Consider the following 47,962-nt stretch of genomic DNA (forward strand, 5'->3'; position numbering starts at 1 on the left):
GGTCGAGAAATTGTAAGGCGGATACTCCTCGGTGACGAACTTGATCGTCTGCGCCTCCGCGGTCGTGAAGAGACCGAGGAAAAATAATGGGATCAGCGCCTTCACGTGCGTTCCTCCTTTTCGCCGCATGTTGCGGTGTCGGTGCGGTATGCCCGCGTCCCGAACCTCCATCGGGATCGCGACCGCTGGCGCCGGCGTCATGCCCGCTTGTCTGCTGCCGTCGCCTTTGCTTCCGAGTCGCTTTCAAGCATCTTCAGCATGCTGTCGATCTGCATCGGTCGGCTGAAGAGATAGCCCTGGCCGCAATCGACGCCCAGCTTGCGCAGGAGCTGCCATTGCTCCTTCGTCTCGATACCTTCGGCGACGACGGTGCAGCCCATCTGATGCGAGATGGTGCGGATGCCCTTGATCAGCATGCGGCTCTTGCGCCGGATATCGGCGGTGCCGGAACTCAGCGAACGGGTGAAGGACTGGTCGACCTTGACGATATCGACCGGGAAACGGTTGAGATAGCTCAGCGACGAATAGCCGGTGCCGAAATCGTCGAGTGCGATGCGGCAGCCGAATTCGTTGAGCTGCTTCAACACGGCGTGCACTTCCGGATTGTCGAGCATGAGCACCGCTTCGGTGATCTCGACGACGATCCGGCTTGGCGAAATGTGGTGCTTCAGGAGCAGCGCTGCGAGCTTGTGCGGCAGCGTCAGCTCGAATTGCAGCGGCGAGAAGTTGACGGCCAGATAGGTGTTCTGGGTGCCGTCCAGCTCGGAGATGGCCGCCAGATGCCGGATCGCCTTTTCGAGGATGCGGTCGCCGATGCGGGCGATGGTACCGGTTTCCTCGGCGATGCCGATGATCTTGCCGGGCGGCATCAGGCCCTTTTCCGGATGGTTGAGGCGCATAAGCGCTTCAAAGCCGGCGATCTGCCCGTCAGCAAGGCTGACGATCGGCTGCAGCCAGGCCTCGAAATGGTCGTCTTTCAGCCCGGCCTCGATGCACTGTTCAATCTCATGGCGTTCGCGGGAAGCGTCGAGCATGCTGGCGTCGAACAGCTGCAGCCCGTTCTTGCCGTCGTGCTTGCGCGCATACATGGCCATGTCGGCCTTCAGCAGCAGATCGGAGGCGTTTTCCGCATGGGCCGGATAGACCGAAATGCCGACGCTGGCGCTGACGAGGAGTTCGTTGCCGGCAATCGGCATCGGCTCGTGCAGGGCCGAAACGATACGCTCGCCGATCTCGCTTGCGAGCGCCGCAGCGTCCCGGTCGGAAATCAGGATGGCGAATTCGTCGCCGCCGAGGCGGGCCATGATGTCGCCGGGGCGCAGCGCGTCATGGATGAGCTCGACCGTGTGGCGCAGCACTTCGTCGCCGGCCGCGTGGCCGAAATTGTCGTTGATCCACTTGAAGCGATCGAGGTCGATGAAAAGGCAGCCGAGCTGCATGCCGCATTCGTCAGCCTGCCGGATCGCGTCGTCGAGTGCCGCCTCGAACCCCTGCCGGTTGAGGAGGCCCGTGAGGTGGTCGGTGATCGCCTGGGTATGGTTGCGGCTTTCCGCCTGCTTCAGCGCCGTGACATCGGTCATCACGGACAGCGACAGGCTGCCTTCGCCGGTTGCCTTCGTCTCCTGGATCAGCACCGTCATCAGCTCACTGTCCGACTTGCGGAAGGAGACGGTGACCTCGCGGATCTCATGGTCGCCGACGGCGATCGTCTTGGCATGGCTGCGATAGGTTTCGTGCCAGTGCTGATCGATGAAGTCGACGAAGTCACGGCCGATCACGTCGTCGCGGTCGTAACCGGTCGCCAGCAGCCAGTAGTCGCTGACGGCCAGCAGGCGTCCGTCGACGTCGAGCGAAAACAGCATGGCGGGCGTCAGGTTGTAGATATCGGTGACGCGTTCGTGCGCGCTTTTCAGTTCCGTCTCTTCACGCTCGAGCCGGTCCTGCATCTCGTTGAAGTTGGCGGCAAGCGCGCCCATTTCGTCGTCGGAGGTCCAGTCGACGCGGTGGCGTGAGCCGAGCCGGCGGGTCGCCTCGATCGCCGCGGTCAGGCGCATCAGCGGGCGCATAACCGTGAAGCGATTGCCGACAAGCGCGGCGGCAAAGACGATCGCGACTGCGAAAAGCAGAATGGCGAGGATCGCCAGCTCGTCCCTGCTGAATTGCGACAAAAGGCCGGGCGTAGGAACTCTTACCTCGATGCGGCCGACTTCCTTCAGCCCGTCCACGGATTGATAGGAAATGGGCAGGCTGAGGATCCGGTCCTTTGCGCTGGGTATGGCGCCGCCCAGCGGCATCTGGGCGAGGATGGAGCCGGTCTGGTCACGGACAGTGACGGAGAGGATATCGGTGCCGTTGATCAGCGATCGGGCGATATGCTTGATGCCGTCGCTGTCGAAGTCCCAGATCGGCTTGCCGAGCGCCTCGGCGCTTGCGGCCATCAGCAGTTCGATGTTGTGAATCCGCTCGCGCGCGATGCGATCGCTGGAAATGCTCAGGAAGAGGACGAGCAGCGGGGCAATGAACACGAGCATTGCGCCACAGACAATCGCGATAAATCGGTTCTCCACGGAGTGCATCATCGAATGCACGCCCCGGAAGGTGCTGCCACGCATCTCATATTCGGATTCTCTTCAGTCTGAGCCCCAGTTTCCCCGCCTGAAGAACATCATCAAAATCTTAAATGTTGCTGAAATCGCGGCATGATAAATGATGAGACGCGATGCTGGCGTCGCGCGGCTGCGGGCCCGTGCGCCAATGCAGAAAGCCCGCCCCAAGCGAATGGGACGGGCTCTCGATGAAGTGTAGCGGGACTGGCTTTCGCCAGTCACCCAAAAGCCAATCAGGCTTCTGCTTCACCTTCGGCTTCTTCCTTCACGCCACCGGCCGGAGCAACGATCGTTGCAACAGTGAAGTCGCGGTCGGCGATAACCGGGGTCGCGCCCTTCGGCAGCTTGATGTTGGAGATGTGAACGGCGTCGCCGACCTTGAGGCCGGAGAGATCGACGGTCAGGAATTCCGGAATGTCGTTAGCCGAAACGTTGAGTTCGACTTCGTGGCGAACGATGTTCAGAACTCCGCCAGCCTTCAGGCCCGGGGACTTTTCTTCGTTGACGAAGTGAACCGGAACTTCAACGGTAACCTGGCTGTCCTTGGAGACGCGCAGGAAGTCGACATGCATGGTGAAGTCGCGGACCGGATCCAGCTGGTAGTCCTTCGGCAGGACGCGGATCTTTTCGCCGTTGACGTCGATCGTTGCGACGGTGGTCATGAAACCGCCGGCGTGGATCTTCATCGTCACTTCCTTGGTGGAGAGTGCGATGGAAAGGGGGGCCTGCTTGTCACCGTAGATGACAGCCGGGATAAGACCGTTGCGACGAAGTTCACGGGAGGACCCCTTACCAACCCGTTCGCGCGTCTCGGCCTTGAGCTCATAAGTTGCGTGGCTCATGGGTAGACCTTTCTATGTCTAAATCTGGAGAGCTCATCCGGCAGTGCGGATGAACCGAAGCCGCATGGGCTTCATCCGCGTTGCCTCCAAGGGTGTCTACGCGGACGGGGCGGTGCATAGACGAGATCGCCCGCAAATGCAAGCTTTGCCGCGGTTTTAAAGCATGTCGCGCCAAAGTGCACAGCGGATTTGCGGCAACGTCGCGCCGGAGATCAAGTGGGAAGTTGCGGTGCGCTCAAGCCTTTGTCGCGGTGAAGCGCGCGAGCGCCAGCATCAGGCCGCCGGCAATCAGCCCCCAGAATGCGCCGGAAACACCGCCGAAGCTGACGCCGGAGGCTGTCACGAGGAAGGTGATGGCAGCCGCTTCGCGGGTCTTCGCCTCGGTGAAGGCGGCCATGGCGGAACTGGCGAAGGCGCCGACGAGGGCGAGGCCCGCCACCGCCTCGATCAGGATGGAAGGTGCAAGGCTGACGAAGGTGGTGACGACACCTGCGAGCAGGCCGAAGACAATGTAGAAAGCCCCGGCATTGATGGCCGACCAGTAGCGCCGGGCGCGGTCGGGGTGGGAATCGCTGCCGGCGCACATGGCGGCAGTGATCGCGGCCAGATTGACCGCGTGCCCGCCGAAGGGGGCGCTCAGCATGGAAAAGAGGCCCGTAGTTGCAAACAGCGGGCCGGGGGCGGGATGATAGTCGTTGACCTTCAGCACCGCGATGCCGGGAATGTTCTGCGAGGCCATGGTGACGATGAAGAGCGGCAGGGCGATGCTGACCATGGCCGCAACATTGAACTGCGGCGCCACGAATTCCACGGTCGGCACCAGCGCCGAGGATAGAGCCGAGAACGCGCCCGCCGGGATTTCGACGCCGAAGGCGATGACCAGCACGAAGGCGATGAGTGCCGCCGGAACCGCATAGAGCTTGTTGACGCTGCCGACGACGGCCCAGGCGAGAAGAATCGGCAAGCCAAAGAACGGATTGAAGGCGATCGCCTTTACCGGCGCGAAGCAGAGGCTGAGCAGCACGCCGGCAAGCATGGCATTGGCGAGCGGGGCAGGGATGGTCGAGACCAGGCGGCCCAACGGCTTCCAGAGTCCGGCGACGACAACGAGCAACCCGCAGAGGAGAAAGGCGCCGACGGCCGCGTTGAAGCCGCCTTCGACGACGCCGGCACTCGCGAGCAATGCGGCACCCGGCGTCGACCAGGCGATGCTGACCGGCAGCCGCGTTACGGTGCTGATGACGATCGCGCAGACGCCCATCGAAATCGACAGCGCCATCAGCCCCGAGGCGGCCTGCGCTTCGCTGGCGCCGACGCCGGTCAGACCGTGCAGCACGACGGCGAAGGAACTGGCGAAGCCGACGAAGGCGATCAGCAGGCCCATGAAGAGGCTCTGGAGCGAGAAGTCACGAAGCATGGCGGCAACCGGCTGTTGTGGGGTTGAGTCGCGGCGATATGATCCTTTCGCCTATCACATTCGCGCGCGCTGTCGATATCGGCGGCGTGATGCACCGATCAAACTCGCTGACGGGTGCCGCACTCGAACCTTCGTCTGGCTGGACCTTTGCGGAGATCGTTGGCTATAGTGCCGCCCAAGCAGGTGCGCCGTTTGGGAGATCGGTTGCATCCGTCGTCGCCGGTCGACGCTTTCAGGGAGGAAGGCGATGCCTGTCGTCAGGGATCATTCGGAACTTGTCTATCGGGTCGCGCACCAGTCTTCGGCAGCCGCGAGCTCGCCCGTGGCCGCCTCCTGGCGCCGCTGCATGACATTGCACAAGCTTGCTCCGGAGGAAGCGCGCACGCCGCTGCGGCTGCTCGACAGTGAGTTCCACTCCGTGCGCGAGCGTTCGGGTGAACTGCTGGCGGAAGCCGGCATCGAGCTCGACCGCTTGTTTGCCACGGTTGGCAAGGCCGGCTGCTGCCTGCTCCTCACCGACAATGACGGCGTGGCACTGGAGCGGCGCGGAGCGGTCGGCGACGACGCGGATTTTCGCGGCGTCGGGCTCTGGTCGGGAACGGTGTGGAGCGAGGCGAGCGTCGGCACCAATGGCATCGGCACGGCGATTGCCGACGAGCGCGCGGTCGTCATCCAGCGCGACCAGCATTTCCTCAGCAGCAATATCGGCTTGAGCTGCGCGACAGCACCCATCCGCGATCATCGCGGCCGGCTGGCGGCGGCCATCGACATCTCCACTTGCCGCGACGATGCATCCGAGATCACGATGTCGATCCTGTCGCAGGCGGTGCGCGATGCCGCCGCGCGCATCGAGGCCGGCCTCTTCCGTCGTGCCTTCGCCGGTGCGCGGATCGTGCTGGTGCCAGTGGATCGTGCCGGGCCTGCGCTTCTCGCCGTCGACCGCGACGACCTGGTGCTCGGCGCCACGCGTGCGGCACGCCAATGGCTCGATCTCGACGACCGGCGCATCGCTGCCGGGGTTCCGGCCTCCGATCTTCTGAAGGAAGATACGTCAGGCGACGCCGCCGAGCTTCCCGATGCGGAGCGTGCAGCGCTTCGACGTGTGCTTTCGCGCGCCAATGGCAACGTCTCCATGGCGGCGGAACTGCTCGGCATCAGCCGCGCCACGCTTTACCGCAAGATGAAGCGGCTCTCGGTCAACTGATCTCCGATCACAGCGGAGGTGCCCTTCATCCTACCCTTCTCCCCGCAGGTGGGGAGAAGGGACGTGGCCTATCACGGGGAGAAGGTCCCGGCAGGAGGATGAGGGGTGAGCGCTACGCTCTGCTCCCTGCTTGCTGCATTGCAGCATGACCATCGGCGCCAAGCTGTCTCAATTCTGAAACAGTTCTCCGTACCGCCGCTCGCGTGGCTCTATCGAAGACCCGCATTCGACTTCACCTTCCTACACACAGCTCGTTGCTGGTTCTCAGGGAGGAATTGACCATGTTGCATCAGAAGATCATCGAAAGCCCGTTCAAGCAGAAATACGGCAACTTCATCGGCGGCGAATGGCGCGAGCCGGTGGCCGGGCGCTACTTCGACAACACGACACCGGTGACCGGCGGCGTGCTTTGCCAGGTGGCGCGCTCGGATGCCGCCGATATCGAGCTGGCGCTCGACGCCGCCCATGCCGTTCGCGAGAAGTGGGGCCGCACATCTGCCGCCGAGCGTTCCAACATCCTGATGAAGATCGCCGGCCGCATGGAGGACAATCTCGAACTCCTGGCGCGGGCCGAAACCTTCGACAACGGCAAGCCGATTCGCGAGACCATGGCGGCCGATATTCCGCTCGCCATCGATCATTTCCGCTACTTCGCTTCCTGCATTCGCGCACAGGAAGGCTCGATCGGCGAGATCGACCATGACACGGTCGCCTATCACTTCCACGAGCCGCTCGGCGTCGTCGGCCAGATCATCCCCTGGAACTTCCCGATCCTGATGGCTGCCTGGAAGCTGGCGCCGGCGCTTGCCGCCGGTAACTGCGTCGTCCTGAAGCCTGCCGAACAGACGCCGGCCTCGATCCTCGTCTGGGCGGAGCTGATCGGCGATCTGCTGCCGGCCGGCGTGCTCAACATCGTCAACGGCTTCGGCCTTGAAGCCGGCAAGCCGCTTGCGACCAGCCCGCGCATCGCCAAGATCGCCTTTACCGGCGAGACGACGACCGGCCGGCTGATCATGCAATATGCCAGCCAGAACCTCATTCCGGTGACGCTGGAACTTGGCGGCAAGTCGCCGAACATCTTCTTTGCCGACGTGCTCGCCGAAGACGACGACTATTTCGACAAGGCGCTCGAAGGCTTTGCCATGTTCGCGCTCAACCAGGGCGAAGTCTGCACCTGCCCGAGCCGCGCGCTGGTGCAGGAAAGCATCTATGACCGTTTCATGGAGCGGGCGGTGAAACGCGTCGAGGCAATCCGCCAGGGCAATCCGCTCGACAGCGCCACGATGATCGGCGCGCAGGCGTCGAGCGAGCAACTCGAAAAGATCCTCTCCTATATCGATATCGGCCGCCAGGAAGGCGCCGAGGTGCTGATCGGCGGCGGCCGCAACGTGCTTGAGGGCGAGCTGTCGGAAGGCTTTTACGTCAAGCCGACGGTGTTCCGCGGTCACAACAAGATGCGGGTGTTCCAAGAGGAAATCTTCGGACCCGTCGTCTCCGTCACCACCTTCAAGACCGAAGCCGAAGCGCTGGAGATCGCCAATGACACGCTCTATGGCCTCGGTGCCGGTGTCTGGAGCCGCGACGCCAACCGTTGCTACCGCTTCGGCCGCGAGATCCAGGCCGGTCGCGTCTGGACCAATTGCTACCACGCCTATCCGGCCCATGCGGCCTTCGGCGGCTACAAGCAGTCCGGCATCGGCCGCGAGACGCACAAGATGATGCTCGATCACTACCAGCAGACCAAGAACATGCTGGTGAGCTACAGCCCCAAGGCGCTCGGCTTCTTCTGATCGGAATGCCTTCCCCGCCGCCGGGGAAGGCAACAGGAGCCGGAGGGACGGTATTCTCCACCGTCCGTCCGGCTCGATCGGCGGCTGAGGTGTGCTCTCCACCCGCGCCTCAGCCGACCAATGCAATATGTGCGTTCGAACAAGAGGCTTGCCATGTCCATCGACCTGACAGGAACGACCGGGATCAACGAACCCCGCGTGCTGGCGACGGATGCGGCGCTGGCCTTCATCGCCGAAATCCGGCGCGATCACCCCGATATCCTGTTTCACCAGTCCGGTGGCTGCTGCGACGGTTCGTCGCCGATGTGCTATCCGGCCGATGACTACATCGTCGGCGACAATGACGTGAAGCTCGGCGAGATCGGCGGCGTGCCTGTCTATATCAGCGCCAGCCAGTTCGAGGTGTGGAAGCACACGCAACTGATCATCGACGTGGTGCCGGGCAGGGGCGGGATGTTCTCGCTCGACAATGGACGGGAGAAGCGGTTTCTCACCCGATCACGCCTGTTCGGCGGCGGCGAAGCCTGCGCCGTTGCCTTTTGAGGGCGCTGACGCGATCGGCCTATTTCCGTTTCACGTAGATCGAGCCGCCGCCATTCGACTTGCACTCCAGGGACGTGATGCTTTTTATCAATACGCTGAGCTTGTTGAAGCCGTAGTTTCGGTGATCGAAGTCTGGCATACGTTTGTTGAGTACGCTGCCGACCGCTCCGAGGTGAGCCCAGCCGTCATCGCTGGATGTATCTTCGATTGCCGTCAGGATCTCTTTCAAAGGCGGCTTTGTCGGCTTCCTCGAATTGGGCGCACCCTTCGCACCTTCCTCGAGAAGCAGGTCGCAGTAAAAGAAGCGGTCGCAAGATTTCACATAGGGATTGGCCGCTTTCTTTTCCCCGAAGCCGTAGACGGCCAACCCGTCCTCCCGGATACGGCTTGCGAGAGAGGTGAAATCGCTGTCGCTGGAGGCAATGCAAAATCCCTCGATTTGCCGGCGATGCAGGATATCGATCGCGTCGATCGCCAGCTTCAGATCGGTGGCATTCTTGCCCTTTGCCGCGGGTGCGACATGGACCGGCAAGAGCGCATATTCATGGAGCAGCGGCTGCCATGCGGCCATCGCAGCACTGCCAAAATTTCCATAAACACGTTTGATAAAGGCGGTGCCAATCGACGAGGCCTCGCGAATGATAAGCGGCAGAAATTTCGGGCGAACATTCTCAGCATCTATCAAAATCGCCAGGCGATCACGACGCCCCTCGGAGCCAGTCCCCATGCCACCTCTCAATATATGAAATTGCTAAATTAGTCGAAATATGTGGCGCACATCCCTGGCTTGTCAATGCATATAGATTGCAGGTCTAGTTGTGGACGAGACTATCGCCGCTCACGCCCAATCTTCGACGCGAGATCGAGAAGAGCCCGCAGCTTGGGCTGGGTCTGGGCCTTGGCGGGGAAGTAGATGAAGAGGCCCTGCGACGTCGGCAGATAGGCGTCGAGTACCCGTTCGAGGTGGCCGCTTGCGACGGCGTCGCGCACCGAAAGATCCGGAAGGTAGGCAAGCCCGGTGCCGGCCTCGGCCATCTCCACCAGCATCTGAAAATCATTGACGGTGAGGGCGCCCGGAGCATCGACCGAGAAATCGCGTCCCTCGCGCTCGAACTCCCAGCGGTAGATCGTGCCGGATCCCGGATAGCGATAACGGATGGCTTCGTGGCGCGTCAGGTCCTCGGGCGTCAACGGCCGCCCGTGCTTGACGAAATAGGAGGGCGAGCCGACCACGGCCCAGGTGATATCGGGCGTCAGCCGGACGGCAATCATGTCGCGCTCGATCGCTTCGCCGATGCGCATACCCGCATCGAAGCCGTGTTCGGTGATATCGACGGCGGCATCGTCGATGGAGACTTCGACGGAAACGTCCGGATATGCCTGGCGAAAGCGCGGCAGGAGCGGCGCCAGCACCAGAGGGATCGCCATGCGCGGCACGGTCAGCCTGAGATTGCCCATCGGCCGGTCACGAAAATCGCCGAGCAACTCATAGGCGTCCGCGATCTCGGCGGCGGCAGGACGCACGCGCTTAAGAAAGGCGAGGCCCGCCTCGGTGAGCGCGACGCGCCGGGTGGTGCGCACGAAGAGCTGCAGGCCGAGGCGGGCTTCGAGCGCTCTGATCGTCTGGCTGACGGCATTGGGCGTGACGCCGAGGATCGCTGCCGCTGCGGTGAAGCTGCTTGCTTCCGCCACCGCCAGAAACTCCCGTAGTCCTGTGAAAGGATCGTTTGCCATCGCAAGATTATGAAGCAATTCTTCCAAACCTATCAAGGCGGCGGTGATTTTTCGCAGCAATCAACTTTGGCATGGTCGCTGCAACACAAACCTGTTTCGGAGTGGATGGAGAACGACATGCAATATACGACGCTTGGAAACACCGGTCTCGTGGTTTCGCGCCTTGCCTTCGGCGCCATGACCTTCACCGCCGGCGACCGCAGCCTCGGCGCTGTCTACAAGACCGACGCCGAAGCGGCCGATGCCCTGGTCGGGCAGGCGCTGGACGCCGGCATCAATTTCTTCGACACCGCCGACGCCTATGCCTCGGGACAATCGGAACGGATCCTCGGCGACGTGCTCAAGTCCCGCCGCGACGAAGTGGTAATCGCTACCAAGGTCGGTTTCCGCACCGGCACACCGCTCAGCCAGGCCGGTCTTTCACGCCGTCATATCCTCTGGTCGGTGGACGAGAGCCTGAAGCGGCTCGGCACCGACTGGATCGACGCCTATATCGTCCACAAGGAGGATCCGCACACGCCGCTCGAGGAGACGCTTTCCGCGCTCGATGCGGTCGTGCGCTCCGGCAAGGTGCGTTACATCGGCTTTTCGAACTGGTCGGCCTGGAAAGTGGCGGCGGCAGCCGAGATCCAGAAGGCCAACGGGCTGGCGCCCTTCACCCACGGCCAGATGCACTATTCGCTGCTCGGCCGCGACGTGGAGCGTGACGTCATCCCGATGATGCAGCGCTACGGGCTGGGGCTGACCGTCTGGAGCCCGCTCGCCTCGGGCTTCCTTTCGGGCAAGTACACCCGCGACAATCTCGGTGATCCGGACAACCGTTATTCCGGCTTCGACATCCTGCCCTTCGACAAGGAACAGGGCTTCAAGCTGGTGGAGCGCCTGCGCGGGATCGCCGGCGAGCATGGCGCAAGCGTCGCCCAGGTGGCGATTGCCTGGCTCCTGGCGAAGAAGGCGGTAACGAGCGTGCTGCTCGGCGCGTCCAAACCGCACCAACTCAGGGACAATCTCGGTGCGGCGGACCTGGCGCTGACGCAGGCGGAAATTTCGGCGCTCGATGCCGAGACCATGCCGGCGCCTGTTTATCCCAACTGGTTCATCGACAATCTCGTTGACCAGCCGTTGGTGCAGGCACTCGGGAAGTAGCGGCTTTCCGCAACGAAAAACGCCGGCGCTTTGGCACCGGCGTTTTCTGAATTTCGCAAGTTCGGAACGACTCAGTCGAAGAGGCTCGATACCGATTCTTCCTGGCTCGTGCGGCTGATGGCTTCGCCGAGCAGGCCAGCGGTCGAGATCACCCGGATGTTGTGGGCGGACTGGACGGCGGTGGTCGGCTGGATCGAGTCGGTGATGACCAGTTCCTTCAGCATCGACGAGGTGACGCGGGCGACCGCGCCGCCGGAGAGAACGCCGTGGGTGATGTAGGCGGTGACGCTGGTCGCACCGTTCTTCAACAGAGCTTCGGCCGCATTGCAGAGCGTGCCGCCGGAATCGACGATATCGTCGATCAGCAGGCAGTCCTTGCCCTTCACGTCACCGATGACGTTCATGACTTCGGATTCACCCGGACGGTCGCGACGCTTGTCGACGATCGCCAGCAGACAGTCGAGGCGCTTGGCGAGCGCACGGGCGCGAACCACGCCGCCGACATCAGGCGAAACGACCATGACGTTCTTGAGATCGTAGTTTTCCTTGACGTCGCGCGCCAGGATCGGGATCGCATAGAGGTTATCGGTCGGGATATCGAAGAAGCCCTGAATCTGGCCGGCGTGAAGATCGAGCGTCAGCACGCGGTCGGCGCCGGCTTCGGTAATCAGATTGGAGACGAGCTTGGCCGAAATCGGCGTGCGCGGACCAGGTTTACGGTCCTGGCGGGCATAGCCGAAATAGGGAAGCACGGCGGTGATGCGGCGAGCGGAAGAGCGGCGCACCGCGTCGATCATGATGAGCAGTTCCATCAGGTGATCGTTGGTGGGGAAAGATGTCGACTGGATGATGAACACATCCTCGCCGCGCACGTTTTCGCCGATCTCGACGAAGATCTCCTGATCGGCGAAACGGCGTACCGTCGCTTTGCCGAGAGGCAGGTTGAGATAGTTGCAGATCGCTTCGGCCAGCAGCCGGTTCGAATTACCTGCGAAAACCTTCATTGACGGACCGCCTTGAGCTGGCGCGGTCACCGTCCGGTACTTTTCCGGTAGCGGTGTGTTCCGCGCAGATTCCGAGAGCCATTCCAATCGCGGTCATTCTTTGCGGATGGCCGCCGTTCAGAGCTGATCGGCCGCTTTTTAGCGAGACTGAACTTGAATGCAAGGGGAATGCTGCGCCGCGAAGGCCAATATCCTAAAAACTTTGTGTCAACCGGCCTGAGATTGTCGCCATTCGAGGTAGGCGTTGATGGTTTTCGTCGCGATTCCCTGCATGGTTGTCGCCGGCACTCCGCTCCACAAGTCCGTGCCGGCACCGGGAACCGAGTCCTGCCCCTGGATGCGATGCAGGCGATTGCCGCTGCCGTCGAGCACATCCCAGACATAGACGACCGTCGTCTTGTCGCCGTCCTTCAGCGTCGAGAAGTACCCCTTGAGGATGTGTTCGCTACTGGCATCGCCAGAGCCCTTGATCGTCAAGCCGTGCGCGCGCGCTTCGGCACCCAGCTGTTTGGAGAGCGGGGTCACCGCCTGGACCGGCGCGCCGATGATCGGCAGGAAGCGGATCGTGCCGCTGGTGGCGGCACTTGCCTTCGGCAGCGATGCGACGCTCGGCTGGGTCTGGACGGTTTCGGCCGCAGCCGCCGTCTGCTGGACCGGTGTGTGCTGAACTGGAGCCTGTTCGACCGGTGCCTGGCGGCTCTCGATCGTGTTCTGGACCGGCGCTGAGCCGGCGGCAAGTCGGCTTGCCTGTCCCTCGAAGGTGCCGGCCGGATCCGTATAGGTCGCGTCGCCAGTGGCATAGGCAGTCGGCGTGTTCGACGGAGGCGAGTAGGCGGTGGTCTGGCTGACCGGTTCGCGCTGCACCGGCGCCATTGCCGTCTGCGTCGACATGGCGTCGAGGTCGGATTGCGTTACCGGTGGCGAGCGGAAGGTTCCCCCGCCGACGTCAACCTGTGGCGTCAGCATCTCGGTGCTGTTGCAGCCGGCCAGGGCAATGGCGAGGCCAAAAGCTACGATGGGCGTGGTGAGCTTTCGCATTTTCAAACCGTCCGTCCGTTTCTTCGCGGCAGTTTCCTGAAACGTCTCCTGTCGTCTGCCAGTACGAACGCAAGTCTAGGCGGATTTCCCTAAGCAGAAATGAAGTCCAGGCCATAGCGCGAGAGCGCACGGGGGGTATCCGTCGTCGTGAGGTAGGTCTGGCCGAGGGTCATGGCGGTGCCGCTGTCGGAATCCATGATGATCATGTGCACGAACAGCGACATGTTCGGCTCGATCTCCTGCGGGTTGCCGATGTGGAACATCTGGTGCTCCATCCAGGAGGGCGAGAAGCGGGCGCCGAGAGAATAGCCGCAGGCATTCAGGCGGTGACGGGCAAGGCCGCGCTCGTCCATGATCTTCGCATGCATGTCGAAGACCGTGCCGAAGGTGTTGCCGGGACGAAGCACCATCTCGATCGCCTGGATCGTCTCGCGGCAGGCGCTGTAGAGTTCGCGGTGACGGTTGGTCGGCTCGCCGACGACGACGGTGCGCATCATCGCCGCATGGTAATGGGCGCTGACGCCGGCCCATTCGAGGGTGAGCTGGTCCTGGCTGTCGAGCACGCGGCGCCCGGACTTGTAGCGGCAGAGCAGCGCGTCGGCGCCGGAGCCGATGATGAATTCGTTGGCAGGGTAGTCGCCGCCGCCGGCCAGGATCTTGCCCTGCATGGCGGCGAGGATGTCGGCTTCGTTGCCGCCCGGACGGATCAGCGGCAGCGCGGCATCGAGCGCATCGTCGGCAAGGCTTGCGGCCTTCTCGACATAGGCGATCTCGGCGTCGCTCTTGATCAGCCGCAGGCGGCTGACGAGATACGAGGCGTCGATCAGCTCGCCGAAGGTCTGGAGTTGGCGGTCGAGCAGGCGGGCGACGCGGCCAGTCATGCCGTGAGTGTCGTATTCGACGCCGATGCGGCAGCCGAGCAGGTCGAGTTCGCTCAACAGGTTCTTGAGATCCAGGGTCGGATCGGCGTTGGCCCGGTCCACCCAGATTTCGATGCGCTCGATGTTGGAAGTGTGGCGCGCCTGGCGCAGGTCGGCCGAGCGCGTCAGCAGAACCAGCGAGCCGTCCTTCTTCACGACCAGCGTCTGGAAGAAGCAGTAGCCGAAGGTGTCGTAGCCCGTCAGCCAGTACATGCTCTCCTGGGCGAAGAGCAGCACCGCATCCAGCTTCTCCTCGCGCATCTTCTCCGTCAGCCGCTCGAGGCGGCCTGCATATTCTTCCTGGGCAAATTGAAGCGCCATGTCAGGTCCCCCGTATGCAAATGGCGGAAATCTGCCGGCCGTAATCCGGCTCCTGCCTGTGGGTCGTCCGACGGTAGGAGAAGAAGCGCTCCTCGTCGGCATAGGTGCAGATATCGAGATTTTCGGCGGTTACGCCGGCTTTGGTCAACCGCCGGATGGTGAAACCCGGCAGATCGAACATCGCGTGGCCGTCATGCTCGGACGGTCTGAAGTAGGATGCATAGCTGTTATCCGATGAGACGAAACGCTCGACGAATTCGGCGCCGACCTCGTAGTTGCGGCGGCTGATCGACGGGCCAAGGCAGGCGACGATGCGGTCGCGCCGGGCACCGAGCGAGACCATCGCGTCGATGGTGCTTTCCAGGACGCCGCCGAGCGCGCCCTTCCAGCCGGCATGGGCCGCGCCGATGACATTGGCTTGGGCATCGGCAAAGAGAATGGGGCCGCAATCGGCGGTCAAAACGCCGAGCACGATGCCCGGCGTCGCCGTCACCAGCGCGTCTGCTTCGGCGCGGGTACCGTCATAGGTCTCATCGACGATGACGGCGTCTGGAGAATGGACCTGATGCAACGTCGCCAGCCGCTCCAGCGGCGCGCCGAACCAGCCCGCGACGCGGGTGCGGTTCTCGTTGACATGGGCTCTTTCGTCCTTCGAGCCAAGGCCGACATTAAGGCCGCGATAGAGCCCTTCGGAAACGCCGCCCTGGCGGGTGAAATAACCATGGGCGATTGCCGGCCCGGCCTTCTCGCCGAATAGCGAGCTTTGCACGGGAGAAAGCGCGGCGTCATGCTGCATCGGTATATTTGCCTTTGCTTTATGAAGAAATTCAATGGGTTTGGGGGCGCGCTCCGGCCCGGCGAATGACGGCTGATTTGCCGGCGCGATGTTGACCCGCGATGGCTGGGCTGTCAATTCCCGAACGGCACGGGGCCGTCCGGGAAGGGCTCAGGCCTTCGGTTTGCGGAAAGGCGAAAGCGGCACCGGCGGGCTGCTGACGGCCAGAACCTTGAAGAGTTCGCCCATCTTTCCGGCGCCTGCGCCGGCAAGCCTTTCCACGTCCTGGCGAATGCCTTCTTGCGTCAGTACGTCCTTGTCGCGGCCAAGTGCCGCGGCGCGGTCCAGAAGACCAAGTCCAACAAGAAAATCGCCCTGGTGCGCAAGGCCGTTGATCTGTACGTCGTCGGTCTTGGCGCGGCGGGCCAGTTGCTCGAAATCGACATGGCTGGTGAGGTCGGCCCGGCCTGGGCTTGCGAGAGGCGGATCATATTCGTGATCGCGGACGGCCTGCAGCGTGTCGCCATAGCCGGTGGCGAGGTGGCCGTAATCGATGATCACCGCGGTGCCGCCGCTGATCTTCAGCCGCTCGCAAAGCGCGGACATGACGGCGTCGCGGGCAGGGGCGATCTCGAAGATCGTGCCCTCGGCCACACCTTGGGCCGGCGTCGGCAAGAGGTCCGGGTCGATGCCGGCGACGCCGGCGGCAAAAGTGAGGTCGCCATTGGCGTCAAGGCCGACCATGCGCTCGCGGAACCCTTGCGTGGTGCGCACGAATTGCCGGATCGGAATGGCATCGAACAGCTCGTTGGCGGCAAGCAGCAGGAAGCCTTCGGGCAAGGTCTCGAAGCTTGCGTGCCATTCGACCTTGTTGCCATGGGCGGCAAGGGTCTCGGACTGGACCTTGCGCAGGCGTTCGCTTGTTTCGACGAGGTGCACGCCAGCGGATGCGTAGAGCTCCGGTGCAAGGCGACGCACCACCCGCAACATGTCAGCCATCATCGTGCCGCGGCCGGGGCCGATTTCGGCGATGACAGCGCCCTCGGGCTTGCCGTGCTGCTGCCAGGCGTGGACGAGGAAGACGCCGATCATCTCACCGAAAAGCTGGCTGATTTCCGGCGCCGTGGTGAAGTCGCCCTCTTTGCCGAAGGGTTCGTGAACGCGGTAGTAGCCGTGCTCCGGATCCGCCAGGCAAAGAGAGAAGTAGTCGGTGACGCTGATCGGCCCGTGAGCCTTGATCAGCGCCTTGATCTTGTCCGCAAGTGGTGTCGTCATGCCTTCGTCCAGTTAGCGGGAGGCGGCCGGAAGCCGCACGCCCTTGCCTTATCCGCTCTCAGGCGGCTGCGCGCCGCGCCCGGGCAATCGCCCAGATGCCGGCGAGTGCCATCGGCAACGAAAGCACCATGCCCATCGTCAGCCAGCCACCGACAAGATAGCCGATCTGCGCGTCCGGTTCGCGGAAGAATTCGACGAAAATGCGGCTCAGGGCATAGCCGAGCACGAAGATGCCGGTGACGAGGCCCGGGGATTTCAACGCCTTGCGACGATAGATGAACCAGGCGAGTACGGCGAGCAGGACGAGGCCCTCAAGGGCCGCTTCGTAGAGCTGGCTCGGGTGGCGGGCGAAGGGGCCGCCGGTCGGGAAGACGATTGCCCAGGGCATCGAGGAGAGACGGCCCCAGAGCTCGCCATTGATGAAATTGGCGATGCGGCCGAAGAAAAGGCCGATCGGGACGACAGCCGCGACGATATCGAACAGGCTCCAGAGAACGATGCCGTTGCGCCGGGCGAAGATGATCATGGCGAGCGTCGTGCCAAGGAAGCCGCCGTGGAACGACATGCCGCCGTTCCAGATTTCCAACGCGCGGATCGGATTGGCGAGCACCGAGCCGAGATCATAGAAGAGGATGTAACCGATGCGGCCGCCGAGCACGATGCCGCCGGCTGCCCAAAGCAGGAAGTCGTCAAGTTGCTGCAGCGTGACCGCAGGCGTCTCGTTGCGCCAGAGCGCATTGTTCATCGCCAGGCGCCGTGCGTAGAACCAGCCGATCAGGATGCCCGCCACATAGGCGAGCCCGTACCAATGCACGGCGAGAGGCCCGATCTGGAAAATGACGGGGTCGATTTCGGGGAAGGGAAGGATGGCGAGACGGGTCGCTAGAGTTTCCAAGATATGTTCTCGTACCTATTGCGCGTGCAGGGGCCGGTTGTTTCGGCGGAACATGGCGACCGATTTTCACCGGGTCAAGGCGCCGATGCCCGTGCCGCGCACACAGGGCCGTGATTTGGCACGTGATTTTCCTTGCATCCGCACGCCGCTGACCCTACCTGAAATTCATGACCGCATCGCAATGCGAGGCGATGGCTGAAATGGAGATCGCGACGATGAGCACAGGCGCCAACCGCATTCTGGATGACTTTGCCAAGATGATGACCGATGCCGCAGGTGCCGCCCAAGGCGTGCGCCGCGAGGTCGAGACAGCCTTCCGTGCGCAGGCCGAACGGGCGCTGAACTCGCTCGACGTGGTCAAGCGCGAGGAATTCGAGATGGTCAAGGAAATGGCCATCAAGGCGCGTGAGGAAAATGATGCGCTGCTCGCCCGCATAGAGGCTTTGGAAGCGCGCATCGCTGCGACCGGCAAGTAACGCGATTCCGCCGAAATAACGGTATTTCAGCGTTTTTACTTCGCCCGCGAACTGGTTTCGCGGGCGTTTTGCTGTCGTTAATCCTGGCTCGATTGAAACGGCGTTAAGGCTGGTTAATAAAACCTGAAAAGTTTTCCACCTGTGGACACTGCCAAAAAACCCTTATGGCAGAGTCAGTTAAGCTTGGGCGCTTCATCCAAATGACAACGTGGACGCGATTCATCCCGGCTATTTTTCGGCCCGGGGGCTGGCAGCCTGACTCCGCCATTATACACTGATTTTAAATGATGATTCGAAACGAACCACGCAAGCTCCGGGCAGGGTAAGTCAGCCAGGATGGATGTGAGTTCAGCAATCATAATGTGTTTGTAATCGGTGTTGGGTTTGCAGCGTTGCGTCTTGTGAGCGTGATGATGCATGTCTGCGCCACACCTATGCAGGGTGATGAATGAGCCTTTTGGAAATGGAAGTCGAGCGCCAATCCAACCCGGTCGATATGATCGAGTTCGTGGCTGCAAATAACGACTGGTCGTTCGAACGATCCGGCGAAGATGAAATCGCCATGACGGTCGAAGGCAAGTGGGCGGACTACCACGTTTCCTTCTCCTGGATGGAGGAGTTCGAAGCCCTGCACCTTGCCTGCGCCTTCGATATCAAGGTCTCCGAAAGCCGGGTCAACGAAGTTATCCGTCTGCTCTCCCACATCAACGGGCAGGTGCTGATGGGCCACTTCGATCTGTGGCGCCAGGAGGAAGTGGTAATCTTCCGCCAGTCGCTGCTGCTCGCCGGCGGCGCCGAGCCCACCAACCAGCAGGTTGAAGTTCTGCTTTCGAGCGCACTCGACGCTTGCGAATCCTATTACCAGGCGTTTCAATTCGTCGTCTGGTCCGGCATGGACGCGCAGCGCGCCGTCGATGCGGTCCTGTTCGAAACGGTTGGAGAGGCTTGATCATGGCGAATGCCGCTTCCGGTCCCATCGTGCTCGTCGGCGCCGGCAATATGGGCGGCGCCATGCTTTCCGGCTGGCTGAAGAGTGGTGTGAGGGGTGCCGACGTGCTAGTCGTCGATCCCGGTCCGCCGCCGGCCATGGCCAAGCTCATTGCCGACAATGGCGTGACGCATGCGACCCAGGCGCCGTCCGGTGTCGCGGCCGGCGTGATCTTCCTTGCGGTCAAGCCGCAGGTGATGGACGTCGTGCTGCCGCCGCTGAAGCCGCTGGTCGGTCCGAACACGGTCATCGTCTCGGTCGCGGCCGGCAAGACGCTTGCCTTCATCGAGACGCATCTGGGCGCTGCCGCCACGGTTCGCGCCATGCCGAACACGCCGGCGATGATCGGCCGCGGTGTCACGGGTGCCTTTGCCAATGCGCGCGTCAGCGATGCGCAGCGCAGCCAGGTCAACGATCTCCTGAAGGTCAGCGGTCCGGTCGAATGGGTCAGGACCGAAGCCGAGATCGATGCTGTGACGGCTGTTTCCGGCAGCGGTCCGGCCTATGTCTTCTACCTCGTCGAGTGCATGGCGGAGGCGGGCCGCAAGGCCGGTCTCGAGGCGGACCTCGCCATGCGGCTTGCGCGGGAAACCGTCGCGGGGGCTGGCGAATTGTTGCACCAGTCCCCCGACGAAGCGGCGCGGTTGCGTCAGAACGTAACCTCTCCCGGCGGCACGACCGCTGCAGCGCTCTCCGTGCTGATGGCCGACGACGGCATGCAGCCGCTGTTCGACAAGGCGATCGCGGCGGCGCGCAAGCGGGCGGAAGAACTGGCGGGCTGAGCCCGCGACACCGCCGCGCTATCGCAGCGTCGGCGTGGTGATTGCCTTAGGGCGTGCATGTGCGGGAGACACCCGCACATGCGTCGCGCTCTTGCCGCGATTTCCGATTGAGCAGAAACCTCCAGATCACACCGATTGCCCGGTGGATCGCGTCAGCAATGGCCGCGCTGCGCTGACGCCGCGCCCAGGAATGAAGCTGGTAACTCGCCGGCCTGTCGTACCGCTGCTCATCCATTTCCATCACTCCTCACGCTTTGCTGTCTGAGTTGCATCTCAAGCTACGGCCTGTCGGTGAGCGCGATAATCCATGATAAATTCCGTTCATCTGTGACAATATGGAATAGATAGGATGGATAGGCAGGAAGCCATGGCGGTGTTTCTCTCCGTCGTCGAGGAGGGCGACTTCTCTGCGGCCGCGCGGCGGCTGCGCATGACGCCCTCGGCGGTCAGCAAGATCATCGGCCGACTGGAGACGCGTCTCGGCGTGCGTCTGCTGCAGCGATCGACGCGCAGCATCAGCCTCACCAGCGAAGGCGGTGCCTATGCGGAGTCAGCCCGCCGGATCCTCGGCGACATCGAGGACGCCGAGTTTGCGATCCAGCCGGGCGCCGAGCCGCGCGGGCGTTTGCGGGTGAGTCTGCCGAGCGCCTTCGGACATCGCCTGATCGTGCCCATGCTGCCTGATTTCATAGCTCGGTTCCCAGAGATCGATCTGGAGCTCGATTTCAGCGACGCGATCGCCGACCTCATGAACGGCGACGCGGATGTCGCCATACGGGTGGCGGCGCAAAGCGACAGCACGCTGGTGGTGCGGCGCCTGGCATCGAACCGCCGCGTCATCTGTGCAGCACCGGGATATCTCGAAAGACACGGCGTTCCCAAGACGCCCGACGACCTTCAACGGCACGCCTGCCTTGCCATCACCGCCCATGGCGGCCTGAATGTCTGGGAGTTCCAGGATGGCAACGGCCGGCATGCGATCCGCGTTCGCGGTTCCGTCGAGGCCAACAGCACGGAGGCTTTGAGGCGGCTCGCGCTCGCAGGCATTGGGATCGTGCGGCTCTCCGAGATACTGGTCGGTGGTGACATCAGGGCGGGCCTGCTGGTGCCGCTGCTGACCGATTGGAATTATGCAGAGGCGGAACCGATCACCGTCGTCTACCCGCACCGACGTTTCCTGCCGCCGCGCGTGCGCGTCTTCGTCGATTTCCTGGCCGAGCAATTCGCACGCCGCCCCTGGGAGGAGGCCAGATTTCACGGGGCGCCCGCCGATGCCGGCGTGCTTCCGGAATCTCCGCCGATGCTTTAAGCCCGGCGGCAGCGACTTTTCACAAAGGGAATTGTAATGGGCGAGACTATTGAATTTTCTGATTTCGAGCGCGTCGACATTCGCGTGGGCACGATCGTCGAGGCTGAGCCTTTTCCCGAAGCACGCAAGCCTGCGTTCAAGCTGAAAATCGATTTCGGCCCGGAGATCGGCATAAAAAAGTCATCAGCCCAAATCACGGTGCACTATCGCCCGGAAGATCTCGTCGGGCGGCAGGTGCTGGGCGTGGTCAATTTTCCACCGCGCCAGATCGGGCCTGTCCGCTCCGAAGTGCTGACCCTGGGCTTTGAAGACGAGGCCGGCGCGATCGTGCTGGCTGCCACCGAACGGCCGGTCCCCAACGGCAAAAAACTGATGTGATCCCGATGAACATTGCATTCGAAGTGATCCCCGAGCGTGTCAAGGTTTCCTGCCTGTGGCGCGCCGCCGATGCCGCGCGCGATTGGCGCGCGAGCCACGTGCTCTCGCTGCTCGATCCGGAACTGCCGGATGCCAACGTTCCCGTCATTGCTGACGCAAGCCACCGGATCGTGCGCATGCGCGATCAGGAGAACCCGACCGCTACCCAGCATTTCCCCGATCTGGTGCTGGACGTGTTCGAGACGATGCGCCCTGCGGCCGAGGATGCTTCGAGCCGCATCCTCGTTCATTGCCACGCAGGGGTCAGCCGTTCCACTGCCTTTGCCTATGGACTGATCGCCCACCAGCTCGGCGCCGGCCGTGAGGACGAGGCGTTCCGGGCGCTGCTGACGATCACCCGCAAGCCCTGGCCGAACCGGCGGATCATCGAAATCCTCGATGCAGCGCTTGGCCGCGAAGGTCGGCTGCTCGCCCCGCTCGACATCATGCGCGCACGCCATCCGCGACGCATCGACGCCTGGCATCGCTTTAACGAACGGCGCGGCCTGACGTCGATCTATCAGCGCTAACGCTTACTGGTCTGCCAGCAGCGCCTCCGCGTAGCGCTTGAGCGAACGATTGTAGCGGGGGAGGTGGCGCGACAGGCTGCCGAGGGCAAGTGCGGCTGCTTCTTGCGCGCGACCGACGTCGACCAGGCACAGGGCCAGGAACGCGGCGACCGCATCGTCGAGTTCATCCGAGTGTTGGGCCTGTTCGGCGCTCAGCAATGCAATGCCTTCGTCAGCGCGGCCGAGATTGCGCAGAGTGCTGGCGAGCTGGATCGCGGCGCGCCGGCGGCGAATGCCCGTGAGACCGTTTTGCAGCGCCTGCCGATACAGCGGCTCGGCTTGCGTCTCATGGCCGGTTGAATCCTGCGCCGAAGCCCGTTCGAACAGGCCGATGGCGTGATCCGCCGGAAGTTCAGCTGCGAGCGCCTCGATCCGGGCGATGAAGGTTTCGCTGTCGACGGTGTCAAAGGTAGCCCAGAGCTCGGCCAGCCGTCTTTCCCAGCCGTTCCAATCGATAACGTTCGCCACAGCGCATTCCCTCAGCCTGGTCTCCTGCGAGCAGTCACCCGTCAATGCGAGAAGGTCAAGCCGGCACGCGCACCGTTGCACGCAGGCCGCCGAATGGGCTGTCGCCGAGAGTGACGTTGCCGCCATGGCTGCGGGCGATGTCGCGGGCGATCGCCAGACCAAGCCCGGTGCCGGAACTGTCGAGATTGCGCGCCTCGTCGAGACGGAAGAACGGCTTGAACACGTCCTCGCGCGATCGTTCGGGAATGCCCGGACCATCATCGTCGACGGTGATGGTCAGCCACTTGGCACTGTGGCGCGCATCGATGCGGACGGTGTTGGCGTAGCGATAGGCGTTCGAGGCGATGTTGGCGACGAGGCGGGTGAAGGCGTTCGGTCGGACGCGGATCTCGTCTTCGCCCTCAATGGATGTGGTCAGGGTCTTGCCGAGCAGTTCGGCCTCCGCAGCGAGCCGGGTCATCAGGTCGCTGAGTTTCAGCTGGCCGACATCTTCCTCCGCTTCGCTGCGGGCGAAGGCAAGGTACCCTTCCAGCATGTTCTGCATATCCTCGACGTCCTGGTTCAGGCCTTCGAGATCCGGGTTGTTGCCGGCGAGCGCCAGTTGCAGCTTGAAGCGGGTAAGAATGGTTCGAAGATCATGGCTGACGCCGGTCAGCATCGCCGTGCGCTGCTCGATCTGGCGCTCAATGCGCTCGCGCATGAGGATGAAGGCGAGGCCGGCACGGCGGATCTCGTCGGCACCGCGCGGCGCGAAGTCGTCGATCTTCTGGCCCTTGCCGAAACTTTCGGCCGCTTTGGTCAGCGCCAGGATCGGCCGGATCTGGCCGCGCAGGAACAGGATCGCGATCGTCAGGAGCACCAGCGATGCGGCCACCATCCAGACGAGGAAGATGTGGGTGTTGGAGGCATAGGCCTGGTTGCGTCGGGCATAGACCCGCAGGATGCGGCCATCGTCGAGCTTGATGCGGATCTCGACGAGCTTGGAGTTGCCGACCGTATCGATCCAGAAGGGGCGGCGGACCTGGTTGGAGATCTCTTCGCCGAGGATCTGGTCGAGGATCTCGAAGAACGGGCTTGGCCGTGGCGGCGGCAGTTCGCCGGGCGGTTCGACGGAAATACTGAGATCGAGCTGATCGCGGGCGATGCGGATGATCTCGGCAATGTTGCGGTCGTCGGGGAAGGTATCGATGAGATCGACGATCGCGGCGATGTCGCCGGTGACGGCGGCCGAAAGGCGCTGCGTCACCAATTGCCAGTGGCGCTCCATGAAGATGAAGGCGACGACCGATTGCAGCAGCACCATCGGGATGATGACGATGAGCAGCGAACGGGCGTAAAGACCCATGGGCAGGCGGCGGCGAAGCCAACGCGTGAAGCGCCTCCAGGCATTGTCGCTGGAGCCTGCCGCTCCGCGCTCTATGCCATCAAAGCTTGCCATGGGACGCCGTGCTCATCGAAAGGGCTGCCATCTCAGTCCACGCTCAACCGGTAGCCGATACCACGCACCGTCTGTAGCCAGACGGGATTGGACGGATCGTCCTCGATCTTGCGCCGGAGGCGATTGATCTGCACGTCGATCGTGCGTTCGCCGACCTCGGCATCGTCGCCGATCAGCTCGTGGCGCGGAATGGTCTCGCCGGCGCGCTGCGAAAAGAGCGTCATGATCTCCTGCTCGCGGTCGGTGAGGCGAATGTGATCGGCGCCGCGCCTGAGTTCCTTGCGCACCACCGAGAAGGTGTAGGGACCGAAGATCACCTGGTCGACCTTGGGCGTCTGGGCGGGCTGGTTGCGGCGCAGGATATTGTTGATGCGCAGCACCAGTTCGCGCGGTTCGAAAGGCTTCGACAGATAGTCATCCGCGCCAGCCTCGAGACCTTCGATGCGGGAATTGGATTCCGCCAGTGCCGTCAGCATCAGGATCGGCACGGTCTTGATCTGCCGGAGGCTATGGGTCAGCGAGATGCCGCTTTCGCCCGGCATCATCACGTCGACGATCAGAAGATCGAAATCGAGGCCGACGAGCTTGCGCCGCGCCTCGTCCGCGTCCGACGCGGTCGTTACCCGAAATCCCTGGTCGACCAGATAGCGGTTAAGGAGGTCGCGGATGCGTCGGTCGTCGTCAACGACCAGAAGGTGAGCCGCATCGTCCGAGACAGTCGTTTTTGTCGTCATTCCACGCTTCCCAAGTTCCAGGCTCCGCGCCGGCTGCCGGCGGTGGGGCCTCGTGTCAGTCTGCGGCATTCTTCATTCCGGCGAGAAAGCGTTTGACCGTCTCCCGCGCGCCCGGACCCGTTCTTGCCAATGCATCCGCTATGCGGCGGGACTGTGGCTCGGCCAGTGCACGCGCGAGCGCCTGACCTTCCTCGGTTGTATAGAGCATCCGCTGGCGCCGGTCTTCAGGGCCGGTCTCCTGGCGGATATAGCCTGAGTCGATCAATTGCTTGAGCACGCGGGCAAGGCTCTGCTTGGTGATCTTCAGCGTGTCCAGAAGGTTGGCGACGGTCATGCCGGGCTCGCGGTCGACGAAGTGGACGACCCGGTGATGCGCCCGCCCGAAGCCGCTCTTTTCCAGGATGGCGTCGGGATCGGAGGTGAAGTCGCGATAGGCGAAGAAGAGCAGCTCGATGATCTCGAAATCGATCGTGTCATCATCGGCGGCGGCATCGGTGAGATACCGGGTGTTCTCTTTGGATTGGCCGGCCACGCGGTCATTTCCTTTCAGCCTGATTGCAACTTGCGAAACATTCGGAAAAATACGTCAGCTTTGTTGACATATTTTTACCGCACCATTAGCGTCCTTGCTCGGTAAGCGAGACATTTGGCGTTGGCAACACCTTGAAAGGATATGCCGCGCCGTTCCGATCGCAAATCCAAAATCACGAAATTGAATTTTCCCTCAATCAGTTTGCCGATAAACTGAAAGCAGGACGATAATCAACTAAGAATGGCGCACATGCGCCGGAGGATGACACCATGGCAGCGGTTCCTTTTGATCAGTTGGACGGAGAGATCTGGTTCAACGGCGAGTTCGTGGCATGGAAGGACGCCAAGGTACACGTGCTGACCCACGGGCTGCACTATGCGAGCGCGGTCTTCGAGGGCGAGCGCGCCTATGGCGGACGTATCTTCAAGCTGAACGAACACAACCAGCGCCTTCATCAGTCGGCCGATATCCTCGGCTTCAAGATTCCCTATTCGGTGGAAGAACTGGATGCTGCGAGCGTCGAGCTCCTGAAGCGCCAGGGATTTTCCGAAGCCTATGTGCGGCCGATCGCCTGGCGTGGCAGCGAAAGCATGGGCGTTTCGGCGCAGAACAACCGCATCAACGTCGCCATCGCCATCTGGCAGTGGGGCAGCTACTTCAATCCGGCCGAGAAGCTGAAAGGTATCCGTCTCGATATCGCCGAATATCGCCGCCCGGATCCGCAGACAGCACCTTCGAAGTCCAAGGCCGCCGGTCTCTACATGATCTGCACCATCTCCAAGCACGCGGCGGAAGCCAAGGGCTATGCGGATGCGATGATGCTCGACTATCGCGGCCGCGTGGCCGAAGCGACGGGCGCCAACATCTTCTTCGTCAAGGACGGCGTCATCCATACGCCGGTTCCGGATTGCTTCCTCGACGGCATCACCCGCCGCACGGTCATCGAGCTTGCCAAGCGCCGCGGCTACGAGGTCGTTGAGCGGGCGATCATGCCGGAAGAGCTGTCCGGCTTCAGCGAATGCTTCCTGACCGGCTCTGCTGCCGAAGTGACGCCGGTTTCGGAAATCGGCCCCTACCGCTTCACGCCGGCGACGATCTGCGAAACGCTGATGAACGACTACATGAAGGAAGTCTATCCGGTTGCCGCAGCGGCCGAGTGACTCTATAGGGAAGTTTTCGAATGCAGAAAAGGCGGCCTCCGGCCGCCTTTTGTCTTGCTACGGATATGATCGTGGGATGGGTCAGGCTGCCTTGCCGAGGAACTGCCCGACAATGCCGCTGAGCACGCCGCCGCCAACGAGGCTGCCGATGGCTTGCATCGCAAGGCCGGTTGCGGCTGCTTCGCCACCGAGCATCTGAATGAGGAACCCTCCGCCCAGGCCGCCGATTGCGCCGACGATGGTCCGCGCGACGACACTGAATGCTTGCTGCTTCAACACTGCGCTGGCCGCGTTACCGCCGGCCGCCCCCGCGATCAATTGGGTAATGATAGGCATTAATGCTTCCATTGATCCCTCCGTGTCGTGGCTCGTCGTGGACGGGCCACTAAAAGCCGATGAGCCGGCACCGATAGGTTGAAGCCTATTCTGATTTATTGTCAATTTGAACGAAATGGCAGCCGGAGGGCCGGATCTTAGCCTATTGAAATGGTTCGCTTTCAACCGGAGGCCGAGCCCGGCGGGACGGGGGAGGAGGGTTCGCCGCAGTGTTGGGACCGAACGGTTCTCTGTCTTTTCCCGATGAAATGGGATGATTCGCGCATGCGCCAGACGGCGTGGAGGATCGCAGAAACAGCAGGCTCCGGCGACCTCGGGGTCGCCGGAGTGTCGAGTTCTATCGGTAAACGTAGACGATGCGTCGCGTCGCCGGCTCGACCAGCACGGGCTGGCCGTTGATGCTGACATAGTCGTAGCTATAGTCAGGCACGCGCTGGACCGCGACCGTCTGCGGAAGTTCGGCCCCGACCACGACTTCGCCGTCGAGATAGACGGTGTCGCCAGGGTTGGACGTGATGTAGGTGCGCACATTGTCCGGCGGCACGATCGGATCGACCTCTTCGACGGGGCCGATCAATTCGTCGCCGCTACTGACGATCACAGGATCGTTCGGCTGCGCCTCATAGGTGACGGCGGGAATAGCCAGGTCGGCCCGACGTTCCTGAACCACGACGGCGGAACCGTCGAAGTCGGTCGTCAGATATTGCGCATAGACCCAGCCACGCACGCCATTGATATCGATCCGGCACCATTTGCTGCCTTCGATGCAGCCATCGATGACCGCGGTGCTACCGCGCGTCGCCAGGCCGACTGTAGGATATTGGGGGCCCGGACCCGTGCGGATGTTGAGGTCCGTGACTGTCGTTGCGGTCATGGCTGCAAAGGCGGCCGGCATGCCGACCGTCAACACCAAACCCGCGGCCGCAGCGGCTCGCAACAGGGGGCGGGTAAGCTTCACCATCATCTTTCTCCTCTTATTGATGAAGGCGAAACGTCTCCGCGCGCGCGGATGTTCCCCCGGGAACGTCACGAAATGTGACGCCGTGACATTCTCCCGCTGCTGCCGCGCCCCGTGGGCCAAAGAAAACAGGCGGCGGGAGAGGGAACGAAGATGCAGAATATTCAGCCGGACCAGAACAATTTCACCGCCCGTAGCCTCAAGCCGGTGGTGCGGATCGTCGTTGCCGCTGAACTGGCCATTTCGGCGCTGCTGATGACGACGGTGCAATGGCCGGTGCCGCAACCTGCGACCAGCCAGGCCGCCACCGCCCAAGTCGCCGTTCTGCGCTGATTGGCGCTGTCACCGGCGCCATTTGCCGCTATAGGAGAGAACTACAGCGCAGCGCGTCCTGTCGGGCGCGCTGATCGTTATAGAACTTTGAAGTGCTGCAGGCGTTTTATCTATCGATCGACGACGATCGAAGGAGGCCGCGGTAGATCCTAAAAAGGCAGGCGCACATGTTACAGGCGGGCATCATTCCGGTTACCCATTTCGAGCAGAATTGCACGGTGCTGTTCGACAGCGAGACCAAGGAAGGCGTGATCGTCGATCCCGGTGGTGACGTCGATCTCATCCTGCAGACGGTTCGCGAGAACGGCATCACGCTGAAGGCGATCTGGATCACCCATGGCCACATCGACCACGCCGGTGGCGCCAAGGAATTGAAGGATGCGCTCGGGCTCGAAATCATCGGCCCACACAAGGACGACCTGCCGTTGCTCGAAAGGCTGGAGAGCCAGGCCGAGCGCTTTGGCCTCGCAATGAAGGTCCAGAACGTCATTCCGGATCGCTGGCTCGAAGAGGGCGATACCGTTTCCTTCGGCGATCATGTCTTCGAGGTCCTGCATTGCCCCGGTCACGCGCCTGGCCATGTCGTCTACTTCAATCGGGCGCAGAATTTCGCCCATGTCGGCGATGTGCTCTTCCACGGCTCGATCGGCCGCACCGACCTGCCGGGCGGCAATCACCAGCAATTGCTCGATTCGATCCGCGACAAGATCCTGCCGCTCGGTGACACTGTCGGCTTCATCTGCGGCCATGGCCCCGGCGGCCAGATCGGCGAGGAACGCCGCACCAATCCCTATTTGCGCGGGCTCTGAACCGCTTAGCAGGCCGATCAGCGGCCCGAATCAAAAAGCGCATGGCTCGCGAGAGCCATGCGCTTCTTTTTTTGTTCTGACGCTCGCTTGATCAGCCGGCGGTGCAGAAGTAGCTGCGGCCATCATAGCCGCGGAACGTGCCGTTGTCCGGGTTGAACGAGCGGTAGCGCTGCGAGCAGTAACGGTACCAGGAGGGCGTCCAGGGCTCGAGCGAGCGGTAACCGCCGCCATAGCTGTCAACGACGACCGGGCGTGCCTGATAGACGGGGCGGGCGCGGTAGACAGGGCGCGGCTCGTAATAATCGTATTCCGGTTCCGGATCGACATAGACGCGGTCGCTGTAGCCGCTGTTGTAACGGGGCTGCGAGGCAATCGCGCCGCCGATCAACGCGCCGGCGACGAGGCCCGCTGCACCAGCTGCCCATGCGTCGTCATTGTTGTGGTGGTGGCCGCCACCCGCTTCAGCAACACCGAACGTCGGGATGACGATGGCGGCTGCTGCGACCGAAAGAACGGCGGCTTTGATGAACTTGTTCATGAGCTTCAATCCTATCGCATGGACCGGATCAATCCGGATTTCATGATGAGAGGAAGTTAATGCTGCCAGCCTGAACCGAGCCTGAACAAAAAAAACCCGGCAAATCTGCCGGGCTTCAACTTTGAATCTGTCAGCAGAAGTCGGCGTTAGCCGGCGATCTGCAGGTTGACCGCCTTCGGGCCTTTGCCGCGGCGATCCGGTTCGGTGTCGAAGCTCACCTTCTGATTTTCCGTCAGACCGTTCAGGCCGGAAGCCTGGACTGCGGAAATGTGTACGAAGATATCTGCACCACCGTTGTCAGGCTTGATGAAACCAAAGCCCTTGTCGGTGTTGAAGAATTTTACAGTGCCAGTTTCGGCCATGCGTCAGGTCCTTTTCTCTCCACCCGTTTGACGGACGGGTAGCATTGCAGTTTTGCCCGAATGGGCGTTGGCAGGCAGTTCTCGACGTTTGAGGAAAGGGTCCTGTTACCGCAGCCAGCCATTGGAGAAGTTGCATTTTCATGCGTCTTCCCGGCCTGGCCGCCCGGAGTTTTGCGTCTCCGGCCCGCTTTTATTTCAAGATCTTCCCGTGTTCGCAGATTGCCCGAACAGAGTAAGATTGATGGGTTTATTTTGAATTGGCAAGCAAAACTTTTCAGGCGTGGTATTGCGTCTTGTCATTGCTCAAAAATCGGTCAATTCCGCGGTTGTTGCCCTTCTTTCAAGATATATCGCAAGCTGTTGAAATCACAGCTTTTTGAAAATGAATGCCGCAAAATTGAGTGGGTTTTTGCTGTTTTTCGATGCGGCCACAACGGGGCCTGATGAATGCAGGCGGCGTCCGGTATTCGCAACTCTCTGATATGTTTGATGCTTCTCGCGTCGAACGTTTCTTGCCTACGATTCTTGCAGAAAAACTAAAGGTATTGAATTGGACCGGTCGACGACACCCCGCCCGGGGTTTCGTGCCGAAGCAACGATCTGATGGCCCGGTACAATAGCAAGTAAAGCGCCAGTCCGGCGTTTGGGGCGGTCGCTGATATAGTTCGTGCCGCAGTCGGTTGCGCCCGCAAGTGCCGGTTTCAGGCGGCCGCTTGAACGCGCCGGCTTTTCGTCAGTTCGGGAATGATCTCGACGGCAAGCATCGCGGCGAAGATGATCGCGCAGCCGGCATAGCCGATCGGGGTGATGACCTCGCCGAGCAGCAGGACGCCGAAGAGCGCGGCAAAAAGCGCCTCGCTCGACAGGAAGATGGCCGCCTGCGGCGCCGTGGTATAGCGCTGGCCCACCACCTGCAGGATAAAGGCGAGACCGCTCGAGAAGATGCCGGCATAGAGAATTTCGAAGAGGGCGCCTTCGATCGCGGCAAAGCTCAGCGGCTCCATGGTCACGGCACACAGGAAACCAAGCACCGTGCAAACGGCGAACTGCGTCATCGACAGCAACATCGGTCGGCCGCTGCTGGGCGCGAAAAGGCCGACCAGCAGCAATTGCACTGCCCAGAACAGGGCGCACAGGATCGTCAGGTAGTCGCCGCCGCTCAGGGCCGAGAGCGTCCCACCGCTCAGAAGGAAGATGCCGAAGAGCGCCATCAGCGCGCCCGGCCAGATGACCCAATGCGGCTTGCGGCGCAGGAAGACGACGGTCAGCACCGGTACGAAGACGACGTACAGCCCGGTGAGGAAGCCGGAATTGGTGACGCTCGTGTCGAGGAGGCCGAATTGCTGGGTCGTTGCACCGGCAAAGAGCGCAAGGCCGATGAAGATGAAATTGCGGACGGTCTTCAGCCGCAGCGGCTCGGTCGCACGTTTCGTCTCGAGAATGGCGAAGGGCATGGCGACCAGTGTCGCGATCGCAAACCGGAGCGTGATGAACCACAAGGGGCTGATCGCATCCATGGCCGTCGACTGCGCAACGAAGCCGGCGCCCCAGATCGCGCCTGATATCAACAGCAGCAGATTGGCCTGAATGCGGGGCATGTTCGTTCTCCTCGGACAGGCCGCCGTCTAGCAGTTGCGTTCTGGGCGGGCAAGGCTCATCGTCAGCGTCTCGGCGCTCGGAGATGGCGATGAACGACAGCGGATATTCCGGTACGCCACTTGCTCGCAAGCTGGGCTTGAGGACCGGTCAGGTGGCGTTGCTTCTCGGCGTTCCGCCCGGGCTCAGCGACGTCACCGGCTTTTCCGGTTTCTCGACCAGCGAAACGTCGATCGGCCCGGCAACCGAGCGCAGCTACGACTATGTGCATGTGTTCGAGACGCAGAGATCCGTATTGGCCAGGCTTGCGCCAGAGGTGGCGGCCCGGCTCAGGCATGACGGCATGCTCTGGATTTCCTGGCCGAAGAAGGCGTCGAAGGTGTCGACGACACTGACGGAAGATGTGCTGCGCGACATCTTCCTGCCGCTTGGCCTCGTCGATGTGAAGGTCTGCGCGGTCGATGCCGTCTGGTCCGGGTTGAAACTCGTGTTCCGCAGGGAGCTTCGCGACCGGCTGACGTGAAGGGCGAGGGCCGGAATTGTTACTGCGTCGCGCCTTTGGAAACCCGGAGAACGGCGCCGTCCTCCTCATCCGTCACCATCAGCAAAGCGCCGTCCGGCGCGACGACAACGTCGCGGATGCGGCCGAATTCGCCATCGAACAGCCGCTCCTCGTTGCCGATGGCGCCGCTGTCGTCGCGTTCGAGCCGTGCCAGGAGCTGGTACTTCAGCGCCGCGACCAGCAGGTCGCCGTCCCACTCAGGGAACATCTTCCCGCGGTAGACGGCAAGTGCGCCAGGCGCGATCGAGGGGTCCCAGTAGAAGAGGGGCTGGTCGAGGCCGTCCTTCGCCGTACCTTCGCCGATCTCGGCGCCGGAATAGTCCTTGCCGTAGGTGATGACCGGCCAGCCGTAGTTGTGGCCGGGCTGGGGATTGTTGATTTCGTCGCCGCCGCGGGCGCCGTGCTCGACCGTCAGCAGCGTGCCGTCCCTGGGATCGACGGCGATACCTTGAGGATTGCGGTGGCCCTTCGACCAGATCTCCGCCAACCCGCCGGTGCCGCCGCGATAGGGGTTCGATCCGGGAATGCTGCCATCGGCATTGATGTGCAGGATCGCTCCGGCATGGTCGCGCGGGTCCTGCGCCCGGTCACCTTCGCCGCGATCGCCGATGCCGAAAAACAGGCTGCCGTCGGGCGCGATCGCGATACGCGAGCCGAAATGCTGGCCCTTGCCGGTGAACTTGTTCATGCGGAAGAGCTCCCTGACGTCGGTGAGGCCGCTCTCGTCTCGTGCAAGCTTGGCCCGAACGACCGCGGTGCCGTAGCCGCCTTTGCCGCTGGCCGCCAATGTCAGGTAGAGCGTCCTGTTCTCGGCAAAGCCGGGGTCGAGGGCGATGTCGAGCAGGCCGCCCTGGCCGCGCTCGGCAACCTTGGGCACGCCCTTCAGCGGGTTCGACAGCTTGCCGTCGCGCAGGATCCTCAGTCGGCCGGGGCGCTCGCTGATGATCAGGCCGCCACCCGGAAGTGCTTCGACGGACCAGGGGTGTTCAAGGCCGGTCGCCAGGGTCTCGACGCGCAAGGGGCCGTGCTGGCTTGGGAAATCGCGGGCCTCCTGCGCCGAGGCGGCGCAAGGGGCGAGGGCCGTTGCCAGCGTGAGAAACATCGCGAGCGCCGGCGCCTTATGCGCCCGCGTCGTTAGCCGTTCCAATGCTCCTGCATTCGTTCGCCGCATTCCGCTTCTCCGACCCGACTCGTTCAACAGGCAAGCTGGTGCGGTCGACGGAGGCGTTCAAGTCACAACCGATCAAAAGCGCTTTATTTCGAGATCGAGCCGGTCGTCAGCGGCACCGGGCGCTGTTCGCCAATCAGTTCGGCATTGACGATGTAGCGCATCGGTCCCTGTTCGACCGCATCGAAGGGCCAGCAGGTGGCGAGCGCCAGATGATGGCCGGTGGCCGATGCGTTGATGCCGCTTTCGTCCCAGCGGGCGACCCGGCTTTCGCCGGCGCGGAACAGGAAGCGTCGGCCATCCTTGCGCGTCAGCACCAGGAGATCACCGGGGTTGACGTCCTTCAGCCAACGGAAATGCGTATCGCGGTGGGCGGCGATGACGGAAGTGCCCTCGTCACCGGGCAATGGCGTCGTCGTCAGCCAGGCCGGGCCGAAGGCAAGCGCTTCGCCGCTTGCACCTTCGAGCACGATCGCCGAGCGGTTCAATCGAGGCGCGGTGATTTCGGCCGTCGTCTGGAAGTCGGCCCAGGGCCAGGGCTTCCCGTCCGGGTTGCCGTGCAACTGGGCCTCGAAGGTGCGCTTCAAGAGCACCTGCGAAACCTCCGCCTTGGCCTTCATGTAGAAGCCCTTGCCGATCAGCATCAGACCGGCAAGGGCAATGAGTGCGATGACGGCAAGCACGATCGTCTCAACCGCCGAGAGGCGGGCGAGAAAACCCGGCCGTGGCTCGGGCTTTTCGTTGTCAGCGGCCACGACGGCGTACTCCGGCAAGCACGACGGCGGCGATCGGCGCGCGCCAGAAGACGAACGTCATGCCGGCAAGGAGGGCAAAGGCCAAAAGCATCAGACCGATCAGGATCTGCTTGTCCGCTTCCGTGGCCGTTTGCGGCAGTGTGACCTGGTTGTTGGCCTCCGCGATCAGGCCTGCCGCCCGCGCGGTTGGTGCCGCCCGCATGCGATCGGCCGTCGCCATGGCAAGCTTGGTCCGACTTTCGAGTGCGGCGCTGCGTTCGTCGACCTTGCCGGGCGTGGCTTCGCCGGGCTCTTCACCGAAGACCTTGCCGAAGTCCCAGCCAGCCGGAAGGTTGAGCGGCAGCCTCATTTCGGCTTGAGGCTCGCCGGCCGGGCGTGACGGCGTTGCATCGACTGCAACCAGGCTGGTGACGCGGGAGACGAGGTGGTGGGCGAGTGCGACGGTCTCAATCTGCTGATCGAGCGTGGCGGGATCGGCGATCGAAGCGGCGCTTGCCTCGAGATCATCGATCTTGCGGCGCGCCCAGAGCTTGGCGATGCCCTGGCCGGTCGAGGCCTTGGCGATGTCCATCTCGACCCGCCACGGCTGGTCGCCGGCCTTGCCGAGGATCTGCAGCTTGCCTTCGGGGGCTGCGCCGTCGAGTTCGGCCGTCAGCACGACCGGTTCTCCGCGATAGAGGTCGGGCATCGGGTTCGGGGTGATGTCGCCTGCCGACGCGCCGTCGAAGCTCGCGGAGATGTCGGTCATCGCGGGGCTTTCAAGCTTGGTGAAAAGCTCGCCCATGCGCTCGGCCACCTGGCTCTCCGAGCCGATCAGCGTGAAGGTGCCACGGCCATATTCGGCGGCCTTCGTCATGAAGTGGCTGTTCGGGGCGGAACCGATGCCGACGGTAAAGACGCGGGCGTCGCCACGGTTCTTCTCAATCTCTTCGAAAAGCTGCGTCTCGTTGCCGATCGCGCCGTCGGTCAGGAAGACCACCTGGCGCAGGGCACCGGACTGGACCGGTCCTTGCGTGCGAAGGGCTGCTTCCAGCGCCGGCAGCATTTCGGTACCGCCATCGGCCGTCAACCCGCGGACATAGGCAATTGCCTCTTCGCGCTTGTCCGGTGTCGCCTCGGCGAGCTCCGGAAAATGCACGGACATGGTGTCGTCAAAGCGGATGACGTTGAAACGGTCTTCAGGCTTCAGCCTGGAAATCGCGAGCGCCAGGCTCTGCTTGGCCTGCTCCATTGAGGGGCCGGCCATGGAGCCCGAATTGTCGATGACGAAGACGATCTCGCGTTTGACGGGCTTGGCGTCGGTATTGCTTGCGGTGGCCGGTGGCGTGACGAAGGAGAGCAGATAGGTCTTGCCGTTCACCGTCTCGCGGAAAAGCCCGGCATAGGGGCTCTTGCCCTCGATCGCTTTCCAGGTGAGCTCGAAGTCGCGGTCGGCGGGCACGCTGTCGCCCCTCAGCGTCACGCGGCGGCTGAGATCGTCGAGATTGGCGATATCGACGTCGTGATAGCCGGATTTCACTTCGCCGAGCGGGAAGCCGGCCTTGAGGTTCACCGTCAGTGTGACGGGGTTGATCCTGGCGTTTGCCTTGGGATCGAGGACCGGGGCTTCGATCTTCTCGCGGTCGGGGACAGGATCGCTGACGGCATAGCCGGTGCGGCTGTCGAGATCGACGGTCTGGACGATCGGCTGCGGATTATAGCGCGGCGCCACCACCATCGGGAAGCGGAGGGAATAGAGGCCGTTCGATTGACGGACCGCGCTCTGATACTCGATCTGCACGACGACCGTTTCGCCAGGGCCGATATTGGCGACCTGGTTGGTGAAGATGTTCGGGCGCTGCTGTTCGAGAAGCGCTGCCTTTTTGCCCTCGGCCTTCGCCTGTTCGTAAATCTCTTTGGCGGCCTGGCGCGGCTTGATCTGGCCCTCGATGAAGCGGTCGCCGATCTGCATCTTCAGCGTATCGACGGCCGAATCCTCGGGCAGGGGGAAGACGTAGGTGCCTTCGACCCAGCCCTTGCTGGGGTTCTCGAAGCGCTGGGTTACGCGGGTGCGCATGATCGGGCCGTTGACGTCGATCGTCACGTCCGTCGCCAGCCGCGGTGCCTCGACGAAATAGCCCGGTTCCTTCGACGGGAAGAGCAAGGCGCCGGTGCCGACGTCGTTGGGGCGGACGTAGCCTGCCATCCGCTGGGGCTTGGCGTCCGGCGTTTCCGCGGCCGCCTGGGTCATCAGGCCGATGAACATCAGGATGCAGGCGGCAAGGGCCGCGAGCGCCAGATACATGCCCCAGCGCGCCTCGCTCTGTCGTGTTTTCATTGAGGCGATTTCGTCGTCGAGAAACATTGCATAACCCCCGTAATGCGAATGTGTTCGGATCATCGGAGGAAAAGCCCGGAAACCGGCTCTTGCGGGACGGAATTGCGGCGTTCCGCGACAGTTGTCGTGGCTAAATTATGGCATTTGCAATTTTGTAGAATTGCGCTGATTTTTTTGAATAAATCGCGATCAAGAACCGTTTCGGACTGATACGCTTCGTGGCCGTTCAAACCGCCGCCACATTTCCATTTTCGTCGCCTTGCGCTTGCAGGTGAGCATCGCCTTGAGATCTTGGCTGGCGATCGACAACGCTGATCGCACTCATGAAACTTTGTCATGGTGACGCTTTTTGCCCGCGTTTCCGGCGTTTTTGCCGTTCCGGCGCTTGCAAGACCGGGCGTCTTTCGACATAGACCTAACCGCTATGGAGCCTGGTTTTCTCCGTTCCGTAGCGATCACCTCGTCTCGAAACGATCAGGACCTTCACCCATGGCCTTCCTTGCCGATGCCCTCTCCCGTGTAAAGCCTTCCGCCACCATCGCCGTTTCGCAGAAAGCCCGTGAGCTGAAAGCGAAAGGCCGCGATGTGATCGGCCTCGGCGCCGGAGAGCCGGACTTCGATACGCCCGACAATATCAAGAAGGCGGCGATCGACGCGATCAATCGCGGCGAGACGAAGTACACGCCGGTTTCAGGCATTCCGGAACTGCGCGAAGCGATCGCCAAGAAGTTCAAGCGCGAGAACAACCTCGACTACACCGCCGCCCAGACGATCGTCGGCACCGGCGGAAAGCAGATTCTTTTCAACGCCTTCATGGCGACCCTGAATGCCGGCGATGAAGTCGTGATCCCGGCACCCTACTGGGTCTCCTATCCGGAAATGGTGGCACTGTGCGGCGGCACGCCGGTCACCGTCTCGACCAAGCAGGAAAACAACTTCAAGCTCAAGGCCGAAGATCTGGACAAGGCGATCACGCCGAAGACCAAGTGGTTCATTTTCAACTCGCCGTCCAACCCGTCGGGCGCTGCCTATTCGCATGCCGAGCTCAAGGAACTGACCGACGTTCTGATGAAGCATCCGCATGTCTGGGTTCTGACCGACGACATGTACGAGCACCTGACCTATGGCGACTTCAAGTTCGCGACCCCGGTCGAAGTCGAACCCGGTCTCTACGACCGCACGTTGACCATGAACGGCGTCTCCAAGGCCTATGCCATGACCGGCTGGCGTATCGGTTACGCAGCCGGCCCGCTGCAGCTGATCAAGGCCATGGACATGATCCAGGGCCAGCAGACCTCCGGCGCCACCTCGATCGCCCAGTGGGCGGCCGTAGAGGCGCTGAACGGCACGCAGGACTTCATCCCCGAGAACAAGAAGATCTTCGAAGGCCGCCGCGATCTCGTCGTGTCGATGCTGAACCAGGCCAAGGGCATTTCGTGCCCGACGCCGGAAGGTGCCTTCTACGTCTATCCGTCCTGCGCCGGCCTGATCGGCAAGACAGCACCGTCGGGCAAGGTGATCGAGACGGACGAAGACTTCGTCTCGGAACTCCTAGAATCCGAAGGCGTTGCCGTCGTGCACGGCTCGGCCTTCGGCCTCGGCCCGAACTTCCGCATCTCCTATGCGACCTCGGAAGCCCAGCTCGAAGAAGCTTGCCGCCGCATCCAGCGCTTCTGCGCCGCCTGCAAGTAAGCGCGAGCAACCGCATCTGACAAAAAAAGCCCGCCGGAAACGGCGGGCTTTTCGTTCGCAAAGCGATTCAACGGGCAGCGAACCTGATTCAAATCAGCCGGCTAAGGCGTTGAAATCAGACTCGAACCTCAGGCGCCGGGAACCTCGTCGTCGCCGACGACGCCACCCTCGCTTTCGAGGATGGAGAGGCGGCGTGCCTCCGAACGGGTGAACTTCAGCCGCACGCCGATGCCGCGCTCGCCCTCCGGCAGAAACACCGCACCGGCATTTTCCAGCGCGTGCTTCAGCGACAGGATCACCTCGTCGGCGGGTGTTTCCAGCTTGCGCTCAAATTTGAGGATCGTATCCTCGTCAACGCCCGAAAAGCTCGAGAGCATCTCGCGCGAGATTTCGATCAGCGCCCGGGCGGCGCGGCACTGTGGACCTGTAATCATCGTCATCTCCCGTTGCAGTGGAGGATGCGCGAAGGCCGGCGACGGGGCAACCGTAACGCATCTTCACGATTTTCGCGCTTGGTGTTCGCTCTGGAGCGAAGTCTGCAAGGATGGACGCCTTGCCGAAAAAGTGGGATGCGTGGACCCGTCGTCCACAAATGCAGCCACTGAGCCTCCTCAATGCGCAATCTCAACGATTTCATCATCTTCGCCCATGTGGTCGACCACAAGGGTTTTGCTCCGGCGGCACGCGTCCTCAACGTGCCGAAGTCGACGCTCAGCAAACGCGTGGCGGAACTGGAGAAGACGCTCGGCGTCCGGCTCATCAACCGCACATCCCGGCGCTTCACGGTGACCGAGATCGGCGAGGATTTCTATCGGCATGCGGCCGCGATGCTGATCGAGGCGGAAGCGGCCGAGGCCGTGGTCATGGGCAGGCTCGCCGAACCAAGCGGCACCGTGCGCATCACTGCCTCGGTGCCGACGGCGCAGATGACGCTTGCCGGGTTGCTGCCGCAGTTGGCGCTCACCTATCCCAAGATGCGGGTGGCGCTGCACGCGACCGACCGCTTCGTCGATCTGGTCCAGGAGGGCTTCGATATCGCCGTGCGCGATCATTTCGCGCCCTTGCCCGATTCCGGTCTCGTCCAGCGGCGGGTCGCCTCGCAGGTGATCTGGCTGGTTGCCGCGCCCGGTTATCTTGCGCGACGCGGCGCGCCGATTGAGCCAGGTGACCTCGATGACCACGATGGGCTGCTCACGTCGCTGACCAGCGATGGCTGGACGCTCCGCAACGGGGATGACGCGGCTATCTCGGTCAAGCCCGAGGCGCGCTTCGTCGCGGACGAATCCCAGGTGCTTCTCGAGGCGGCGCTTTCCGGCCTCGGAATTACGGCGCTGCCGCGCAAGCTCTGCGGCGCCGAGATCGACAATGGCAGCCTCGTACGGGTGTTGCCCGGCTGGCAGGCGGGGCTTGTCACGACAACCCTTCTGATGCCGCATCGGCGTGGCCAGCTCCCTTCGGTCCGGGCCGTCGTCGATTTCATTGCCGAGCGCCTGGGCGAGGGCTGACGGCGACAGCCTGTTGGAGATCCCTTCTTGCGCGCTTGCCTGCGGCCATTTCCTGCGGGGTCCGCTACGTGAGATCTGCAGATGAAATGGCCCGCACGAGGCGGGCCATTTCATTTGATTGTTTGTTGGGCTTAGCGCTCGGCCAATGCCGGTTCGCCCTTCTTCTCGCGCACGAGGTTCATGAAGCGGCGGAAGAGGTAGTGGCTGTCTTGCGGGCCGGGGGAGGCTTCCGGGTGGTGCTGGACCGAGAAGACCGGCTTGCCGGCGACGCGCAGGCCGCAGTTCGTGCCGTCGAAGAGCGAAATGTGAGTCTCTTCAACGCCATCGGGCAGAGACTTCGAATCCACCGCGAAGCCGTGGTTCATCGAGACGATCTCGACCTTGCCGGTGGTGTGGTCCTTGACCGGGTGGTTGGCGCCGTGGTGGCCCTGATGCATCTTCTCGGTCTTGCCGCCGAGCGCGAGCGCCAGCATCTGGTGGCCGAGGCAGATACCGAAGACGGGGATGTCGGTCTTCAACAGGTTCTGGATGACGGGCACGGCATACTTGCCGGTTGCCGCCGGGTCGCCCGGGCCGTTGGAAAGGAAGATGCCGTCCGGCTTCTGCGCCAGCACTTCGTCGGCGCTGGTCGAGGCAGGCATGACGGTGACGCGGGCGTTGAGACCGGCGAAAAGCCGCAGGATGTTGCGCTTCACGCCGTAGTCAAGCGCGACGATGTGGTAGGCCGCATCGGTTTCGCCGAGCGTCGAGAAGCCCTCGTTCCAGACCCAGGGCTTCTCGTTCCAGCGCGAGGACTGGCCCGAGGTTGCGACCTTGGCGAGGTCGAGGCCTTCAAGCCCGCTCCAGGCCTTGGCTTCCGCCTTCAAGGTATCGATATCGAAGACGCCCGAGGGATCGTGGGCGATGACGGCGTTCGGCATGCCGTTCTCGCGGATCCAGGCGGTAAGCGCGCGGGTGTCGATGCCGCAGAGGCCGATGATGCCGCGGGCCTTCAGCCAGGCGTCGAGGTGCTTGGCGGCGCGGTAGTTCGACGGTTCGGTGATGTCGGCCTTGAAGATGACGCCGACCGCGCCGTGGCGTGCTGCCGGCGTCAGGTCTTCGATGTCTTCGTCATTGGCGCCGATGTTGCCGATGTGCGGGAAGGTGAAGGTGACGATCTGGCCGAGATAGGAGGGGTCCGTCAGGATTTCCTGGTAGCCCGTCAGTGCCGTGTTGAAGCAGACTTCCGCCTGCACCTTGCCGGTCGCGCCGATGCCCTTGCCTTCGATCACGGTGCCGTCGGCCAGAACGAGCAGTGCGGTTGGTTTTTCAGTGGTCCATGCGGGTGTCGCGGTCATCGTTCCTATCCCGTTGCGGCGCGAGGCGGGGCTTGAAAGCCCGGCAATCGATCGCCATTTCATGTGCTCAGGCATGGACGCGCGGAATCCCCGCGGAAAGTGCTCTCATGCCGATGTCGTGCAGGTGCGGGAAAATAGCCAAAGCGCTTCTCCGGGTCAACCGGCCGCTGTGAATTGTCTGGAAATAAAATTCCTTATAATTCAAGCGGTTGCGTATTCCGTTTGATTGCACCTGTCACACTGGTTTAAGACGACGACAACAATGATGGTTTCGAACCGGTTCCGGGCAGAGCACCGCGGGCCGGTTTCGACATGGAGTATGGACATGCGCGACCAGTTCGCTGACGCACTGAAGGAAGCCCTGAAAGCCAAGGATACGCGGCGTACCTCGACCGTGCGGCTGATCCAGGCGGCGATCAAGGACCGGGACATTGCCAATCGCGGCCAGGGCAAGGACCCGGTCAGCGATGACGACATCCTGCAGATCCTCGCCAAGATGATCAAGCAGCGCGAGGAGTCGGCCCGCATCTACGACGAGGGTGGCCGGCCGGAGCTTGCCGAGCAGGAGCGCCAGGAAATCGTGATCATCAACCACTTCCTTCCGGCACAGCTTCCGGAAGAGAAGGTGCGCGAACTCTGCGCCTCGGTGATCCAGGAAACCGGCGCCCACGGCCTGCGCGACATGGGCAAGTGCATGAACGTGCTCAAGGAGCGCTACCCGGGCCAGATGGACTTCGCCAAGGCGTCCGGTCTCGTGAAGGACCTGCTCAAGTAAGGGCGGATCAAATACCGGCGCACGCCCGTCCATAGGTGACGGGCGTCGCCTCTTCGGCGTCTGCGAATATCTTGTCTTCGAACGCCCGATCGATCTGCGCGAACTTCTCCGCCTGATAGTCCCAATATTCCCGGATGAAAGCCTTCGAAAGCCAGACGCCACCGCGTCCGGGTGTTCGCTCCCAGCCCATGCTGCCGAGCAGGGCCGCCTTGTCGAAGATCCGCTTGAGATGCGTCTTCGAAATCATGAAGCGTTCGCTGAGGTCACTGGGCGAAACGGAACCGATCGCCAGTCGCTCGGCCTCGGGGTCGAAGGTGCCGATGCGGGAGAACAGATCGTCCATCACCACGCCGCCGGAATTGACCCAGGTGAAGAGATCGAAGGTCGGTCCGGGACGGCGAACCTTGTCGTTTCCGACAAGGGCATGAGCGACTGCCGCCTGCAGCCGGCCAAACTGGGTCGGGTCCTGCGTCAGCGTCGCCACGCGCGACCGGCCATCAAGCACGTCGAGAATGGCAAGGTGCGCCAGCATCCATTTCCAGACATAATCAAGCGCAGCGTCCGTGGGCTCGATCGGCCGATTGCGCTTGGTGGGTGGTGACACCGTGTATTGCGCGAAGCGATAGGCGATCATCTCCTGCACGAACGAGGCCGCGGTGTTGCGGCTGGCGATATCGTTGGCGACGGCATAGTTGATGAAACGCCCGCTATAGAGGCCGCTAAACAGATCTTCGGGATCGCGGTCGTGATGGAGGGCGAGACCGGATTGGGCCATCAGCCAGCGCTGCTGCGAAGCGAAGATCGAAGCGAGCCGCGGGTTGTCCCCATACATGGAGACCATGCCGCGGGCGTAATCCAGGACGGCGCTGAAGAAGACAGGACTGGACGCGAGTGCTTCGACAGCAATGGCCATGATGGGTGTTCCAATTCGGGACACCGAATTGACGCTGTTCACCTTCGGCGAGTCAAGCGCTACTTTTGGTCTTTGGAAGCCCGTTGTTGCTCCCTTGGGTTGTGGTTGCGAGCGTAATTCCCGTTTCCGTCCTGTGAATTACGGGCAAGCCGGATCACTCTTGTGGCGTCCCGCGGACTTGCCGCCTATATGGAGGATCGACCAGAGGTTTTCATGCGCTTTTCACCATCCTTTCTCGACGAGATACGCGATCGCGTGCCGATTTCGGACGTGATCGCCAAGCGCGTCTCCTGGGATCGGCGCAAGACCAATGTTTCGCGCGGTGACTATTGGGCCTGCTGCCCCTTCCATGGGGAAAAATCGCCGAGCTTCCACTGCGAGGATCGCAAGGGCCGCTACCATTGTTTCGGCTGTGGCGTCTCCGGTGACCATTTTCGTTTTCTCACGGACCTCGAGGGCCTGAGCTTCCCGGAAGCCGTGCAGCAGATCGCTGATATGGCGGGCGTTGCAATGCCGCAGCCTGATCCGCAAGCCGAACGGCGGGAAAAGGAGCGCACCAGCCTTCTCGACGTCATGGAGTTGGCGACCGCATTTTTCGAGGATCAGCTTCAGACCGCGGGCGGCGCCAAGGCGCGCGCCTATCTGCGCGAGCGCGGCCTGACGGGCCGGACGATCGAAACCTTCCGCCTGGGCTTTGCGCCCGACAGCCGCAATGCGCTGAAAGAATTCCTGGCCGGCAAGGGCATCGGCAAGGAGCAGATCGAGGCCTGCGGCCTCGTCGTCCACGGTCCGGACGTGCCTGTTTCCTACGACCGTTTTCGCGATCGCATCATGTTCCCGATCCTGTCGTCACGCGAGAAGGTCATCGCCTTCGGCGGCCGCGCCATGTCGCCGGATGCACCGGCGAAGTATCTGAACTCCAACGAGACCGAGCTCTTCCACAAGGGCAACGTGCTCTACAATTTCGCCCGTGCCCGCCGTGCGGCGCAAGGTGCGTCCCGTCTGGCCGACGCCGGACCGGACGATGCCGCGGGAACCATCATCGCCGTCGAAGGCTACATGGACGTGATCGCGCTGCATCAGGCGGGCGTCGAAAATGCGGTCGCGCCGCTCGGCACGGCATTGACCGAGAACCAGCTCGACCTTCTCTGGAAGATGACTTCGCAGCCGGTGCTCTGCTTCGATGGCGATGGCGCCGGCATCCGCGCCGCCAACCGCGGCGTCGACCTGGCGCTGCCGCACCTCAAGCCCGGCCGCTCGGTCCGTTTCGCCATGCTGCCTGACGGCAAGGACCCGGACGACCTGGTGCGCCACGAAGGACGCGCACCCTTCGACAAGGTGCTCGCCAATGCGCGGTCGCTTGCCGACATGGTCTGGCAGCGCGAAATCCAGGGTGGGTCGTTCGACACGCCGGAAAAGCGCGCCGAGCTTGAGGCGAAGTTGAAACAGGTCACGGTCGTCATCTCCGACGAGAGCGTGCGCCGCCACTACGGCCAGGACATGCGCGACCGGCTGAACGCCTTCCTGCAATCGTCAGGATCGGGGCGGGGAGAGCGGCGTCCGTTCGAGCGCGGCGGCAGGCCCGGCAACGGTCCCCGCGGTGCCGGCGGGCCGAGAGGGCCGAATGCGGCAGGACCGACCGCGATATCCGATCGGCTGGCGCGGTCTTCGCTCGTCAGCGGGCAGCAGACCGCGCCGTTGTTGCGCGAAAGCGTGTTGGCGCTCACCATCGTCAATCATCCGCAGCTGCTGTTCGACGAATACGATGAGATCTCGACGATCGAGTTCGATCATCGCGACCTGCAACGCTGCTGGGCGGCGGTGTTGAATACCGCCGCCGCGCAGGGGCCGCGCCTGACGCGCGAAGGTCTGGTCGAGCAACTGCATGCCGAAGGTTTCGGTGCCTTGATCGGCGCGATCGACCAGCAGATCCGCTACGCGCGACTTTGGACCGCGACGACGGTGGCGGCGCCCGAGGATGCCCGCGAAGGCTATCTGCAGGCGCTGGCCCTGCACCAGCGCTCCAAGGCGCTGCATTGGCAGCGGCGCGAACTCGAACGTGAACTGGCGCACGCGACCGAGGAAGGCGACCTCGAGGCGGTGCCGCAACTGCTGCGCACGCTTCAGGAAGTGCAGCTCGAAGTGACGCGGCTTGAGAACCAGGAAGCGATCATCGAAGGTTTCGGCGTGCTTTCCGGCCGCGTGAAGGGGCCGGCAGCGCGCTAGTTCAAAAACTTACGCTGCCACGCTGAAATCCCACCCGATCTTAACCGAACGCCGACTATTCGCGCCAATGTTCGGCCACCCACGGAGCGGGACGGATGTAGTGGCGCAGGTAGCGGAGCGGGTTCTTTTCACGACGGTCGCCGTTGAACAGGCGGCGAATGTGGCCAAGCGGCGTGTCCACCCGGCCACGATAGCCGTATTGCCCGTCGATCGCATGCTGCGGCAGCAGGCTGCGCGGGAAGAGCACCACGCGCGCATCGGCCGGCAGGCGCGGCTCGAAGAAATAGTTGAGCGGGAAGGTCCAATGACAGTCCTGCCGGAAGTGCAGGACCCAGCGTCTTGGGAAAAGCTTCACGCCGCCGGGCGCATTGCGCGTGACGAAACGTTGCTCGAAGCGATATTCATCGGCAATCCCCTGAGGATTGGCAGCAAACTTCTGCTGCAGGGGCACGAGCTTGCCCACCGGAAAGCGGAACAGCGAGGTCTGGCCGAGACGCTCGAACGGGGTTGTCTGGTTCCTGGCGAGGATCACGTCGTCAGGTTCGCCGACCTCGAAGAAAGAATCGAGCGATCCGACGATGACGATGTCGAGATCGAGAAACAGCACCGGACCCTTGAGGTTGCCGAGCTTGGGCCCCCACAGCCGCGACTTCTGCCAGATCCCGGGCGTGTTCGTTGGCATGTCCGCGATGTTGAGCGGCGGCAGGTCCTCGCAGAGAATTTCCGGACGCAGCCCTTCGAAATTGTCGTTGAAGCAGGTGAAGGTGAAGGGCGGGGTGATGTTGCGTGCCACCATGGCATAAAGCCGGTTGATGAACGGAGCGCCGTACTTCGTACCCCAATTGATACAGATGATCTGCTTGACGCCGCCGCTCGCCGCTAGAATGTTCGCCATGATGACTTCCCGATTTTTTGGGAGCCACTAAAGTACTGGTGCGTCATCAAGGTCAAGCTGGCAAAAGGCTCAATCCCCCACGTTGAAAAGCCTGCCGATCGCGCGGGATAATCGCTGCTTTCTCTTCATTTGCCCTGACGACTATGGCATTGCGGCCGCATCTTGCGATGATTGCAGGCAGTGATTCCCGTGAAGGAGACGTGATGGAGTTTGTCGAAAGGGCGAAGCGCGCCGCAAGCGCTGCCAGCCATCTGTTCGACGACGCCGGCCCGGCGCCGCTCGATGTGCTGAAGCGCGTCTATGGCTATTCCGCCTTTCGCGGCAAGCAGCAGGCAGTGGTCGAGCATGTGACCGGTGGCGGCGATGCCGTTGTCCTCTTCCCGACCGGTGCTGGAAAATCGCTCTGTTTCCAGATCCCGGCGCTCTGCCGTCCCGGGCTCGGTGTGGTCGTCTCGCCTCTGATTGCGCTGATGCGCGACCAGGTGGAGGCGTTGAAGCAGCTCGGCGTCAACGCGGCGGCCCTCAACTCGTCGCTGACCCGCGAGGAAGCAATCGCCGTGCGGCGGCAGGTCCATGACGGCACGCTCGACCTTCTCTACGTGACGCCGGAGCGCATCGTCACCGACGGTTTCGCGGATCTGCTCGGCGATGCCCGCATCGCGCTTTTTGCCATCGACGAGGCGCACTGCGTTTCGCAATGGGGCCATGACTTCCGTCCGGAGTACCGCGCGCTCGGGCTTCTGGCGGAGCGCTATCCGGGCGTGCCGCGCATCGCGCTGACGGCGACCGCCGATCCGCATACCCGCGACGATATCGTCGAGCGACTGGCGCTGACCAATGCCAAGGTCTTCACCACCAGCTTCGACCGCCCGAACATCGCCTATGAAATCGTCGAGCGCGACCAGCCACGCCAGCAACTGCTGCGCTTTCTTTCGCGCTTCAAGGGGTCGTCAGGCATCGTCTATTGTCTGTCGCGCGCCAAGGTCGAGGATACGGCCGAGTGGCTGAACGCCCAGGGCATCCGGGCGCTGCCCTATCACGCCGGCATGGATCGGGCGCTGCGCGACAAGCATCAGGATGCATTCCTGAAAGAGGAGAGCCTTTGCCTGGTTGCAACCGTCGCCTTCGGCATGGGCATCGACAAGCCCGACGTACGCTATGTCGCTCATCTCGATCTGCCGGGCTCGGTTGAGGCCTATTATCAGGAAACCGGTCGCGCCGGCCGCGACGGCCAGCCGTCGGAGGTCTGGATGGCCTATGGCATGGCTGATGTGCTGCAGCGCCGCCGGATGATCGACGAGGGTGGGGCGGCGGATGACATCAAGCGTATCGAGCGCGGCAAGCTCAACGCGCTGCTTGCGATCTGCGAGACCGCGGGCTGCCGCCGCCAGGCGATCCTCGCGCATTTCGGCGAGGCCCATCCCGGCCGCTGCGGCCATTGCGACACCTGCCTGAAGCCGGTCGAGACCTGGGATGGCACGGAGGCGGCGATCAAGGCGCTGGCGGCCGTCTATCGCACCGGTGAGCGCTTTGGCACCGGCCATGTGGTCGATGTGCTCATGGGCACGGTCAACGAAAAGACCGAGCGCTTCGGGCATGTCGACATGCCGGTCTTCGGTGCCGGCAAGAATCTGCCGGCCCRCACCTGGCAGTCGGTCTTCCGGCAGCTGCTGGCGGCAGGACTGATCAGTGTCGATCATACGGCCTTCGGGGCGATAAAGCTCGAACCGGAGGCCCGCGCCGTGTTCAAGCACGAACGCCAGGTGTTCTTCCGCAAGGACAGGCCGACGTCGGGCAAGGCCGCCCGCGGTGCCAAGTCGGGCTCGCAGCGCGAGCGCGCGGATCTTGCGGGTTCGGATCTCGAGCTGTTCGAACTGCTGCGCGCCGAGCGCTTTACGATCGCCAAGGACCTGAACGTCCCACCCTATGTCGTCTTCCCCGACGCAACGCTGATTGCACTCGCCAAGGAACGCCCACGCGGCTTCGACGAACTGCTCGATATTCCCGGCATCGGCGAAAGCAAGCGCGAACGTTACGGCGAGGCATTTCTTGCTGTCATTGACGGGTATCTGGACGGGTGAAGACGTTCGCGCCGGCGGCCGGCACGTTCGAAGCCAGACGGAAAATGTCCGTCAGCATATCCGGCGCGACACAATATGTCTGCCACGCCATCTCGTAGTGAAATGGCCTGTCGTTTTCACGCTCCATGCCGCAGCGCGCCGGATTTTGCTGCAAGTCAAAAGCCGTCATGATACTCGTCAGCCACGCGATGTTTTCTTCAAGTGAGGGCGCCATGACTTCAGCCTTTCTGTCCCATCTCCGTTTAGAGCTCGATGGCCTGAAGAAGGCCGGGTTGTACAAGTCGGAGCGTGTGATCACCTCGAAGCAGGCGGGTGAGATTAAGGTCGCCTCGGGCGAGCGCGTGCTCAACTTCTGCGCCAACAACTATCTCGGCCTTGCCGATAGTGAAGAGCTTGCCGAGGCCGGCAAACAGGCGCTCGA

General features: G+C 62.6%; 48 protein-coding genes and 1 pseudogene (1 of these 49 cut by a window edge). 20 read left to right on the forward strand and 29 right to left on the reverse strand.

Annotated elements, in window-relative coordinates; genetic code table 11:
• From AB4Z53_RS22280 to AB4Z53_RS22295, 4 genes are all read right to left on the reverse strand, one after another.
• Positions 1-105 carry the 5' end (the start) of a substrate-binding periplasmic protein gene (locus AB4Z53_RS22280; RefSeq protein ID WP_441597738.1) on the reverse strand. It extends 630 nt beyond the left edge of the window, so the window shows 105 of its 735 coding nt (coding positions 1-105); its start codon is at positions 103-105; the stop codon falls past the left edge of the window.
• Positions 106-197: 92 nt separating this feature from the next.
• Positions 198-2,579: a putative bifunctional diguanylate cyclase/phosphodiesterase gene (locus AB4Z53_RS22285; RefSeq protein ID WP_113535668.1), complete on the reverse strand. Its 2,382-nt coding sequence runs from the start codon at positions 2,577-2,579 to the stop codon at positions 198-200.
• Between the two features lie 260 nt (positions 2,580-2,839).
• Positions 2,840-3,448, reverse strand: coding sequence for a 50S ribosomal protein L25/general stress protein Ctc (locus AB4Z53_RS22290; protein WP_113535475.1), 609 nt, complete (start codon positions 3,446-3,448; stop codon positions 2,840-2,842).
• Between the two features lie 235 nt (positions 3,449-3,683).
• The gene (locus AB4Z53_RS22295) at positions 3,684-4,865 is read right to left on the reverse strand and encodes a benzoate/H(+) symporter BenE family transporter (RefSeq protein WP_441597739.1); all 1,182 of its coding nucleotides are present in this window, start codon (positions 4,863-4,865) and stop codon (positions 3,684-3,686) included.
• A 247-nt stretch (positions 4,866-5,112) separates the two neighbouring features.
• Between AB4Z53_RS22295 and AB4Z53_RS22300 the strand changes: the two genes are divergently transcribed.
• The 3 genes from AB4Z53_RS22300 to AB4Z53_RS22310 all read left to right on the forward strand — a co-directional run bounded on the left by AB4Z53_RS22300 (position 5,113) and on the right by AB4Z53_RS22310 (position 8,402).
• Complete coding sequence (locus tag AB4Z53_RS22300; RefSeq protein WP_113535473.1) at positions 5,113-6,069, forward strand: helix-turn-helix domain-containing protein; 957 nt, start codon at positions 5,113-5,115, stop codon at positions 6,067-6,069.
• A gap of 281 nt (positions 6,070-6,350) precedes the next feature.
• Entirely contained in the window at positions 6,351-7,859 is a 1,509-nt protein-coding gene (adh, locus tag AB4Z53_RS22305) for an aldehyde dehydrogenase (RefSeq protein ID WP_441597740.1), read from the forward strand.
• Between the two features lie 153 nt (positions 7,860-8,012).
• Entirely contained in the window at positions 8,013-8,402 is a 390-nt protein-coding gene (locus tag AB4Z53_RS22310; RefSeq protein ID WP_113535667.1) for a DUF779 domain-containing protein, read from the forward strand.
• 19 nt (positions 8,403-8,421) lie between these two features.
• Here AB4Z53_RS22310 and AB4Z53_RS22315 read toward each other — a convergent pair whose 3' ends face one another.
• Positions 8,422-9,129 carry an NYN domain-containing protein gene (locus AB4Z53_RS22315; protein WP_441597741.1) on the reverse strand — a complete coding sequence of 236 codons (708 nt, stop codon included), beginning with the start codon at positions 9,127-9,129 and terminating at the stop codon, positions 8,422-8,424.
• Between the two features lie 101 nt (positions 9,130-9,230).
• Positions 9,231-10,136 (reverse strand): LysR family transcriptional regulator, encoded by a 906-nt coding sequence (locus AB4Z53_RS22320; RefSeq protein ID WP_441597742.1) that lies wholly within the window; start codon positions 10,134-10,136, stop codon positions 9,231-9,233.
• A 117-nt stretch (positions 10,137-10,253) separates the two neighbouring features.
• On the opposite strand from AB4Z53_RS22320, the gene AB4Z53_RS22325 reads away from it, so the two are divergent.
• Positions 10,254-11,282, forward strand: coding sequence for an aldo/keto reductase (locus AB4Z53_RS22325; protein ID WP_113535666.1), 1,029 nt, complete (start codon positions 10,254-10,256; stop codon positions 11,280-11,282).
• A 71-nt stretch (positions 11,283-11,353) separates the two neighbouring features.
• Here AB4Z53_RS22325 and AB4Z53_RS22330 read toward each other — a convergent pair whose 3' ends face one another.
• From AB4Z53_RS22330 to lgt, 6 genes are all read right to left on the reverse strand, one after another.
• Positions 11,354-12,286 carry a ribose-phosphate pyrophosphokinase gene (locus AB4Z53_RS22330; protein ID WP_034788749.1) on the reverse strand — a complete coding sequence of 311 codons (933 nt, stop codon included), beginning with the start codon at positions 12,284-12,286 and terminating at the stop codon, positions 11,354-11,356.
• A 207-nt stretch (positions 12,287-12,493) separates the two neighbouring features.
• The gene (locus AB4Z53_RS22335; RefSeq protein ID WP_441597743.1) at positions 12,494-13,324 is read right to left on the reverse strand and encodes a hypothetical protein; all 831 of its coding nucleotides are present in this window, start codon (positions 13,322-13,324) and stop codon (positions 12,494-12,496) included.
• An 89-nt stretch (positions 13,325-13,413) separates the two neighbouring features.
• Complete coding sequence (locus AB4Z53_RS22340) at positions 13,414-14,565, reverse strand: M24 family metallopeptidase (protein WP_223725107.1); 1,152 nt, start codon at positions 14,563-14,565, stop codon at positions 13,414-13,416.
• A 1-nt stretch (position 14,566) separates the two neighbouring features.
• Positions 14,567-15,361: a peptidoglycan editing factor PgeF gene (gene pgeF / locus AB4Z53_RS22345; RefSeq protein ID WP_441597744.1), complete on the reverse strand. Its 795-nt coding sequence runs from the start codon at positions 15,359-15,361 to the stop codon at positions 14,567-14,569.
• A 150-nt stretch (positions 15,362-15,511) separates the two neighbouring features.
• Positions 15,512-16,615 (reverse strand): class I SAM-dependent methyltransferase, encoded by a 1,104-nt coding sequence (locus tag AB4Z53_RS22350; protein WP_441597745.1) that lies wholly within the window; start codon positions 16,613-16,615, stop codon positions 15,512-15,514.
• A 58-nt stretch (positions 16,616-16,673) separates the two neighbouring features.
• Positions 16,674-17,510, reverse strand: a complete 837-nt coding sequence (gene lgt, locus AB4Z53_RS22355; protein ID WP_113535465.1) for a prolipoprotein diacylglyceryl transferase — start codon at positions 17,508-17,510, stop codon at positions 16,674-16,676.
• A gap of 215 nt (positions 17,511-17,725) precedes the next feature.
• Between lgt and AB4Z53_RS22360 the strand changes: the two genes are divergently transcribed.
• The 6 genes from AB4Z53_RS22360 (at position 17,726) to AB4Z53_RS22385 (ending at position 22,012) form a co-directional block, all read left to right on the forward strand.
• Complete coding sequence (locus AB4Z53_RS22360) at positions 17,726-17,986, forward strand: accessory factor UbiK family protein (RefSeq protein ID WP_113535665.1); 261 nt, start codon at positions 17,726-17,728, stop codon at positions 17,984-17,986.
• A 448-nt stretch (positions 17,987-18,434) separates the two neighbouring features.
• Positions 18,435-18,935, forward strand: a complete 501-nt coding sequence (locus AB4Z53_RS22365; protein ID WP_034788736.1) for a YbjN domain-containing protein — start codon at positions 18,435-18,437, stop codon at positions 18,933-18,935.
• A gap of 2 nt (positions 18,936-18,937) precedes the next feature.
• Positions 18,938-19,756: a pyrroline-5-carboxylate reductase gene (proC, locus tag AB4Z53_RS22370; RefSeq protein ID WP_441597746.1), complete on the forward strand. Its 819-nt coding sequence runs from the start codon at positions 18,938-18,940 to the stop codon at positions 19,754-19,756.
• 349 nt (positions 19,757-20,105) lie between these two features.
• Positions 20,106-21,065, forward strand: coding sequence for a LysR family transcriptional regulator (locus tag AB4Z53_RS22375; protein WP_441597747.1), 960 nt, complete (start codon positions 20,106-20,108; stop codon positions 21,063-21,065).
• A gap of 36 nt (positions 21,066-21,101) precedes the next feature.
• Positions 21,102-21,443 carry a tRNA-binding protein gene (locus AB4Z53_RS22380; RefSeq protein ID WP_113535462.1) on the forward strand — a complete coding sequence of 114 codons (342 nt, stop codon included), beginning with the start codon at positions 21,102-21,104 and terminating at the stop codon, positions 21,441-21,443.
• A 5-nt stretch (positions 21,444-21,448) separates the two neighbouring features.
• Positions 21,449-22,012 carry a protein-tyrosine phosphatase family protein gene (locus AB4Z53_RS22385; protein WP_113535664.1) on the forward strand — a complete coding sequence of 188 codons (564 nt, stop codon included), beginning with the start codon at positions 21,449-21,451 and terminating at the stop codon, positions 22,010-22,012.
• 3 nt (positions 22,013-22,015) lie between these two features.
• On the opposite strand, the gene AB4Z53_RS22390 is transcribed toward AB4Z53_RS22385, so the two are convergent.
• From AB4Z53_RS22390 to AB4Z53_RS22405, 4 genes are read right to left on the reverse strand one after another with little or no spacing between them, the layout of a single operon-like run.
• Entirely contained in the window at positions 22,016-22,519 is a 504-nt protein-coding gene (locus AB4Z53_RS22390) for a tetratricopeptide repeat protein (protein WP_441597748.1), read from the reverse strand.
• Between the two features lie 55 nt (positions 22,520-22,574).
• The gene (locus tag AB4Z53_RS22395) at positions 22,575-23,957 is read right to left on the reverse strand and encodes an ATP-binding protein (protein ID WP_291151884.1); all 1,383 of its coding nucleotides are present in this window, start codon (positions 23,955-23,957) and stop codon (positions 22,575-22,577) included.
• A 32-nt stretch (positions 23,958-23,989) separates the two neighbouring features.
• Positions 23,990-24,691, reverse strand: coding sequence for a response regulator (locus AB4Z53_RS22400; protein WP_441597749.1), 702 nt, complete (start codon positions 24,689-24,691; stop codon positions 23,990-23,992).
• Positions 24,692-24,746: 55 nt separating this feature from the next.
• Positions 24,747-25,223, reverse strand: a complete 477-nt coding sequence (locus AB4Z53_RS22405) for a MarR family winged helix-turn-helix transcriptional regulator (protein ID WP_113535458.1) — start codon at positions 25,221-25,223, stop codon at positions 24,747-24,749.
• Positions 25,224-25,492: 269 nt separating this feature from the next.
• Between AB4Z53_RS22405 and AB4Z53_RS22410 the strand changes: the two genes are divergently transcribed.
• Positions 25,493-26,383, forward strand: a complete 891-nt coding sequence (locus tag AB4Z53_RS22410; RefSeq protein WP_223725097.1) for a branched-chain amino acid aminotransferase — start codon at positions 25,493-25,495, stop codon at positions 26,381-26,383.
• An 81-nt stretch (positions 26,384-26,464) separates the two neighbouring features.
• On the opposite strand, the gene AB4Z53_RS22415 is transcribed toward AB4Z53_RS22410, so the two are convergent.
• The gene (locus AB4Z53_RS22415; RefSeq protein ID WP_113535456.1) at positions 26,465-26,731 is read right to left on the reverse strand and encodes a hypothetical protein; all 267 of its coding nucleotides are present in this window, start codon (positions 26,729-26,731) and stop codon (positions 26,465-26,467) included.
• A 325-nt stretch (positions 26,732-27,056) separates the two neighbouring features.
• On the reverse strand, positions 27,057-27,680 hold the full coding sequence (locus tag AB4Z53_RS22420; protein ID WP_441597750.1) for a DUF1236 domain-containing protein: 624 nt from the start codon (positions 27,678-27,680) through the stop codon (positions 27,057-27,059).
• Between the two features lie 150 nt (positions 27,681-27,830).
• On the opposite strand from AB4Z53_RS22420, the gene AB4Z53_RS22425 reads away from it, so the two are divergent.
• Together AB4Z53_RS22425 and AB4Z53_RS22430 are read left to right on the forward strand one after the other, a co-directional pair.
• A complete protein-coding gene (locus AB4Z53_RS22425) occupies positions 27,831-28,010 on the forward strand; it encodes a hypothetical protein (RefSeq protein WP_113535454.1) in 180 nt (59 codons plus the stop codon).
• 167 nt (positions 28,011-28,177) lie between these two features.
• Positions 28,178-28,819, forward strand: a complete 642-nt coding sequence (locus AB4Z53_RS22430; RefSeq protein WP_057253164.1) for an MBL fold metallo-hydrolase — start codon at positions 28,178-28,180, stop codon at positions 28,817-28,819.
• Positions 28,820-28,910: 91 nt separating this feature from the next.
• Here the strand turns inward: AB4Z53_RS22430 and AB4Z53_RS22435 are convergent, their stop codons facing one another.
• The 3 genes from AB4Z53_RS22435 to AB4Z53_RS22445 all read right to left on the reverse strand — a co-directional run bounded on the left by AB4Z53_RS22435 (position 28,911) and on the right by AB4Z53_RS22445 (position 31,317).
• Positions 28,911-29,357, reverse strand: a complete 447-nt coding sequence (locus AB4Z53_RS22435; RefSeq protein ID WP_113535663.1) for a BA14K family protein — start codon at positions 29,355-29,357, stop codon at positions 28,911-28,913.
• A gap of 146 nt (positions 29,358-29,503) precedes the next feature.
• Positions 29,504-29,719 carry a cold-shock protein gene (locus AB4Z53_RS22440; protein WP_057253168.1) on the reverse strand — a complete coding sequence of 72 codons (216 nt, stop codon included), beginning with the start codon at positions 29,717-29,719 and terminating at the stop codon, positions 29,504-29,506.
• A gap of 701 nt (positions 29,720-30,420) precedes the next feature.
• The gene (locus AB4Z53_RS22445) at positions 30,421-31,317 is read right to left on the reverse strand and encodes a DMT family transporter (protein ID WP_441597751.1); all 897 of its coding nucleotides are present in this window, start codon (positions 31,315-31,317) and stop codon (positions 30,421-30,423) included.
• 89 nt (positions 31,318-31,406) lie between these two features.
• Here AB4Z53_RS22445 and AB4Z53_RS22450 point away from each other — a divergent pair, with 89 nt between their 5' ends.
• Positions 31,407-31,838, forward strand: coding sequence for a hypothetical protein (locus AB4Z53_RS22450; protein ID WP_441597752.1), 432 nt, complete (start codon positions 31,407-31,409; stop codon positions 31,836-31,838).
• A 19-nt stretch (positions 31,839-31,857) separates the two neighbouring features.
• Here the strand turns inward: AB4Z53_RS22450 and AB4Z53_RS22455 are convergent, their stop codons facing one another.
• The 3 genes from AB4Z53_RS22455 to AB4Z53_RS22465 form a co-directional block, all read right to left on the reverse strand.
• On the reverse strand, positions 31,858-33,048 hold the full coding sequence (locus tag AB4Z53_RS22455) for a PQQ-dependent sugar dehydrogenase (RefSeq protein WP_441597753.1): 1,191 nt from the start codon (positions 33,046-33,048) through the stop codon (positions 31,858-31,860).
• 83 nt (positions 33,049-33,131) lie between these two features.
• Positions 33,132-33,818 carry a class GN sortase gene (locus AB4Z53_RS22460; protein ID WP_441597754.1) on the reverse strand — a complete coding sequence of 229 codons (687 nt, stop codon included), beginning with the start codon at positions 33,816-33,818 and terminating at the stop codon, positions 33,132-33,134.
• A complete protein-coding gene (locus AB4Z53_RS22465) occupies positions 33,790-36,144 on the reverse strand; it encodes a marine proteobacterial sortase target protein (protein WP_441597755.1) in 2,355 nt (784 codons plus the stop codon). The genes AB4Z53_RS22460 and AB4Z53_RS22465 overlap by 29 nt, the downstream gene beginning before the upstream one ends.
• Positions 36,145-36,606: 462 nt before the next feature.
• Here AB4Z53_RS22465 and AB4Z53_RS22470 point away from each other — a divergent pair, with 462 nt between their 5' ends.
• Positions 36,607-37,809 (forward strand): pyridoxal phosphate-dependent aminotransferase, encoded by a 1,203-nt coding sequence (locus AB4Z53_RS22470; protein WP_223725089.1) that lies wholly within the window; start codon positions 36,607-36,609, stop codon positions 37,807-37,809.
• Positions 37,810-37,937: 128 nt separating this feature from the next.
• Here the strand turns inward: AB4Z53_RS22470 and AB4Z53_RS22475 are convergent, their stop codons facing one another.
• A complete protein-coding gene (locus tag AB4Z53_RS22475) occupies positions 37,938-38,243 on the reverse strand; it encodes an XRE family transcriptional regulator (protein ID WP_291151853.1) in 306 nt (101 codons plus the stop codon).
• Between the two features lie 180 nt (positions 38,244-38,423).
• Between AB4Z53_RS22475 and AB4Z53_RS22480 the strand changes: the two genes are divergently transcribed.
• On the forward strand, positions 38,424-39,314 hold the full coding sequence (locus AB4Z53_RS22480) for a LysR substrate-binding domain-containing protein (protein WP_113535446.1): 891 nt from the start codon (positions 38,424-38,426) through the stop codon (positions 39,312-39,314).
• A 131-nt stretch (positions 39,315-39,445) separates the two neighbouring features.
• On the opposite strand, the gene carA is transcribed toward AB4Z53_RS22480, so the two are convergent.
• Positions 39,446-40,651, reverse strand: coding sequence for a glutamine-hydrolyzing carbamoyl-phosphate synthase small subunit (gene carA / locus AB4Z53_RS22485; RefSeq protein WP_113535445.1), 1,206 nt, complete (start codon positions 40,649-40,651; stop codon positions 39,446-39,448).
• Between the two features lie 325 nt (positions 40,652-40,976).
• On the opposite strand from carA, the gene AB4Z53_RS22490 reads away from it, so the two are divergent.
• Positions 40,977-41,426, forward strand: a complete 450-nt coding sequence (locus AB4Z53_RS22490) for a GatB/YqeY domain-containing protein (RefSeq protein ID WP_113535662.1) — start codon at positions 40,977-40,979, stop codon at positions 41,424-41,426.
• Between the two features lie 7 nt (positions 41,427-41,433).
• On the opposite strand, the gene AB4Z53_RS22495 is transcribed toward AB4Z53_RS22490, so the two are convergent.
• Positions 41,434-42,339: a hypothetical protein gene (locus AB4Z53_RS22495; RefSeq protein ID WP_441597756.1), complete on the reverse strand. Its 906-nt coding sequence runs from the start codon at positions 42,337-42,339 to the stop codon at positions 41,434-41,436.
• A 213-nt stretch (positions 42,340-42,552) separates the two neighbouring features.
• Between AB4Z53_RS22495 and dnaG the strand changes: the two genes are divergently transcribed.
• Positions 42,553-44,565, forward strand: a complete 2,013-nt coding sequence (gene dnaG / locus AB4Z53_RS22500) for a DNA primase (RefSeq protein ID WP_441597757.1) — start codon at positions 42,553-42,555, stop codon at positions 44,563-44,565.
• Between the two features lie 55 nt (positions 44,566-44,620).
• Here dnaG and AB4Z53_RS22505 read toward each other — a convergent pair whose 3' ends face one another.
• Complete coding sequence (locus AB4Z53_RS22505; protein ID WP_441597758.1) at positions 44,621-45,460, reverse strand: glycosyl transferase; 840 nt, start codon at positions 45,458-45,460, stop codon at positions 44,621-44,623.
• A 203-nt stretch (positions 45,461-45,663) separates the two neighbouring features.
• On the opposite strand from AB4Z53_RS22505, the gene recQ reads away from it, so the two are divergent.
• Positions 45,664-47,541, forward strand: coding sequence for a DNA helicase RecQ (recQ, locus tag AB4Z53_RS22510; RefSeq protein ID WP_441597759.1), 1,878 nt, complete (start codon positions 45,664-45,666; stop codon positions 47,539-47,541).
• Here the strand turns inward: recQ and AB4Z53_RS22515 are convergent.
• Positions 47,516-47,755, reverse strand: coding sequence for a hypothetical protein (locus AB4Z53_RS22515; protein WP_441597760.1), 240 nt, complete (start codon positions 47,753-47,755; stop codon positions 47,516-47,518). The two genes, recQ and AB4Z53_RS22515, sit on opposite strands and share 26 nt — an antisense overlap.
• On the opposite strand from AB4Z53_RS22515, the pseudogene AB4Z53_RS22520 reads away from it, so the two are divergent.
• A pseudogene (locus AB4Z53_RS22520) lies at positions 47,754-47,962 on the forward strand (glycine C-acetyltransferase); the annotation flags it as partial. The gene AB4Z53_RS22515 and the pseudogene AB4Z53_RS22520 sit on opposite strands and share 2 nt — an antisense overlap.

The sequence above is a fragment of the Ensifer sp. 2TAB8 genome, from assembly GCF_052115125.1.
Classification (GTDB): domain Bacteria; phylum Pseudomonadota; class Alphaproteobacteria; order Rhizobiales; family Rhizobiaceae; genus Ensifer.

What these genes read in the sequence shown, in the direction of transcription:
- AB4Z53_RS22285 (WP_113535668.1), bottom strand. Translation starts at nt 2,579, where the DNA reads ATGATGCACTCCGTGGAGAACCGATTTATCGCGATTGTCTGTGGCGCA.
- AB4Z53_RS22290 (WP_113535475.1), bottom strand. Translation starts at nt 3,448, where the DNA reads ATGAGCCACGCAACTTATGAGCTCAAGGCCGAGACGCGCGAACGGGTT.
- AB4Z53_RS22295 (WP_441597739.1), bottom strand. Translation starts at nt 4,865, where the DNA reads ATGCTTCGTGACTTCTCGCTCCAGAGCCTCTTCATGGGCCTGCTGATC.
- AB4Z53_RS22300 (WP_113535473.1), top strand. Translation starts at nt 5,113, where the DNA reads ATGCCTGTCGTCAGGGATCATTCGGAACTTGTCTATCGGGTCGCGCAC.
- adh (WP_441597740.1), top strand. Translation starts at nt 6,351, where the DNA reads ATGTTGCATCAGAAGATCATCGAAAGCCCGTTCAAGCAGAAATACGGC.
- AB4Z53_RS22310 (WP_113535667.1), top strand. Translation starts at nt 8,013, where the DNA reads ATGTCCATCGACCTGACAGGAACGACCGGGATCAACGAACCCCGCGTG.
- AB4Z53_RS22315 (WP_441597741.1), bottom strand. Translation starts at nt 9,129, where the DNA reads ATGGGGACTGGCTCCGAGGGGCGTCGTGATCGCCTGGCGATTTTGATA.
- AB4Z53_RS22320 (WP_441597742.1), bottom strand. Translation starts at nt 10,136, where the DNA reads ATGGCAAACGATCCTTTCACAGGACTACGGGAGTTTCTGGCGGTGGCG.
- AB4Z53_RS22325 (WP_113535666.1), top strand. Translation starts at nt 10,254, where the DNA reads ATGCAATATACGACGCTTGGAAACACCGGTCTCGTGGTTTCGCGCCTT.
- AB4Z53_RS22330 (WP_034788749.1), bottom strand. Translation starts at nt 12,286, where the DNA reads ATGAAGGTTTTCGCAGGTAATTCGAACCGGCTGCTGGCCGAAGCGATC.
- AB4Z53_RS22335 (WP_441597743.1), bottom strand. Translation starts at nt 13,324, where the DNA reads ATGCGAAAGCTCACCACGCCCATCGTAGCTTTTGGCCTCGCCATTGCC.
- AB4Z53_RS22340 (WP_223725107.1), bottom strand. Translation starts at nt 14,565, where the DNA reads ATGGCGCTTCAATTTGCCCAGGAAGAATATGCAGGCCGCCTCGAGCGG.
- pgeF (WP_441597744.1), bottom strand. Translation starts at nt 15,361, where the DNA reads ATGCAGCATGACGCCGCGCTTTCTCCCGTGCAAAGCTCGCTATTCGGC.
- AB4Z53_RS22350 (WP_441597745.1), bottom strand. Translation starts at nt 16,615, where the DNA reads ATGACGACACCACTTGCGGACAAGATCAAGGCGCTGATCAAGGCTCAC.
- AB4Z53_RS22360 (WP_113535665.1), top strand. Translation starts at nt 17,726, where the DNA reads ATGAGCACAGGCGCCAACCGCATTCTGGATGACTTTGCCAAGATGATG.
- AB4Z53_RS22365 (WP_034788736.1), top strand. Translation starts at nt 18,435, where the DNA reads ATGAGCCTTTTGGAAATGGAAGTCGAGCGCCAATCCAACCCGGTCGAT.
- proC (WP_441597746.1), top strand. Translation starts at nt 18,938, where the DNA reads ATGGCGAATGCCGCTTCCGGTCCCATCGTGCTCGTCGGCGCCGGCAAT.
- AB4Z53_RS22375 (WP_441597747.1), top strand. Translation starts at nt 20,106, where the DNA reads ATGGATAGGCAGGAAGCCATGGCGGTGTTTCTCTCCGTCGTCGAGGAG.
- AB4Z53_RS22380 (WP_113535462.1), top strand. Translation starts at nt 21,102, where the DNA reads ATGGGCGAGACTATTGAATTTTCTGATTTCGAGCGCGTCGACATTCGC.
- AB4Z53_RS22385 (WP_113535664.1), top strand. Translation starts at nt 21,449, where the DNA reads ATGAACATTGCATTCGAAGTGATCCCCGAGCGTGTCAAGGTTTCCTGC.
- AB4Z53_RS22395 (WP_291151884.1), bottom strand. Translation starts at nt 23,957, where the DNA reads ATGGCAAGCTTTGATGGCATAGAGCGCGGAGCGGCAGGCTCCAGCGAC.
- AB4Z53_RS22400 (WP_441597749.1), bottom strand. Translation starts at nt 24,691, where the DNA reads ATGACGACAAAAACGACTGTCTCGGACGATGCGGCTCACCTTCTGGTC.
- AB4Z53_RS22410 (WP_223725097.1), top strand. Translation starts at nt 25,493, where the DNA reads ATGGCAGCGGTTCCTTTTGATCAGTTGGACGGAGAGATCTGGTTCAAC.
- AB4Z53_RS22415 (WP_113535456.1), bottom strand. Translation starts at nt 26,731, where the DNA reads ATGGAAGCATTAATGCCTATCATTACCCAATTGATCGCGGGGGCGGCC.
- AB4Z53_RS22420 (WP_441597750.1), bottom strand. Translation starts at nt 27,680, where the DNA reads ATGGTGAAGCTTACCCGCCCCCTGTTGCGAGCCGCTGCGGCCGCGGGT.
- AB4Z53_RS22425 (WP_113535454.1), top strand. Translation starts at nt 27,831, where the DNA reads ATGCAGAATATTCAGCCGGACCAGAACAATTTCACCGCCCGTAGCCTC.
- AB4Z53_RS22430 (WP_057253164.1), top strand. Translation starts at nt 28,178, where the DNA reads ATGTTACAGGCGGGCATCATTCCGGTTACCCATTTCGAGCAGAATTGC.
- AB4Z53_RS22435 (WP_113535663.1), bottom strand. Translation starts at nt 29,357, where the DNA reads ATGAACAAGTTCATCAAAGCCGCCGTTCTTTCGGTCGCAGCAGCCGCC.
- AB4Z53_RS22440 (WP_057253168.1), bottom strand. Translation starts at nt 29,719, where the DNA reads ATGGCCGAAACTGGCACTGTAAAATTCTTCAACACCGACAAGGGCTTT.
- AB4Z53_RS22445 (WP_441597751.1), bottom strand. Translation starts at nt 31,317, where the DNA reads ATGCCCCGCATTCAGGCCAATCTGCTGCTGTTGATATCAGGCGCGATC.
- AB4Z53_RS22450 (WP_441597752.1), top strand. Translation starts at nt 31,407, where the DNA reads ATGAACGACAGCGGATATTCCGGTACGCCACTTGCTCGCAAGCTGGGC.
- AB4Z53_RS22455 (WP_441597753.1), bottom strand. Translation starts at nt 33,048, where the DNA reads ATGCGGCGAACGAATGCAGGAGCATTGGAACGGCTAACGACGCGGGCG.
- AB4Z53_RS22465 (WP_441597755.1), bottom strand. Translation starts at nt 36,144, where the DNA reads ATGTTTCTCGACGACGAAATCGCCTCAATGAAAACACGACAGAGCGAG.
- AB4Z53_RS22470 (WP_223725089.1), top strand. Translation starts at nt 36,607, where the DNA reads ATGGCCTTCCTTGCCGATGCCCTCTCCCGTGTAAAGCCTTCCGCCACC.
- AB4Z53_RS22475 (WP_291151853.1), bottom strand. Translation starts at nt 38,243, where the DNA reads ATGATTACAGGTCCACAGTGCCGCGCCGCCCGGGCGCTGATCGAAATC.
- AB4Z53_RS22480 (WP_113535446.1), top strand. Translation starts at nt 38,424, where the DNA reads ATGCGCAATCTCAACGATTTCATCATCTTCGCCCATGTGGTCGACCAC.
- carA (WP_113535445.1), bottom strand. Translation starts at nt 40,651, where the DNA reads ATGACCGCGACACCCGCATGGACCACTGAAAAACCAACCGCACTGCTC.
- AB4Z53_RS22490 (WP_113535662.1), top strand. Translation starts at nt 40,977, where the DNA reads ATGCGCGACCAGTTCGCTGACGCACTGAAGGAAGCCCTGAAAGCCAAG.
- AB4Z53_RS22495 (WP_441597756.1), bottom strand. Translation starts at nt 42,339, where the DNA reads ATGGCCATTGCTGTCGAAGCACTCGCGTCCAGTCCTGTCTTCTTCAGC.
- dnaG (WP_441597757.1), top strand. Translation starts at nt 42,553, where the DNA reads ATGCGCTTTTCACCATCCTTTCTCGACGAGATACGCGATCGCGTGCCG.
- AB4Z53_RS22505 (WP_441597758.1), bottom strand. Translation starts at nt 45,460, where the DNA reads ATGGCGAACATTCTAGCGGCGAGCGGCGGCGTCAAGCAGATCATCTGT.
- AB4Z53_RS22515 (WP_441597760.1), bottom strand. Translation starts at nt 47,755, where the DNA reads ATGGCGCCCTCACTTGAAGAAAACATCGCGTGGCTGACGAGTATCATG.